General features: G+C 70.1%; 53 protein-coding genes and 2 pseudogenes (2 of these 55 running past the window's edge). 10 read left to right on the top strand and 45 right to left on the bottom strand.

The window, feature by feature from the left end:
• The 14 genes from ABNF93_RS22370 to ABNF93_RS22305 form a co-directional block, all read right to left on the bottom strand.
• Nucleotides 1-1051 carry the 5' portion of an NADH-quinone oxidoreductase subunit M gene (locus tag ABNF93_RS22370; RefSeq protein ID WP_349330123.1) on the bottom strand. 488 nt of this gene lie to the left of the window's left edge, so only the first 1051 of its 1539 coding nucleotides appear in the window; the start codon lies at nt 1049-1051; the stop codon falls past the left edge of the window.
• Between the two features lie 17 nt (nt 1052-1068).
• Nucleotides 1069-2937: an NADH-quinone oxidoreductase subunit L gene (gene nuoL, locus ABNF93_RS22365; RefSeq protein WP_349330122.1), complete on the bottom strand. Its 1869-nt coding sequence runs from the start codon at nt 2935-2937 to the stop codon at nt 1069-1071.
• Between the two features lie 108 nt (nt 2938-3045).
• Nucleotides 3046-3345: an NADH-quinone oxidoreductase subunit NuoK gene (gene nuoK, locus ABNF93_RS22360; protein ID WP_349330088.1), complete on the bottom strand. Its 300-nt coding sequence runs from the start codon at nt 3343-3345 to the stop codon at nt 3046-3048.
• A gap of 64 nt (nt 3346-3409) precedes the next feature.
• Nucleotides 3410-4327 (bottom strand): NADH-quinone oxidoreductase subunit J, encoded by a 918-nt coding sequence (locus tag ABNF93_RS22355; protein ID WP_349330087.1) that lies wholly within the window; start codon nt 4325-4327, stop codon nt 3410-3412.
• A complete protein-coding gene (gene nuoI / locus ABNF93_RS22350) occupies nt 4324-4974 on the bottom strand; it encodes an NADH-quinone oxidoreductase subunit NuoI (protein WP_502877604.1) in 651 nt (216 codons plus the stop codon). Before nuoI ends, ABNF93_RS22355 begins: the two co-directional genes overlap by 4 nt.
• Complete coding sequence (gene nuoH / locus ABNF93_RS22345) at nt 4967-6370, bottom strand: NADH-quinone oxidoreductase subunit NuoH (protein ID WP_349330085.1); 1404 nt, start codon at nt 6368-6370, stop codon at nt 4967-4969. Before nuoH ends, nuoI begins: the two co-directional genes overlap by 8 nt.
• Nucleotides 6367-8874 carry an NADH-quinone oxidoreductase subunit G gene (locus tag ABNF93_RS22340; protein ID WP_349330084.1) on the bottom strand — a complete coding sequence of 836 codons (2508 nt, stop codon included), beginning with the start codon at nt 8872-8874 and terminating at the stop codon, nt 6367-6369. Before ABNF93_RS22340 ends, nuoH begins: the two co-directional genes overlap by 4 nt.
• Nucleotides 8871-10187 (bottom strand): NADH-quinone oxidoreductase subunit NuoF, encoded by a 1317-nt coding sequence (gene nuoF / locus ABNF93_RS22335; RefSeq protein ID WP_349330083.1) that lies wholly within the window; start codon nt 10185-10187, stop codon nt 8871-8873. Before nuoF ends, ABNF93_RS22340 begins: the two co-directional genes overlap by 4 nt.
• Nucleotides 10184-10981 (bottom strand): NADH-quinone oxidoreductase subunit NuoE, encoded by a 798-nt coding sequence (gene nuoE / locus ABNF93_RS22330; RefSeq protein WP_349330121.1) that lies wholly within the window; start codon nt 10979-10981, stop codon nt 10184-10186. The genes nuoF and nuoE overlap by 4 nt, the downstream gene beginning before the upstream one ends.
• A gap of 68 nt (nt 10982-11049) precedes the next feature.
• Nucleotides 11050-12414 carry an NADH-quinone oxidoreductase subunit D gene (locus tag ABNF93_RS22325; protein WP_349330082.1) on the bottom strand — a complete coding sequence of 455 codons (1365 nt, stop codon included), beginning with the start codon at nt 12412-12414 and terminating at the stop codon, nt 11050-11052.
• Nucleotides 12414-13157, bottom strand: a complete 744-nt coding sequence (locus ABNF93_RS22320; RefSeq protein WP_349330081.1) for an NADH-quinone oxidoreductase subunit C — start codon at nt 13155-13157, stop codon at nt 12414-12416. The genes ABNF93_RS22325 and ABNF93_RS22320 overlap by 1 nt, the downstream gene beginning before the upstream one ends.
• Nucleotides 13154-13708, bottom strand: coding sequence for a NuoB/complex I 20 kDa subunit family protein (locus ABNF93_RS22315; RefSeq protein WP_349330080.1), 555 nt, complete (start codon nt 13706-13708; stop codon nt 13154-13156). The genes ABNF93_RS22320 and ABNF93_RS22315 overlap by 4 nt, the downstream gene beginning before the upstream one ends.
• A gap of 59 nt (nt 13709-13767) precedes the next feature.
• A complete protein-coding gene (locus tag ABNF93_RS22310; protein ID WP_349330079.1) occupies nt 13768-14130 on the bottom strand; it encodes an NADH-quinone oxidoreductase subunit A in 363 nt (120 codons plus the stop codon).
• A gap of 168 nt (nt 14131-14298) precedes the next feature.
• A complete protein-coding gene (locus ABNF93_RS22305; RefSeq protein ID WP_349330078.1) occupies nt 14299-15582 on the bottom strand; it encodes a geranylgeranyl reductase family protein in 1284 nt (427 codons plus the stop codon).
• Between the two features lie 352 nt (nt 15583-15934).
• Between ABNF93_RS22305 and ABNF93_RS22300 the strand changes: the two genes are divergently transcribed.
• Together ABNF93_RS22300 and ABNF93_RS22295 are read left to right on the top strand one after the other, a co-directional pair.
• On the top strand, nt 15935-16186 hold the full coding sequence (locus ABNF93_RS22300) for a hypothetical protein (protein WP_349330077.1): 252 nt from the start codon (nt 15935-15937) through the stop codon (nt 16184-16186).
• On the top strand, nt 16183-16461 hold the full coding sequence (locus tag ABNF93_RS22295; protein ID WP_349330076.1) for a type II toxin-antitoxin system RelE family toxin: 279 nt from the start codon (nt 16183-16185) through the stop codon (nt 16459-16461). Before ABNF93_RS22300 ends, ABNF93_RS22295 begins: the two co-directional genes overlap by 4 nt.
• 176 nt (nt 16462-16637) lie before the next feature.
• On the opposite strand, the gene ABNF93_RS22290 is transcribed toward ABNF93_RS22295, so the two are convergent.
• Nucleotides 16638-17333, bottom strand: a complete 696-nt coding sequence (locus tag ABNF93_RS22290) for a demethylmenaquinone methyltransferase (RefSeq protein ID WP_349330075.1) — start codon at nt 17331-17333, stop codon at nt 16638-16640.
• Between the two features lie 73 nt (nt 17334-17406).
• Here ABNF93_RS22290 and ABNF93_RS22285 point away from each other — a divergent pair, with 73 nt between their 5' ends.
• From ABNF93_RS22285 to ABNF93_RS22275, 3 genes and pseudogenes are all read left to right on the top strand, one after another.
• Complete coding sequence (locus tag ABNF93_RS22285; RefSeq protein ID WP_349330074.1) at nt 17407-18699, top strand: isochorismate synthase; 1293 nt, start codon at nt 17407-17409, stop codon at nt 18697-18699.
• Nucleotides 18700-18873: 174 nt separating this feature from the next.
• Nucleotides 18874-19116: pseudogene (locus ABNF93_RS34985) on the top strand (PIG-L family deacetylase); the annotation flags it as partial.
• A gap of 89 nt (nt 19117-19205) precedes the next feature.
• Nucleotides 19206-19853, top strand: a complete 648-nt coding sequence (locus ABNF93_RS22275; RefSeq protein WP_349330072.1) for a PIG-L family deacetylase — start codon at nt 19206-19208, stop codon at nt 19851-19853.
• Here ABNF93_RS22275 and ABNF93_RS22270 read toward each other — a convergent pair.
• The 8 genes from ABNF93_RS22270 to ABNF93_RS22235 all read right to left on the bottom strand — a co-directional run bounded on the left by ABNF93_RS22270 (nt 19850) and on the right by ABNF93_RS22235 (nt 29787).
• Nucleotides 19850-20866 carry a phosphotransferase gene (locus tag ABNF93_RS22270; protein ID WP_349330071.1) on the bottom strand — a complete coding sequence of 339 codons (1017 nt, stop codon included), beginning with the start codon at nt 20864-20866 and terminating at the stop codon, nt 19850-19852. The two genes, ABNF93_RS22275 and ABNF93_RS22270, sit on opposite strands and share 4 nt — an antisense overlap.
• A gap of 77 nt (nt 20867-20943) precedes the next feature.
• On the bottom strand, nt 20944-21273 hold the full coding sequence (locus ABNF93_RS22265) for a nucleoside triphosphate pyrophosphohydrolase family protein (protein ID WP_349330070.1): 330 nt from the start codon (nt 21271-21273) through the stop codon (nt 20944-20946).
• Nucleotides 21274-21307: 34 nt separating this feature from the next.
• The gene (locus ABNF93_RS22260) at nt 21308-23017 is read right to left on the bottom strand and encodes a hypothetical protein (protein WP_349330069.1); all 1710 of its coding nucleotides are present in this window, start codon (nt 23015-23017) and stop codon (nt 21308-21310) included.
• Nucleotides 23018-23171: 154 nt separating this feature from the next.
• On the bottom strand, nt 23172-23855 hold the full coding sequence (trhA, locus tag ABNF93_RS22255; RefSeq protein ID WP_349330068.1) for a PAQR family membrane homeostasis protein TrhA: 684 nt from the start codon (nt 23853-23855) through the stop codon (nt 23172-23174).
• A 160-nt stretch (nt 23856-24015) separates the two neighbouring features.
• On the bottom strand, nt 24016-25713 hold the full coding sequence (locus ABNF93_RS22250; RefSeq protein WP_349330067.1) for an ABC-F family ATP-binding cassette domain-containing protein: 1698 nt from the start codon (nt 25711-25713) through the stop codon (nt 24016-24018).
• Nucleotides 25714-26023: 310 nt separating this feature from the next.
• Nucleotides 26024-26938 (bottom strand): GNAT family N-acetyltransferase, encoded by a 915-nt coding sequence (locus ABNF93_RS22245; protein WP_349330066.1) that lies wholly within the window; start codon nt 26936-26938, stop codon nt 26024-26026.
• A gap of 117 nt (nt 26939-27055) precedes the next feature.
• Nucleotides 27056-28828 carry a 2-succinyl-5-enolpyruvyl-6-hydroxy-3-cyclohexene-1-carboxylic-acid synthase gene (gene menD, locus ABNF93_RS22240; protein ID WP_349330065.1) on the bottom strand — a complete coding sequence of 591 codons (1773 nt, stop codon included), beginning with the start codon at nt 28826-28828 and terminating at the stop codon, nt 27056-27058.
• The gene (locus ABNF93_RS22235) at nt 28825-29787 is read right to left on the bottom strand and encodes an o-succinylbenzoate synthase (protein ID WP_349330064.1); all 963 of its coding nucleotides are present in this window, start codon (nt 29785-29787) and stop codon (nt 28825-28827) included. The genes menD and ABNF93_RS22235 overlap by 4 nt, the downstream gene beginning before the upstream one ends.
• Before the next feature lie 97 nt (nt 29788-29884).
• On the opposite strand from ABNF93_RS22235, the gene ABNF93_RS22230 reads away from it, so the two are divergent.
• Entirely contained in the window at nt 29885-31084 is a 1200-nt protein-coding gene (locus ABNF93_RS22230) for an AMP-binding protein (RefSeq protein ID WP_349330063.1), read from the top strand.
• Nucleotides 31085-31190: 106 nt separating this feature from the next.
• On the opposite strand, the gene ABNF93_RS22225 is transcribed toward ABNF93_RS22230, so the two are convergent.
• Genes ABNF93_RS22225 through ABNF93_RS22210 form a run of 4 tightly spaced genes read right to left on the bottom strand, consistent with a single transcriptional unit; the run spans nt 31191 to nt 33673 of the window.
• A complete protein-coding gene (locus tag ABNF93_RS22225; RefSeq protein ID WP_349330062.1) occupies nt 31191-31625 on the bottom strand; it encodes a type II toxin-antitoxin system VapC family toxin in 435 nt (144 codons plus the stop codon).
• Nucleotides 31622-31882 (bottom strand): hypothetical protein, encoded by a 261-nt coding sequence (locus ABNF93_RS22220; protein WP_349330061.1) that lies wholly within the window; start codon nt 31880-31882, stop codon nt 31622-31624. Before ABNF93_RS22220 ends, ABNF93_RS22225 begins: the two co-directional genes overlap by 4 nt.
• Before the next feature lie 52 nt (nt 31883-31934).
• Nucleotides 31935-32798, bottom strand: coding sequence for an arylamine N-acetyltransferase family protein (locus ABNF93_RS22215; RefSeq protein ID WP_349330060.1), 864 nt, complete (start codon nt 32796-32798; stop codon nt 31935-31937).
• The gene (locus tag ABNF93_RS22210) at nt 32795-33673 is read right to left on the bottom strand and encodes a GNAT family N-acetyltransferase (RefSeq protein ID WP_349330059.1); all 879 of its coding nucleotides are present in this window, start codon (nt 33671-33673) and stop codon (nt 32795-32797) included. The genes ABNF93_RS22215 and ABNF93_RS22210 overlap by 4 nt, the downstream gene beginning before the upstream one ends.
• 102 nt (nt 33674-33775) lie before the next feature.
• On the opposite strand from ABNF93_RS22210, the gene ABNF93_RS22205 reads away from it, so the two are divergent.
• Complete coding sequence (locus ABNF93_RS22205) at nt 33776-34660, top strand: 1,4-dihydroxy-2-naphthoate polyprenyltransferase (RefSeq protein WP_349330058.1); 885 nt, start codon at nt 33776-33778, stop codon at nt 34658-34660.
• Nucleotides 34661-34834: 174 nt separating this feature from the next.
• On the opposite strand, the gene ABNF93_RS22200 is transcribed toward ABNF93_RS22205, so the two are convergent.
• From ABNF93_RS22200 to ABNF93_RS22185, 4 genes are all read right to left on the bottom strand, one after another.
• Nucleotides 34835-35059 (bottom strand): hypothetical protein, encoded by a 225-nt coding sequence (locus ABNF93_RS22200; RefSeq protein WP_349330057.1) that lies wholly within the window; start codon nt 35057-35059, stop codon nt 34835-34837.
• A 185-nt stretch (nt 35060-35244) separates the two neighbouring features.
• Nucleotides 35245-36348, bottom strand: a complete 1104-nt coding sequence (gene cds1 / locus ABNF93_RS22195) for an L-cysteine desulfhydrase Cds1 (protein WP_349330056.1) — start codon at nt 36346-36348, stop codon at nt 35245-35247.
• 681 nt (nt 36349-37029) lie between these two features.
• Complete coding sequence (locus tag ABNF93_RS22190; protein WP_349330055.1) at nt 37030-37281, bottom strand: DUF4229 domain-containing protein; 252 nt, start codon at nt 37279-37281, stop codon at nt 37030-37032.
• 109 nt (nt 37282-37390) lie between these two features.
• Complete coding sequence (locus tag ABNF93_RS22185; RefSeq protein WP_349330054.1) at nt 37391-38374, bottom strand: threonine ammonia-lyase; 984 nt, start codon at nt 38372-38374, stop codon at nt 37391-37393.
• Nucleotides 38375-38493: 119 nt separating this feature from the next.
• On the opposite strand from ABNF93_RS22185, the gene ABNF93_RS22180 reads away from it, so the two are divergent.
• Together ABNF93_RS22180 and ABNF93_RS22175 are read left to right on the top strand one after the other, a co-directional pair.
• Nucleotides 38494-38868 (top strand): PLD nuclease N-terminal domain-containing protein, encoded by a 375-nt coding sequence (locus tag ABNF93_RS22180; RefSeq protein WP_349330053.1) that lies wholly within the window; start codon nt 38494-38496, stop codon nt 38866-38868.
• 48 nt (nt 38869-38916) lie between these two features.
• Nucleotides 38917-40155 carry a phosphotransferase family protein gene (locus tag ABNF93_RS22175; protein WP_349330052.1) on the top strand — a complete coding sequence of 413 codons (1239 nt, stop codon included), beginning with the start codon at nt 38917-38919 and terminating at the stop codon, nt 40153-40155.
• Nucleotides 40156-40227: 72 nt separating this feature from the next.
• Here ABNF93_RS22175 and ccsB read toward each other — a convergent pair whose 3' ends face one another.
• From ccsB to ABNF93_RS22105, 14 genes and pseudogenes are all read right to left on the bottom strand, one after another.
• A complete protein-coding gene (ccsB, locus tag ABNF93_RS22170; protein ID WP_349330051.1) occupies nt 40228-41322 on the bottom strand; it encodes a c-type cytochrome biogenesis protein CcsB in 1095 nt (364 codons plus the stop codon).
• The gene (resB, locus tag ABNF93_RS22165; protein WP_349330050.1) at nt 41319-43004 is read right to left on the bottom strand and encodes a cytochrome c biogenesis protein ResB; all 1686 of its coding nucleotides are present in this window, start codon (nt 43002-43004) and stop codon (nt 41319-41321) included. The genes ccsB and resB overlap by 4 nt, the downstream gene beginning before the upstream one ends.
• A gap of 55 nt (nt 43005-43059) precedes the next feature.
• Entirely contained in the window at nt 43060-43779 is a 720-nt protein-coding gene (locus ABNF93_RS22160) for a cytochrome c biogenesis CcdA family protein (RefSeq protein WP_502877607.1), read from the bottom strand.
• An 89-nt stretch (nt 43780-43868) separates the two neighbouring features.
• Complete coding sequence (locus tag ABNF93_RS22155) at nt 43869-44453, bottom strand: TlpA disulfide reductase family protein (protein ID WP_502877606.1); 585 nt, start codon at nt 44451-44453, stop codon at nt 43869-43871.
• Between the two features lie 86 nt (nt 44454-44539).
• A complete protein-coding gene (locus tag ABNF93_RS22150; RefSeq protein WP_349330048.1) occupies nt 44540-45196 on the bottom strand; it encodes a histidine phosphatase family protein in 657 nt (218 codons plus the stop codon).
• A gap of 91 nt (nt 45197-45287) precedes the next feature.
• A complete protein-coding gene (hemL, locus tag ABNF93_RS22145) occupies nt 45288-46577 on the bottom strand; it encodes a glutamate-1-semialdehyde 2,1-aminomutase (RefSeq protein ID WP_349330119.1) in 1290 nt (429 codons plus the stop codon).
• 850 nt (nt 46578-47427) lie between these two features.
• Nucleotides 47428-47805, bottom strand: a complete 378-nt coding sequence (locus tag ABNF93_RS22140) for a nuclear transport factor 2 family protein (protein WP_349330047.1) — start codon at nt 47803-47805, stop codon at nt 47428-47430.
• Between the two features lie 7 nt (nt 47806-47812).
• Nucleotides 47813-48793, bottom strand: coding sequence for a porphobilinogen synthase (hemB, locus tag ABNF93_RS22135; protein ID WP_349330046.1), 981 nt, complete (start codon nt 48791-48793; stop codon nt 47813-47815).
• A 256-nt stretch (nt 48794-49049) separates the two neighbouring features.
• Entirely contained in the window at nt 49050-50690 is a 1641-nt protein-coding gene (locus tag ABNF93_RS22130; protein ID WP_502877603.1) for a bifunctional uroporphyrinogen-III C-methyltransferase/uroporphyrinogen-III synthase, read from the bottom strand.
• Nucleotides 50687-51616, bottom strand: coding sequence for a hydroxymethylbilane synthase (hemC, locus tag ABNF93_RS22125; RefSeq protein ID WP_349330045.1), 930 nt, complete (start codon nt 51614-51616; stop codon nt 50687-50689). The genes ABNF93_RS22130 and hemC overlap by 4 nt, the downstream gene beginning before the upstream one ends.
• Complete coding sequence (locus tag ABNF93_RS22120) at nt 51613-53025, bottom strand: glutamyl-tRNA reductase (protein WP_349330044.1); 1413 nt, start codon at nt 53023-53025, stop codon at nt 51613-51615. The genes hemC and ABNF93_RS22120 overlap by 4 nt, the downstream gene beginning before the upstream one ends.
• A 194-nt stretch (nt 53026-53219) precedes the next feature.
• Nucleotides 53220-53897 (bottom strand): annotated as a pseudogene (locus ABNF93_RS22115) (redox-sensing transcriptional repressor Rex); the annotation flags it as partial.
• Between the two features lie 363 nt (nt 53898-54260).
• Nucleotides 54261-54494: a glutaredoxin family protein gene (locus tag ABNF93_RS22110; protein ID WP_349330043.1), complete on the bottom strand. Its 234-nt coding sequence runs from the start codon at nt 54492-54494 to the stop codon at nt 54261-54263.
• A 284-nt stretch (nt 54495-54778) separates the two neighbouring features.
• On the bottom strand, nt 54779-56488 hold the full coding sequence (locus ABNF93_RS22105) for an AMP-binding protein (RefSeq protein ID WP_349330042.1): 1710 nt from the start codon (nt 56486-56488) through the stop codon (nt 54779-54781).
• Nucleotides 56489-56753: 265 nt separating this feature from the next.
• On the opposite strand from ABNF93_RS22105, the gene ABNF93_RS22100 reads away from it, so the two are divergent.
• Nucleotides 56754-56847, top strand: partial view of an HAD-IB family hydrolase gene (locus ABNF93_RS22100; RefSeq protein ID WP_349330041.1) — the 5' portion only. It continues 1043 nt past the right edge of the window; the window shows 94 of its 1137 coding nt (coding positions 1-94); the start codon lies at nt 56754-56756; the stop codon falls past the right edge of the window.

Raw genomic sequence — 56847 nt, 5'->3', positions numbered from 1 at the left:
ACAGCGCGGCGGTCGACAGGCCGTGGTTGAGCATGTAGAGCGTGGCGCCGGTCTGGGCGAGGCTCGTCATCGCGAAGATGCCGAGCACGATGACGCCGAAGTGGGACACCGAGGTGTAGGCGATCAGCCGCTTGATGTCGCGCTGCCCGATCGCGAGGACCGCGCCGTAGAGCACGCTGATCACGGCGAGCACGATCACCGCCGGCGTCGCCCACCGCGAGGCCTCCGGGAAGAGCTGGAGGCAGAACCGGATCATGCCGAAGGTCCCGATCTTGTCCAGGATCGCGACCAGCAGGACGGCGGTGCCAGGTGTCGCCTCGCGCGCGGCGTCGGGCAGCCAGGTGTGCACCGGCCACATCGGCGCCTTGATCGCGAACGCGACGAAGAAGCCGGCGAACAGCCACTTCTGCGTACCTGCGTCGATGTCGAGTTGGGTCAGGGCGCTCAGCAGGAAGGACGGCTCGCCGTTGGTCTGCGCGGCCGAGACGGCGTAGAGGCCCACGACGGCGGCGAGCATCAGGAGCCCGCCGACAAGGGAGTAGATGAGGAACTTCACCGCGGCGTAGGACCGGCGCGGCCCACCGTAGCTGCCGATCAGGAAGTAGATCGGGATGAGCGTCGCCTCGAACAACAGGTAGAAGAGGAAGACGTCCGTGGCGGCGAACACCCCGAGCGCCAGCGCCTCCAGCGTGAGCACCAGCGCGAAGAACGTCTTGACACTCCGGCTGCCGGACTCGGCGTCGTTCCATGAGGCGAGGATGACGATCGGCGTCAGCAGCGCGGTGAGCAGGAAGAGGACGAGGCCGATGCCGTCGACGCCGAGTGCGTAGTAGACACCGAACGCCGGGATCCAGCGGTGCTGCTCGACGAACTGCATGCCGCCGGCCGGGTCGTACTGCACGGCGATGATGAGCGCCAGCACCAGCGTCAGCCCGGCGACCGCCGTCGCGACCTGCTTGGCCAGCAGGTCCCGGTCACGCGGGAGCAGCGCGATGAACACCGCACCCAGCGCCGGGAGCGCACAGGCGACGGTCAACCACGGCAACGTGATATCGGGAGCGACCAGGTTCACGACAACCTCACCATCACCATCGCCACCACAACCAGGGCGGCACCCCCGAACATCACGAGGGCGTACGAACGGACGAACCCGGTCTGGAACCTGCGTGCCCAACCGGAGAGCCCACCGACGAACGCGGCGACGCCGTTGACCACACCGTCGATCCCACGGCTGTCGAAGGCGACGAGACCCCGGGTGGCCTCCTGCCCGGGACGCATCAGCACGACCTCGTTGAAGGCGTCACCGTAGAGGTCCCGCCGGGCGGCGGTCGTGACCGGCGAGACCCGCGTGGGCGCGGTGACCGGGATGTCGCGGCGGGCCACGAACAGCACCGCGACGAGGACGCCGAGCAGGACGACGACGAGCGTGATCCCGATCAGCAGGGCCTCGGACAGCGGCGCCGGCAGCTCGACGTGCTGCTCACCGACGACCGGCTCGAGCCAGTGCACGATGCCGCCGCCGAGGTAGGCGAGCACCATGCCGCCGACCGCGCTCAGGATCGCCAGCAGCACCAGTGGGACGGTCATGACGCCGGGCGACTCGTGCGGGTGGGCGTCCTCACGCCAGCGCTTGCGGCCGAGGAACGTCATGGCCATCACCCGCGACATGTAGAACGCCGTGATGCCGGCGCCGAGCAGCGCGCAGAGCCCCACCCAGACGTTGAAGCCGAACGCCACCTCGATGATCTTGTCCTTGCTGAAGAACCCGGCGAACGGCGGGATCCCGATGATCGCGAGGTACCCGACGGCGAAGGTGACGTAGGTGACCGGGAGGTATCTCCCCAGCCCGCCGTACCGACGCATGTCCACCTCGTCGTTCATGCCGTGCATCACCGAGCCGGCGCCGAGGAAGAGGTCGGCCTTGAAGAACCCGTGCGTGAGCAGGTGGAAGATCGCGAACGCATAGCCGACCGGCCCGAGCCCCGCGGCCAGCATCATGTAGCCGATCTGGCTCATCGTCGACCCGGCGAGGGCCTTCTTGATGTCGTCCTTCGCGCACCCGATGATCGCGCCCATGAGCAGCGTGATCGTGCCGACGGCGACGACCGCGGTCTGGGCGATCGGTGCCTCGTTGAAGATCGCGTTGGACCTCGTGACGAGGTAGACCCCGGCGGTCACCATGGTCGCCGCGTGGATGAGCGCGGACACCGGTGTCGGGCCCTCCATCGCGTCGAGCAGCCAGGACTGCAGCGGGAACTGTGCGGACTTGCCGCACGCGCCGAGCAGCAGCAGCAGGCCGAGCGCGGTGGCGATCCCGGTGCCCGCCTCGGCGACGCCGCCGAAGACGCCGGTGAACGACGAGGTGCCGAACGTCGCGATCATCAGCATCACGGCGACCGACAGCCCGAGGTCACCGACCCGGTTGACGACGAATGCCTTCTTGGCGGCGGTGGCGGCGGAGTGTTTGTGCTGCCAGAACCCGATCAGGAGGTACGACGCGAGGCCGACACCCTCCCAGCCGATGAACAGCACGAGGAAGTCGTCGGCGAGGACCAGGACCAGCATCGCCGCGACGAACAGGTTGAGGTATCCGAAGAACCTCGACCGCCGCTCGTCATGGGCCATGTAGCCGATCGAGTAGACGTGGATGATGCTGCCGACCCCGGTGATGAGCAGGACGAAGCACATCGACAGCTGGTCGAGCAGCAGGCTCGCCTCGACGTGGTAGCTCGCCAGCGGGATGAACGTGTAGAGCTGCTGGCTGACCGCGCGTTCCTCGGGCCCGAGCCCGAGCATCGCCGCGAACATCACCGCACCGAGCGCGAACGACGCGATCGGTGCCGCGCAGCCGAGCAGGTGCCCCCACGGGCGGGCGGCCCGCCCGGCCAGCAGGATCACCGCGGCCGAGACCGCGGGGATCGCGACGACCAGCCACAGCAGGGAGAACGCACCGGTGGCGGCCGTCGGCTCCTGCGCCAGGAGCTGGTCCTGGGCCAGGAGCACAGTGCTCACGGAGGTGGTCACGTGGGTTCGCCTCTCACCGAATCAGAACTTCAACAGGCTCGCGTCGTCGACCGAGGCCGAGCGACGGGTGCGGAAGATGGTCATGATGATCGCCAGCCCCACGACGACCTCGGCGGCCGCGACGACCATCACGAAGAACGCCACGACCTGGCCTTCGAGGTTGCCGGCCTGCCGGGCGAAGGAGACGAACGCGAGGTTCGCGGCGTTGAGCATCAGCTCGATGCACATGAAGACCACGATCGCGTTCCGTCGAGTCAGCACACCGACCGCACCGATCGTGAACAGCAGTGCCGACAGCACGATGTAGGAAGTCGCGGTCATGGGACCTCCTTCGTCGGTCCCATGACCAAGGTGCCGTGCTGAGTGATGACCTCACTGCGTTCGCTCATGGCTTCGCTCCCGTCCCGCCGGCCGAGCCGTTGTCGTCGTGGCGATCGCCTGAGTCGGCGGTGGAACCGTCGTCGGCCGCGGACTCGTTCACCCTGCCGTTCGACGCCGACGCTCCTTCGTCGCCACCGCCACTCCCACTGGCGCGGGTGCTCCGTGGCGTGGGCGTACCGGTGTAGCGCTCGAGCCCCGGCACCTGGTGGGTGTAGCGCGACGGCTCCCGCACCGTGCCACGGGCGATGAGCACCCGCGACACCGACGACTCCGCGGCGCGCCCGTCGGGCAGCAGGGCCGGCGTGTCGACGGCGTTGTGCCGGGCGAAGGTGCCGGGTGCCGGTGCCTGGCCGGGGTGCCGGCCCTTCTCGGCATAGTCGCGGAAGCGACGCTCGGCGAGGTCCTTCTGCGACGGCTTCACTCCGATGCGTTCGCGGTGGGCGAGGATCATCGCGCCCAGCGCGGCGGTGATGAGCAGCGCGCTCGTCACCTCGAACGCGAAGACGTACTTCGAGAACAACAGCGCCGCGATGGCCGGCACGTTCCCGTCCGGCGTCGCGTCGGCGAGCCCGACCGGCTGGCCGAACGTGACACCACCGACCGCGGTGACGAGCAGGGCTCCGAAGATGATCGCGCCGATGATCGCCAGCCAGCGCTGCCCGCGCAACGTCTCGACCAGCGAGTCGGACGCGTCGACGCCGACCAGCATGAGAACGAAGAGGAACAGCATGAGGATCGCGCCGGTGTAGACGATCACCTGGACGGCGAACAGGAACGGCGCATCCTGGATCGCGTAGAGCAACGCCAGGCACATCATCACCGTCGCCAGCAGCAACGCGCTGTGCACCGCCTTGCGCACGAGCACCATGCCCAGGGCCGCCAGCACCGCGATCGGCGCGAGCACCCAGAACGTCACGGTCATCGGGCCGCCGCCTCGCTCTCGTCCCTGGCCGGCTCGTCCGCGGCTGGTTCGGCGTCGTTCGCAGACTCCGTACGCTCCGACCAGCCCGGCAGGCCGGCCCCGCGGTAGTAGTCCTGCTCGTCGTCGCCGATCCGCATCGGGTGCGGCGGCTCCTCCATGCCGGGGAGCAGCGGGGCCAGCAGGTCCTTCTTCTCATAGATCAGGCTCGCCCGGCTGTCGTCGGCGAGTTCGTACTCGTTGGTCATCGTGAGCGCCCTGGTCGGGCACGCCTCGATGCACAGGCCGCAGAAGATGCAGCGCAGGTAGTTGATCTGGTAGACGCGGCCGTAGCGCTCGCCGGGCGAGAACCGACCGCTGCCCGGGCCGCCGGTGCCCTCACCGTCGTCGGTGTTGTCGGCACCCTCGACGTAGATCGCGTCGGCCGGGCACGCCCATGCGCAGAGTTCGCAGCCGATGCACTTCTCCAGCCCGTCCGGATGCCGGTTGAGCTGGTGGCGGCCGTGGAACCGGGGGGCAGTGGGCCGCTTCTCGAACGGGTACTGCTCGGTGACGGGCTTGCGGAACATCGTCCGGAAGGTCACCCCGAACCCGGCGATCGGTTCCCACAGCTGCGCCATGACGCCGCGCTGCGGCTTGTCGCTAGCCATCGCCATGCTCCTCTCGTGACGTGGCTGACTGTCCCCTACCGTCGCCCGTGGGCGCGCTCTCGTCGCCCGGCGCCCCCGCGCCCGCGGTCACCGACACGGTGGCGGGTTCGAAGCCCGGCACCTTCTGTCCAGGCATCGGCGGGACAGGGTATCCACCCGCGAACGGGTCGAACTCCGGCTGGTCGGCTTCCTCGTCCTCGCCGGCCTGTTCCTCCTCGCGCTTGGCCGCGATCCAGTCGTAGACGAACGAACCCAGCAGGACGAGCACCACGAGGCCGGCGATGGCGTAGAAGAACTGCCGCTGGTAGCCGGCGCTCAGGGTCGCGCGCGCGGTCGCGACGAAGACCGTCCAGACCAGGGCGAGCGGGATGAGGAGCTTCCAGCCGAGCTTCATGAACTGGTCGTAACGCATCCGGGGCAGCGTGCCGCGCAACCAGATGAACAGGAACATGAACGCCATGACCTTGCCGAGGAACCACAGCAGCGGCCACCAGCCCTGGTTGGCGCCCTCCCACAGCGACAGCGGCCACGGCGCCCGCCAGCCGCCGAAGAACATCGTCGTCGCGAGTGCGGAGACGGTGACCATGTTGACGTACTCGGCGAGGAAGAACAGCAGGTACTTCATCGAGGAGTACTCGGTCAGGAACCCCGCGACCAGCTCACCCTCGGCCTCCGGCAGGTCGAACGGCGCGCGGTTGGTCTCGCCGACCATCGCGATCATGTAGATGAGGAACGACGGCAGCAGAACGACGACGTACCAGCTCGGCAGGTCGACCGTCACGCCGAGGATGGTCGCCTGGCTGCCACCCGCCTGCGCCTCGACGATCTGCGAGGTCGACATCGACCCGGCGTAGAGGAAGACGGCGACCAGCGCGAGACCCATCGCCACTTCGTACGAGATCATCTGCGCGGAAGACCGCAGGCCGCCGAGCAGCGGGTAGGTCGAGCCGGAGGCCCAGCCGCCCAGCACGATGCCGTAGATGCCGAGCGACGCGGCCGCCAGGATCAGGAGTACGCCGACCGGCAGGTCCGTGAGCTGCAGCGGAGTGCGGTGGCCGAAGATCGACACCTCCGGACCGAGCGGGATCACCGAGAACGCCGTGAACGCCATGGCCGCGGCGATGACCGGCGCCAGGACGTAGACGACCGTGTCGATGTTCTTCGGCCGGATCGTCTCCTTCAGCGAGAGCTTGATCCCGTCGGCGAGGCTCTGCAGCAGGCCGAACTTCCCGTGCACGTTGGGACCGACCCGGTGCTGCATGCGCGCCACGACCCGGCGTTCGAACCAGATGTTGAAGATCGTGATGAGCAGCAGGAAGACCGTGATGGCACCTGCTTTGATGAGAATGATCCACCACGGGTCGTTCCCGAACGCCGACAGACCTTCGTCGCTCATGAGGTGCCCCCTTCTCCTGCGGTGACCGCCCCAGGTGCGGTGGCGTCGGTGCCGAGGGCGCCGGGCGCGAGGTTGACGACGGCACCGGCGTCGACACCGAGCTGGTCGGGTACGCCCGAGCCGGCGGAGTTGGTCGGGATCCAAACGACCTGGTCGGGCAGGTCGGCGATCTCCAGTGGGAGGGTGATCGTGCCTCGCCCGTCCGAGACCGCGAGCCCCTCGCCCACCGCGACGCCGAGGTCCTCGGCCGTGCGGGCCGACACCCGGGCGCGGGCGGGACGCGCGGTGCCGGCGAGGTAGGGCTCGCCCTCCTGCAACCGGCCCTGGTCGAGCAGCTGGTGCCAGGTCCCGAGGACGGCTTGGCCGTCACGTGGCTGGGCCGACTCGGCCGGGCCGCGCCGAGGCGGCGCCGCCCGGGTGTCGTCCCAGGCACCCAGCTCGATGAGTTCCTGGCGGGCGCCCTCGACCGTCGTGAAGCCGAGCGGGCGCCGCATCTCGTCGGCGATCCCGGCGAGGACCCAGAGATCGGACTGGGTGTCGGCGTTCTCCAGCGCCTTCTCGAAGGGCCGCTCCCGACCCTCCCAGTCGACGAAAGTGCCGGCCTTCTCCGCGACGGCCGCGACCGGGAAGACGACGGAGGCGTGCTCGGTGACCTCGCTCGGTCGCTGCTCGAGGCTGACCACGAACGACGCCTTCGCGAGCGCCACCCGTGCGGCTGCCGGGTCGGGCAGGTCCGCGACCTCGACGCCGCCGACGACCAGCGCGCCGAGCTCACCCAGACCGGCGGCGGTGAGGATGGTGGAGGTGTCGCGGCCCGGCTCGATCGGCAGGTCACCGGCACCCCAGGCGGCGCTGAGGTCGACCCGCGCGGCGGCGTCGCCCACCGGCCGACCGCCAGGCAGGAGGTTCGGCAGGCAACCAGCGTCGACCGCGCCGCGTTCGCCCGCTCGCCGGGGCACCCAGGCCAGCCGGGCGCCGGTCGCCTCGACCAACCTGAGGGCCGCAGACAGTCCGCCGGGTACCGCGCCGAGGCGGGCGCCCACCAGGACGATCGCGCGTTCCTTCGGCAGCGCCTGCGCGCAGTTGAACCCCGCCAGGTCCAGACCGGCGCCGCCGCCGGCCAGGGCGGCCAGCACCCGCGCCTCGGTGCCCGGTGCGGACCGCAGCAGGGTGCCGTCCATCTTCCGCAGGCCGTCGGTGGTGTACGGCGCGACCGACCAGATCGCGGTGCCGTTCTTCTTCGCGGCCTTGCGGAGTCGGAGGAAGACGATCGCCGCCTCCTCCTCGGGCTCCAGACCGACGAGCAGGACCGAGGCCGCGTTCTCCAGGTCGCGGTAGGTGACCCCGAGTCCGGTACCCGCGACGGCGGAGGCGAGGAAGTCGCTCTCCTCCGTCGAGTGCGGCCTCGCCCGGAAGTCGATGTCGTTGGTGCCGAGTGCGGTCCGCGCGAACTTCGCGTACGCGTAGGCGTCCTCCATCGTGACCCGGCCACCGGGAAGGACACCGACCCGCCCGCCGGCCGCCTCGAGGCCGTCGGCCGCGACGCGGAACGCCTCGGACCACGAGGCCGGCTCCAGCTCGCCGCTCTCGGCGTCGCGGACCAGTGGGTAGGTCAGCCGGTCGGGCAGTGCGGCGTAGCGGAACGCGAAGCGTCCCTTGTCGCACACCCACTCCTCGTTGACCTCGGGCTCGTCGCCGGCCAGCCGGCGCATGACCTTGCCGCGCCGGTGGTCGGTACGAATCGAGCAGCCGCCCGCACAGTGCTCACAGACACTCGGGCTCGACACCAGGTCGAACGGACGGGACCGGAAGCGGTACTGCGCACTCGTCAGCGCACCCACCGGGCAGATCTGGATGGTGTTGCCGGAGAAGTAGCTGGAGAACGGCTCCTTCTCGTAGATGCCGACCTGCTGCAGGGCACCCCGGTCGAGCATCTCGATGAACGGGTCGCCGGCGATCTGCTGGGAGAAGCGCGTGCACCGGGCGCACAGGACGCAGCGTTCCCGGTCGAGGAGCACCTGGCTGGAGATGTTGATCGGCTTCGGATAGGTCCGCTTGACCTCGGTGAAACGCGACTCGCCGCGCCCGTTGGACATCGCCTGGTTCTGCAGCGGGCACTCGCCGCCCTTGTCGCAGACCGGGCAGTCCAGCGGGTGGTTGATCAGCAGGAACTCCATCTGCCCCTGCTGCGCCTTGTCGGCGACGGCCGATGTCAACTGGGTCTTGACGACCATGCCCTCGGCGACCGGAATCGTGCAGGACGCCTGCGGCTTCGGCATGCCGCGGCCGTTGCCCGCGTCGGGGATCTCCACCAGGCACTGCCGGCACGCACCCACCGGGTCCAGCAGCGGGTGGTCGCAGAAGCGGGGAATCGCGATGCCGATCAACTCGGCCGCCCGGATCAGCAGGGTGCCCTTCGGCACGCTCACCGGGATGTCGTCGATGGTGAGCGTGACGAGGTTCTCCAGCTCCGCCGACGGCGTGCCTTGGCTCTGGAGGGTCATACGGTCGCTCCTGCCGGTCTTGACTCGAACAAGGTCGCCGCGGCCGGGTCGAACGGGCACCCACCCCCGGTCACGTGCGCGATGTACTCGTCTCGGAAGTACTTCACCGAGGACGTGATGGGCGAGGTCGCGCCGTCGCCGAGCCCGCAGAACGACTTGCCCAGGATGTTGTCGCACAGGTCGACGAGCGTGTCGATGTCGTCCTCGCTACCCTTGCCGTCCTCGATGCGCTGCAGGATCTGCACGAGCCACCACGTGCCCTCGCGGCACGGCGTGCACTTGCCGCACGACTCGTGCTTGTAGAACTCCGTCCAGCGCAGGACCGCCCGCACGATGCACACGGTGTCGTCGTACATCGACAGGGCGCGGGTGCCGAGCAGGCTGCCGGCCGACACCATGCCCTCGAAGTCGAGCGGGACGTCGAGGTGCTCCTTCGTGAGCATCGGCACCGACGAGCCACCGGGCGTCCAGAACTTCAGCTCGTGCCCGGCACGGATTCCACCGGCCAACGAGAGCAGTTCGCGGAGTGTGATCCCGAGCGGACCTTCGTACTGGCCTGGGCGGCGCACGTGACCGGACAGTGAGTAGATCACGTGGCCCTTGCTCTTCTCCGTACCCATCCCGGAGAACCACTCCGGGCCGTTGGCCACGATGCCCGGGACGCTGGCGATCGACTCGACGTTGTTGATGACGGTCGGGGAGGCGTACAGCCCAGCCACCGCCGGGAACGGCGGGCGCAACCGCGGCTGGCCGCGTCGCCCCTCGAGCGAGTCGAGCAGCGCGGTCTCCTCACCGCAGATGTACGCACCCGCACCGGCGTGCACCACGACGTCGAGGTCGTAGCCGGTGCCGAGGATGTCGTGGCCGATGAAGCCGGCGTCGTAGGCCTGCTGCACCGCCTGCTGCAGCCGGCGGACGACGTGCAGCACCTCACCGCGGACGTAGATGAACGCCTGCCGCGCGCGGATCGCGTACGCCGAGATGATGACGCCCTCGACCAGCGTGTGCGGGCTGGCCAGCATCAACGGGATGTCCTTGCAGGTGCCCGGCTCGGACTCGTCGGCGTTGACCACCAGGTAGCGCGGCTTCTCACCGAGCGGCGGCAGGAAGCCCCACTTCATGCCGGTCGGGAAGCCCGCACCGCCCCGGCCACGCAGGCCGGAGTCCTTGACCATGGTGACGACCTCGTCCGGGTCCAGCCCGAACGCCTTGCGAAGCGCGCGGTAGCCGCCCTGGTCGGAGTAGGCCTGGAGGGTCCACGCGCGATCCTGCGCCCAGTTGGCGGTCAGCACTGGTGCCAGCGGATCGGTCATCGCCGCTTCCCCTTCCTGGCATCGCCGTTGGCGGTCCCGTCACGCTTGGCGGAGTCGTGGCCAGCGTCGACCTCGGCGATCTTGGACTCCGACTCGGCCCGTTGGGTGTCGGCCTGCTCCGCTGCCCGGGTGGCGGCGGCCGGAGTCGCCGGCTGGGTCGTCATCGCGGGTGGCTCTCCGGCGCCGCCACTCGGTGCCGCCCAGCCTCGCGACTCGGCGAGCCGCAGCCCGGCGAGCGAGGCGTCGCCGGCCGTCACACCTTCGTCGGCGCGTCCGTCGGGAAAACCGGCGAGCACCCGTTCGGCCTGCCGCCAGGTGCACACCCGGGCACCGCGGCTCGCCTGGACCTCGGTGCCGGCGCGGAGGTCGTCGACCAGCTGCCGCGCCTTCTCCGGCGTCATGTTGTCGAAGAACTCCCAGTTGACCATCACGACGGGCGCGTAGTCGCAGGCGGCGTTGCACTCGACGTGTTCGAGGGTGACCTTGCCGTCGGGCGTGGTCTCGTCGTTGCCGATGTCGAGGTGTTCCTTGAGTCCTGCGAAGATCTCGTCACCGCCCATCACCGCGCACAGCGTGTTGGTGCAGACACCGACGTGGTAGTCGCCGACCGGGCGGCGCTTGTACATCGTGTAGAACGTCGCGACCGCCGCCACCTCGGCCGCGGTCAGGTCGAGCAGCTCCGCACACACCTCGATGCCCTCGGGGCTGACGTGGCCGACCTCGCTCTGCACGAGGTGCAACATCGGCAGCAGGGCGGAGCGCGCCTGCGGATAGCGCGCCATGATCGCGCGCATCTCGTTCTTCGTACGCTCGGAGATCGCGGGATCACCCGGGTTCTCCGTACGCGCAGTGGTCTCGGCGCTCACCGGTCCACACCACCCATCACCGGGTCGATGCTCGCCACCGCGACGATGACGTCGGCGACCATGCCGCCCTCGCACATCGCCGCCGTGGCCTGCAGGTTGACGAACGACGGGTCACGGAAGTGGGCTCGGAACGGCCGCGTGCCGCCGTCGGAGACCACATGGCAGGCCAGCTCACCGCGCGGGCTCTCGACCGCGAAGTACGCCTGACCCGCCGGCACCCGGAACCCCTCCGTCACGAGCTTGAAGTGGTGGATGAGCGCCTCCATCGACTCGCCCATGATGTGCTTGATGTGGTCGAGGGAGTTGCCGAGGCCGTCCGGCCCGAGCGCGAGCTGGCTCGGCCAGGCGATCTTCTTGTCGGCCACCATCACCGGGCCTGGCGTCTTCTCCAGCCGGTCGGTCGCCTGCTCGATGATCTTCAGACTCTCTTCCATCTCCTGCAGGCGGATCCGGAACCGGCCGTAGGAGTCGGCGGTGTCCCACGTCGCGACCTCGAAGTCGTAGGTCTCGTAACCCCAGTACGGCTGGGTCTTGCGCAGGTCCCACGGGTAGCCCGTCGCCCGAAGCGGCGGACCGCTGATACCTAGGGCCAGGCAGCCGGTGAGGTCGAGGTGCCCGACATCGCAGAGCCGGCCCTTGAAGATCGGGTTCTCGTTGCAGAGTTCGGCGTACTCCTTGAGGTGTTTCTTGAACCACGCGATCAGCTCGCGGAGCTTCTCGATCGCATTGTCCGGCAGGTCCTGGGAGACGCCGCCGACCCGGATGTAGCCGTGGTTCATCCGCAGGCCGGTGATCAGCTCGAAGATGTCGAGCACCTTCTCGCGCTCGCGGAAGCCGATCGTCATCACCGTCAGCGCGCCGATCTCCATGCCGCCGGTGGCGATCGCGACCAGGTGCGAGGAGATCCGGTTGAGCTCCATCATCAGCACCCGGATGGTCTGCGCCCGCTCCGGCACGTCGTCGGTGATGCCGAGGAGCTTCTCGACCGCGCCGACGTACGCCGCCTCGTTGTAGAACGGCGAGAGGTAGTCCATCCGGGTGCAGAACGTGACCCCCTGGGTCCAGTTCCGGTACTCCATGTTCTTCTCGATGCCGGTGTGGAGGTAGCCGATGCCGCACCGGGCATCGGTCACCGTCTCGCCGTCGAGCTCGAGGATCAGTCGGAGCACCCCGTGGGTCGAGGGGTGCTGCGGACCCATGTTGACGACGACCCGCTCGTCGGCGGCCTCGGCGGCACCTGCGACGACCGAGTCCCAGTCCTGACCGGTGACTGTGAAGACCTGGCCCTCGGTGGTGTCGCGGACGCTGGCGTAGGGGTCCTGCCGCGCCTCGTCGTGCGTACGGTCCTGTTGCGTGGTCATCAGGTGTATGCCCTCCGTTCGTCCGGAGGCGGAATGGTCGCGCCCTTGTACTCGACCGGGATGCCGCCGAGCGGGTAGTCCTTGCGCTGCGGGTGGCCCGGCCAGTCGTCCGGCATCTGAATCCTTGTCAGGCCGGGATGGCCGTCGAAGACGATGCCGAAGAAGTCGTACGCCTCGCGCTCGTGCCAGTCGGCCGTCGGGTAGACCTCGACCACCGACGGGATGTGGGGGTCGGCGTCGGGGCAGGCCACCTCGAGCCGGATCCGCCGGTTGTGGGTCATCGACAGCAGGTGGTAGACCGCGTGCAGCTCCCGGTCCTTGTCGCCCGGGTAGTGCACGCCCGAGACCCCGCTGCAGAACTCGTAGCGCAGGGCGGGGTCGTCGCGAAGATTGCGTACGACCTCGACGATGTGCTGGCGGCGGACGTAGAACGTGATCTCGCCACGGTCGACCACGACCTTCTCGATCGCCTCGTCGAAGCTCGGAGCGCCCTCGTCACCCAGCACCTCGGCCAGGCGGCCGGCCACCTCGTCGAACCAGCCACCGTAGGGCGGGACAGTGCCGCCGGGAAGGGCGACGGTGCGGACCAGCCGGCCGTAACCGGAGGTGTCGCCGCTGCCCCGCACACCGAAGGCGCCGCGCCGGACGCCGAGGATCTCCGGCGGCGCCGGCTCGTGCTTCTCCGGCAGCCGGTCGTCGGCTGTCTCGTCCGGAACCTGGTCCGGTGTCTCAGCGCCACTCATCGGAGCAGCCCCTTCATCTCCGAGGTGGGCGCGCTCTCCAGCGAGAGGCGCTCCTGCTCGGCGAGCAGTGCCTGCTTGTTGACGCCGAGCTTCTCGTTCTGGATCTTCTTGTGCAGCTTGAGGATCGCGTCGAGGAGCATCTCCGGCCGCGGTGGGCAGCCCGGCAGGTAGATGTCGACCGGGACCACGTGGTCGACGCCCTGCACGATCGCGTAGTTGTTGAACATGCCGCCGCTGGAGGCGCAGACGCCCATCGACAGCACCCATTTGGGGTCACCCATCTGGTCATAGATCTGGCGCAGCACCGGGGCCATCTTCTGGCTCACCCGGCCGGCGACGATCATCAGGTCGGCCTGCCGCGGCGAGGCGCGGAACACCTCCATGCCGAACCGTGCCGTGTCATAGACCGGGCCACCGGTGGTCATCATCTCCATCGCACAGCACGCCAGCCCGAATGTCGCGGGCCACAGCGACGCCTTGCGGAAGTACCCGACAAGACCCTCCACCGTGGTGAGGAGTAGCCCTGAGGGCAGCTTTTCTTCGATGCCCATGTGCGATCAACAGCTCTCTTCCGAACGACTGGATCTGGCTGGCAGACGACGGCTCACGGTCAGTCCCATTCGAGACCTCCGCGCCGCCAGACATAGGCGTACGCCACGAACACGGTCACGATGAACAGCACCATCTCGACGAGACCGAAGATCGCCATCTGGTCGAAGGCGACCGCCCACGGAAACAGGAAGATGATCTCGATGTCGAAGATGATGAACAGCATCGCGGTGATGTAGTACTTCACCGGGAAACGGCCACCGCCGGCCGGCTGCGGTGTGGGCTCGATCCCACACTCGTAGGAGTCGACCTTCGCGCGGTTGTAGCGCTTCGGACCCATGACGGATCCGGCCACCGCGGAGACGACCGCGAAGCCGCCGCCGAGTAGCAGCAGCACGAGAATCGGCACGTAGAGGTTGTTCACGCCGGCCCGCTCCCCTTTCTCGCCGTGCTGTGATGTGCCCGCACACAGGTGTGTGGCGCCCACCGACGCGGCGGCGTTGGCGCGACGCCCGCGCGCACGCCGCGCCGGCTGCCGAGCTCAGACCGGCTCGCCATCCTAGGGCCCCCATCTCTCATGCGTACCCACCCCCTAGGCCGCGGGTGTGAGTTTGCACATCGCGTTGATGATCCGGTCGTGTGCGTCGCCGCCCCGTGGATCGGTCAGGTTCGCCAGCAGCTTGATCGTGAAGCGCATCAGGAGCGGGCGTGGCAGACCGTGCCGGGTGGCGATCTTCATCACCTGCGGATTCCCGATCGCCTTCACGAACAGCCGGCCGAGTGTGTAGTACCCGCCGTACCGTGCTTTCAGCGCCTTCGGATAGGCCGCGAGGACCCGCTCCCGGTGCGGACCCGCCGGCCGTGCGAGCGCCTGGGCGATGACGTCGGCGGCCAGCTCGCCGGACTCCATCGCGTAGGCGATCCCCTCACCGTTGAAGGGATTCACCATCCCGCCGGCGTCGCCGACGAGCAGCAGGCCGGCGGAGTAGTGCGGCTGGCGGTTGAAGCCCATCGGAAGCGCCGCGCCGCGTACCGGGCCGACCTGGTTGTCCTCGACGAAGCCCCACTCCTCGGGCATCCCGGAGAGCCATGCCCTGAGCAGGGCGCGGTAGTCGGCGCTCTTGAATCCGGTGCTGGTGTTGAGCAGGCCAAGCCCGACGTTGCTGGTGCCGTCGCCCATGCCGAACACCCAGCCGTAGCCGGGCAACAGGTTGCTCTGGTTGGGCGTACCGTCCCAGAGCTCCAGCCACGACTCGAGCCAGTCGTCGTCGTGGCGGGGACTGGTGAAGTACGTACGCACCGCGACGCCCATCGGGCGGTCCTCGCGGCGCTGCCGGCCCACCGCGACCGAGAGGCGCGAGGAGTTGCCGTCGGCCGCGATGACGAGCGGCGCGCGGTAGGTCGTCTCCGTCTCGGCGCCGTGCGGCTTGGCGGTGACGCCGGCGATCCGGCCGGTGTGCTCGTCGACCACGGGCCCCGTCACCGCGGTGCGTTCGTGGAGGCGGGCACCGGCCTTCTGCGCCTGCCGGGCGAGAAGCTCGTCGAAGTCGGTGCGCTTGCGGACGAGCCCGTTGGTGGGGTGCTCGGCCAGGTCCGGCCAGGGCAGCTCGAGTCGCATGCCGCCGCCGTAGATACGCAGGCCGTGGTTGTGCAGCCAGCCGGCTTCAGGCGAGGTGTCGATACCCATCTTGACCAGCTGGGTGACGGCACGAGGGGTGAGCCCGTCGCCGCAGACCTTCTCGCGCGGGAAGGCGGTCTTCTCGAGGAGCAGTACGTCGAGCCCGGTGCGCGCCAGGTGATAGGCGGTCGTGGCACCGGCTGGTCCTGCTCCGACGACGATGACATCCGCGTCGTCGTCGATGCTCTGGCGGCTCATCATTCCTCGTACCTGGTGAGGAGTTTGTCCGGAACCCCGTGGGTGACGCCCCTTTGCGAACTTGTGAATGCCTTCACGAGTCCACGCAACGCACAGTCTACGGCGTGGCCGGGGGCGGCAACCGGCGCCCCCGCAGGCGGGGACATGCGTGCTGACCTGGCGATTTACGTGACGTCGACCTTGCTAAAACGATCGGCGGCGCTGGGCCGCGAAATGATCACGCATGCGTGATCATTCCCAACGATGCGCGGTAAAGATGTCGCGCATCGTTGGGAATTGCCGGGTGAGGTCAGGACCGAGCCTCAAGGCGTGCCATCAGAACGGTGCAGATTGATACCATCACGCTATGGCCATGACGCTACGACTCCCGCCCGAGTTGGAAGACGAGCTTCGCGTCGCCGCAGAAGAGGATCGACGCAGCCTGCACCAGACAGTGCTGCTCGCGATCGAGACCTGGCTGGCCCTTCGCGAGACCGAGGAGATCAAGGCCGACCCTGACACGTTGCGCGCTCTTGCCGAAGCACGCGAGGAGGTCAGGAAGGGTGAGGTTGTCCACGGTGTCGATGCCGTTCGCGCCCTGCTCAAACAGCGCCGGGCGTCGTGAGCCAGGCCTACGACCTGGCTGTCACCTCACGCGCCCGCCGCGCCCTGACCGACGGACTTCCCCACGCTGTGGCGACGGCTGCCGTGGAATTCATCACCGGGCCGTTGGTGGAGAACCCGCAACGCGTCGGCAAGCCCCTTCGCGAACAACTCGCGGGCATCTGCAGCGCCCGACTGGGCCGGGAATGGCGCGTCCTGTACGAGATCGACGAGGCGAAGCACACCGTGACCGTGCTCGACATCCGCCACCGGGCAAGCGCCTATCGCCCTCGCTGACGTGACCACCCAGGTTGTTGGAGCTTCACCGGCATCTGTGCCGACATCTGCGCCGACGAACCTCCAACAACCCGGGTGGGTGGGTCGTCGTACCTGCTCACCGTCCAAGATCATCAGCGGGAAGTGGGCGATCGATCCACGTCGCGCTGACCCACCTCCCACCGATGATCTTCGTGTCAGGGGCGGCGGGCGCGGTGGAGGGCGACGATGCCGCCACTGAGGTTGCGCCACTCCACACCCGCCCAGCCGGCCGCGGCGAAGGTCTGCGCCAGATCCGCCTGCGCCGGCCAGGCCCGGATCGACTCGGCGAGGTAGACGTAGGACTCCGGATCCGACGACACCCTGCGGGCGAGCGCCGGCACGGCCCGCATGAGGTACTCGAGATAGACCGTACGAAAGGGCCTCCACACCGGCTGGCTGAACTCGCACACCACCAGCCGGCCACCCGGACGGGTCACGCGGAGCATCTCCCGCAGCCCGCCCTTCACGTCGACGACATTGCGCAGCCCGAACGACATCGTGACCGCGTCGAAGCTGGCATCCGCGAACGGCAGCCGGACCGCGTCACCGACCACGAACGGCAGGTCCGGCCGGGCGCGTTTGCCCGTCGCCGACATCCCCCACGAGAAGTCGCAGGGGACGACGAGCGCGGCACCGGCCCGGCCCAGCGGTTCACTCGACGTACCCGTCCCCGCGGCGAGGTCGAGCACCCTCTCGCCCGGCCGCGGATCAACGGCGCGCGTGACCGCCCGTCGCCAGAGCCGGTCCTGACCGAGGGAAAGGATGTCGTTCGTCACGTCGTACCGCTCGGCCACGTCGTCGAACATCGCCGCCACGTCACGGGGGGATTTAGCCAGAGATGCGCGAGCCACGTGTCCAACCTCTCACGACCTCCTGGGGGCGAGCGCGACGCCTGTGCCGATCGACCTTCTACGCTGTGGAGCCGTGACGCAATCGCCGGTTCTCCGCGAAGACAACGCCGCCGACGCCGTTCCACGGCTCGTCGTGCGTACGACCGAGATCCACGATCGGGTCGATCTGCTGCAGACCCTGGCCACGACCGAGGCGACCGCGTGGGTGCGGCGGGGCGCCGGGTTCGTGGGGCACGGCGAGGCGGTCCGGCTCGACGTCTCCGGCCCCGACCGGTTCGAGGTGGCGGTGCGCTGGTGGTCGGCGGTGGTGGGGACTGCCGCCGTGCGCGACGAGGTGGGCGTGCCGGGCACGGGCCTGGTGGCGTTCGGGTCCTTTGCGTTCGCGGACGAGCCTGGCCAGTCCTCGCTGGTCGTTCCGCGGGTCCTCCTCGGCCGCCGCAACGGCCGGACCTGGCTCACGACGGTGACCGTCGAGCCGGCCCTTCCTGGCGTACCGTCGCTGGACACCCTGGGCACTGCGGTTCCGCCACCACGCCCGCCGCGCGATGTGGCCTTCGCCGACGGTGCGCTCACCGGCACCGAGTGGGTGGGCGCGGTCGCCGACGCCGTCCGCCGGATCGGTGCGCACGAACTCGACAAAGTAGTTCTCGCCCGCGATCTTCTGGCCGTCGCCGGGGAGCCACTCGACCTGCGGTGGCCTTTGCGCCGGCTGGCCGAGCGCTATCCCGCGTGTTGGACCTACGCCGTACGCGGGCTGATCGGCGCGACACCCGAGCTGCTCGTGCGCCTGGACAACGGCCTGGTCACCTCGCGGGTGCTGGCCGGCACGATCCGGCGAAGCGACGACGACGCGCACGACCTGGCGTTGGCGGCGTCCCTGGCCCGGTCGAGCAAGGATCTGGAGGAGCACGAGTACGCCGTTCGGTCGGTGGCTGACGCGCTCGCGCCACACTGTTCGAGTGTCAACGTGCCCGAGTCGCCGTTCGTCCTGCACCTGCCGAACGTCATGCACCTCGCGACCGATCTCGCCGGCGTCCTCACCGACTCCTCGACGTCGCTGCAGCTCGCCGCCGCGCTCCATCCGTCGGCGGCGGTGTGCGGTACGCCGACGCCGGTGGCGCTGCGGCTGATCGCCGAGCTCGAACGCATGGACCGCGGACGCTACGCGGGTCCCGTCGGGTGGATGGACGCGACCGGGAACGGCGAGTGGGGCATCGCCTTGCGGTGCGCCCAGCTGGATCCGGACGACCCGACCCGGCTGCGCCTCTACGCCGGCTGCGGCATCGTGGCCGACTCCGTACCCGAAGCCGAACTCGCCGAGGCCCAAGCCAAGCTGGTCCCCATCCGCGACGCCCTCGACTCGTGATCATGATCGTGACGATGAAGCTTTTCGGGTTCTATGGCCCCTCTTGCTTTCACGACCCGGTCTCGCTTCATGATCACGGCAGTGCCGTGGTCAGCTGCACGATCATGGAAGTGCCGGGCTCAGCTTCATGACCACCAGGCCTGAGGTCGCGGCCATCCCGGACGCGGCCGACGCATGACGGCGAGACCAAAGGCGACCGGGGCTCGAGGAGTTCCGCTGCCGCGCGGGCGGGAGACCCGAGTGCTCGGTGTGTTCGCGCATCCCGATGACGAGACGTTCTTCGCCGGCGCGACGCTGGCGGCGTACGCAGCGGCCGGCTGCACAGTGCGCCTTGTGTCGCTCACCGCGGGCGAAGCGGGCATCGTCGGCGTCGCGGCCGCACGCGCCGCCGCCGGCGAGCCGGATCAGGTCGCGATCGACGCCGCCGCGGACCGAGGTGCCGCGCGATACGCACACGCCTGCCAAGCCCTGGGAGTCAAGGACTCTGGCGTCATCGGCGGTCGGCGATGGCGGGACCTCGGGCCCGTGCCGGTGCCGGGTTCCCGGGCGGGCCCGTTGGCGGCTTCGTCGGCAGAGCCCTTGACGGGTACGCCGGCGGAGCCGTCGACGGTGCGTTGGCGGAGGCCGGCGCGATCGCCGCGATCGTCGCCTGCGTCAAGCAGACCTTGGCAGAGGTCTCACCCGACGTCGTTCTCACCGTTTCCGACGACGGCGTGACGGGCCACCCCGACCACATCACCTGTCACCGAGCAGTCCGCCAGGCGCTCGGCCTGTTCGCGGCGGAGGGCCGCAAGATTCCGTTGACACTGGGTGGATGCGTACGCACGAAGGATGTTCGGGCCGCGTGGGAACGCCTGGCGCTGCTGACGCCGACCCGCCCACTCGGCGAGGGCGGGATCCGTGGCTGCGCGAGGGAGGAGGACCTCGTGGCACTCCAGTTCACCGAGCCCTCCGTCCAGGCGAAGCGAACCGCGCTTGACACGTACGCACCCGGACTCGGAACGCAGCCCCTCGACGCGCTCGTCGCGGGCCAGACATCGGTCGGCGACGGCGTACTCCTCCGCGCGATCGCCGAGGTGGCCGGGATGGACCGCGAGTTCTTCCAGCCTCTTGTTCATGGGCGAGGCTCCGCCCAGACGACGGTCAGGAGCTAGCTCGCGAACGCGTCACGCACGTCGTCGGCGTGGTGCTCCCACCACGACAGGAGCGCCGATTCGGAGAAGAAGAAGCGATCGCACCGCAGGTCGCCGAGCTCGTAGTGCCGGCTGAGTTGCCACAGTGCGCAGAGCTGGTTCCACCACCAGCGGTGCACCGCGTCGGCGAACGCAACCGCGTCCACCGGTTCCACCGCGCGATACCCACGCACGAACGCCGCCACCCGATCCAGGTCGACGCAGTGCCCGTCAGCGTGGGAGAAGATGTAGACCGCGGCGCGGACCACCTCGCTGGGAAGGACGCCCACCCTCATCCGGTCCCAGTCCAGGACGGCCGAGACACGACCACCATCCCAGAGCACGTTGTACTGCTGGAAGTCGCCGTGGATCCACCCTGCCGGTCCGACGCGCGCAGCGTCATCCGGCCGGCGGCACACCTGTGCCTCGATCGAGGCGCGGCGGGTCAGGAGGAGACCGCGCGCACGTTCGTCGAAGTCGTCACCTTCGCCGCGCGACCGCCGGCCATCGATGAGGGCGACGTATCGGTCGATGGCCTCGCACACCACGCCCGGATCCTTCGTGTCCGCCAGCACGAGCGGCGGGGCGGCGGGCAGGACGGACGCAAGCAGGACGTGGACGTCACCGAGCACCCGCCCCAATGCCTCGCACCGCGCCAGGTCCAGCTCACTGCCTGCGCGGTGAACCCCAGCGGCCCAGGCCGAGACGGCGAACAGGCCGGCCGGGTGTTCCAGCAGTGTGTCGCCGTCGGCCAGGGCGGCCGGGCCCGGGACTGGAAAGCCCTTGGCGGCAAGGGCGGAGGTGGCCGCGTGGTGGCGCCTCGCCTGGTCGGCTCCGACGTCGAGCAGTTGCTTGACCGCGTACACACCCGCCGGCGTGCTTACCCGCCAGTTCCGGTTCATCGTGCCAGTCGTCACGGGTTCGACGGTCGACAGCTCACCCAACCCGAAGGCGGTCACCACGTCGGCGAGGATCCCGCGCTCGCGATCGCTCACAGCGTGGCCGTCGCCCGTCAGCGCTCCCACACGGTCGTCTTCACCCCTCAGTGCTCCCCCACCTTGGCCGCTGCCCGTCAGCGCTCGCACCCACTCGGGTCCTCTCCCACGACTCGGTTCAGGGTGCCGGTGCGTTCATCGCGTTCGTACCTACGACGGGCATTGATGGCGAGCTTGCGTTCCACCTCCGCGCCCAGGTCGACTCCGGTCATCCGGGCGAGCGACAGGAGATAGAGGGCGACGTCGGCGAGTTCCTCTCCGAGATGGGGCTCCTTGCGCCGCCAGGCGTCGAACGCCTCGGCGACCTCCCCCTGGAGCAGACAGAATTCCAGCGGTACGTCGGTGACGTTGAACCCCTTGGCCACCTTGTTGTCCCACACGCGCTGTTGTGCTGTCGCGAACTCCACGGTGGCTCCTCGCACGCTGACGGACAGGTCGCCGTCACGGTAACGGACCAGACGTCGAGGAGGTACGAACGGACGGGAGCGCGCTCGAGCTCCCCGGCCCGCAAGCACGGCCGCCCACCGCGTTCCGGCGAGCGCACAGAAACGGTCGGGCGAGGACAAGACTGCCCACCGTCATACCGATACCGAGATAGACCGGTGCCAGGTGCCAGAGGTCGGTGTAGCCGATCAGCCAGTGCACGATGACCGCGGGAGCGAACCCGGCCGTCCCGGCGCACGCCAGCGACCACCACACCCAGGACTCCCCGCGCCGCCAACCCCAGAGGGTCAACGCCGTGATCGCCAGAGCCGCCGCCATCAGCGCCCCGCCGAAGCCGGCCCGGTCGTGCGCGATGAACGGCATCAGGCGGGGATTCTCACCGTGGAGAGCGTGGGCATCGGTGAGGAGGAACTGCAGGTCGGTGGGGACGAACACCGTGGTGAGACCCACGACCGACACCGTGGCGCCGCCGACGAAGAGCCCGAATCCGGTGACGATCAGGAGGAGCTGTCCGACGAGCGCCCGGCGCCGAAGCCGCTCGGGACCGTCCGGATGCAGCCTCCATCTGGGTTCCGGCGGGCGCCGCCAGGTCGCGAGCAGGAACATCGGGAACAGCACCACGGTGACGGCCGTGTGCAGCGGCTCCACGAATCCGAACGCCAGGAAGTAGAACAACGTGGGGAACCCGACCAGACCTGAGGCGAGGTAGGCGTTGCGGGCCCACGGCCAGCCCTTGCGGATGCCGCCCGCGGCAAGGCCCACGTACAACGCTCCGATCGCCACCATCGTGCCGGCCATGGTGATCCGGTCGTGCTGGAGGAACGACACCAGGTGGTGGTTGATGGCATGCAGGTGCGTACGGTCCGCGCCGAGAAAGTCGCGGTCGTACCACAGCAGCACCGGGCCGAGCGTGATCGCCGCCGCGCCGAGCCCGGCGCCGATCATGCCCATCCCGACGAGCAGGCCCCACCACCAGGCCGGCCACCGCCGAGGATCGAGCGGGATGTCGCGCAGCCCAGGAGCCGGCCGGGTGGAGGTCGCCGCCTCGATCACCCGCTGGAACCAGCCAGGCCCGGCGGCGAGGAGGACAGCGGGCGTGGCGAGCACTGTCGTCGTCCGGTCCGCCAGCGCCTCGACGGCGGCCGGGATGGACGGATCGGCGAGATGGCGCACCTCGGGGTCATCACCGGTCCGGACGTCGCCGATGCCCGCGTCCACGGTCCCGACGTCCACGGCGCCCACGTCGCCGATGCCCACGTCCACGGTCCCGACGTCCACGATGCCGACATCGCCGGTGCAGACGTCTCCGGTGAGGATGCGGTCGACCTGCGGCGCCAGGGCCGACGCGACCTCCGCTTCGGACGTACGCACGAACACTCGACAGCGGTGGGGAGACGTCGCATCCGCCACGGCACGGCGTACCACCGGCAGGTCGTCTGGACCGACCGAGCCGATCTCGATCACGTCCGCGCCCAACACTGGCAGCGCTCTGAGGGCGTCCCGAGCCACTTCTGGTGGGACAACGGCGCCCAGCCGTCCGGCCATGTCCGGCGGTGGCGGCCTGCGGTCGACCATCCTCGCGACCAGCCAGGCGCCACCCGGCAGCGTCGTCAGCGTCGCCAGGCCCCGAAGGGCCGCACGCTGCGACCGCCGCAGTCCCAGTGAGGCGGCGATCGTACGCAGCGGATGGTAGGTCCAGTCCGGCATGGCGCACAGCGTGACACAGGTGGTCAGCCGATGATCAGCGCCCAGACACCAGCGAGCGCGATCCGATCCCGTGTCGGTCGCACCCGTGCGCTCGAGAGCACGCGGTCATGGACGCGTGGACGGGCGCTCGGGTGCCGCGGCAGACGCGTACTCCCTATGCCGCGAAGGTGTAGACCGTCAGCGAGATCCCGACGTAGTGCACGATGAACGCCGCGATCGTGCAGGCGTGGAACACCTCATGGAACCCGAACCAACGCGGCGACGGGTTCGGTTTCTTGGTGGCATAGATGATGGCGCCCGCCGAGTAGAGCAGACCACCCACGACGATCATCGTGACAATCGCGGCGTTGCCGCGGGAGAAGAAGGCCGGCAGCCAGAACGCCGCCGCCCAGCCGAGCGCGACGTAGACGGGTACGTAGAGCCAGCGCGGCGCGCCAAGCCACAGCACCCGGAACGCCACGCCGACCAGCGCGCCGGCCCACACCAGCGTCAGCAGCAGCTGGGCACTCGGGCGGTCCAGCAGCAGCAACGTGAACGGCGTGTAGGTGCCCGCGATGATCAGGAAGATGTTGGCGTGGTCGAGCCGCCGCAGGATCGCGAGAGCGCGCGGCGACCAGTGGCCGCGGTGGTAGAGGGCACTCACCCCGAACAACAGCGCCGCCGTCACCGCGAAGATGGCCGACGCGATCTTCGCCTTGGCCGTCGGCGCGAGCAGCACGATGACGATTCCGGACGCCACCGCCAGCGGGAACGTGCCGGCGTGCAACCACCCGCGAAGCTTGGGTTTGACCGTATGCGCGACGTCGTGGACTGCGCCACTGATGTCGGGCAGGTGCATGCGGGCCTCCTTGCGTTGCGCGCTGATCCTGTCGCTCCTGATCCGGACGCGGCACGCCCAGACAGACCCGTGTCCTACTCCACCCGCGAGCCTGCCTGAACGCCGAGCGTCCGGAGCCACCGGGTCCGTACCGACACTACGGGCCCCAACGAATGTTTACTCACCTGCGTTCCACTGAAACCTGCCCATCCTGGACTCGGACCATATGGGTGGGCGCGATCGTCTCCGCGAGATGCCGGTCGTGGGTGGCGACGAGGAGGGTTCCGTCGTACGCCGTCAACGCCTGTTCCAACTGCTCGACGGCCGGCAGGTCGAGGTGGTTGGTCGGCTCGTCGAGCACGAGCAGGTTGGCCTGCCGGGCCGCGAGAAGCGCGAGGTCGGCGCGGGTCCGCTCGCCGGGCGAGAGTGATCCGGTCTCACGCAGAACGTCGTCGGCCCCCAGACCGAACTTCGCCAGCAGGCTCCGCGCCTCGGTCTCGTCAAGCCCGCCGGCCGCCTGGCGGAATGCGTCGAGCAGGCCGGCATCGGCCGCCACTCCCCGCCGCACCTGGTCGATCTCGCCGACGACCACGCCTCGGCCCAGGCTGCGTTCGCCGATGGTCGGCGCGAGGGTGCCCAGCAGGACGGCGATGAGGGTCGACTTGCCGCCGCCGTTCGGCCCGACGACTAGGAGCCGGTCACCGTAGCGGACGTCGAGGTCGACCGGACCCAGCCGGAACGCGCCCCGCTCGACGACCACGCCCGCGAGTTCAGCCACCCGATCGCCGCTGCGGGTCTGCTGGTCGAGGGTGAGCCGCAGCTCCCACGGCGTCCGCGGTTCCTCGACGACCTCCAGCCGCTCGGCGGCCTTGAGCGCGCGGGCCGCGCCGGCGCCGGTCGCTTGGCTCTTCTGGACGTGAAAGTGCTTGAGGTACTTGTCGTTGTCACGTGGTCGGCGTTGTGCGCTGGCGGCCCCGGCCCGGGCCCACTCCTGTTTCCGGCGCGCCTCGTCGAGCAGGTTGGCACGCTGAGCGGTGTACTTCTCGTATGCCTCCTGGGCCTGGGCGCGGGCGCGTTCGCGTTCTTCGACGTACGCCGCGAACCCACCGCCGTAGAGGTGGCCCTGGCGGGTGAACTCGTCGATCTCCAGGACGTCGGTCGCGATCCGCTCGAGGAACGTCCGGTCATGGGACACGACGACGAGGCCACCCTGCCGGCGGCTCAGGAAGTCCTCGAGCTGGGAAAGGCCGGCCAGGTCGAGGTCGTTGGTGGGCTCGTCGAGGAGGAGTACGTCGAAGCGGGCGAGCAGCACCGACGCCAGCGCCAGCCTCGCCAGCTGCCCGCCGGAGAGGGCGGTGACGGGATCGTCGAACCGGTCGGGGTCGAGCCCGAGTTCGGTGAGGACCGCCGGCGCTCTTGTGTCGAGGTCCGCGGCACCCAGGGCGAGGTAGCGGTCGAGGGCGAGGGCGTACCTGTCGTCGGATCCTCGTTCGCCCGCGGCGAGTGCGGTGGTGGCCGCGGTGAGCTCGGCTTCGGCGTCGGCGACGCCCGTCCGTCGGGCGAGGTAGCGGTGGACGGTTTCGCCCTGGCGCGCGTCCCGCTCCTGGGGAAGGAGGCCGACGGTGGCAGCGGCCGGCTGGCGTACGACCGAACCGGTGTCGGGCGCGAGCTCGCCCGCCATGATCCGCAGCAGGGTCGTCTTGCCGACGCCGTTGGGTCCGACAACAGCGACCCGGGCGCCGGGTGCGATCGTGGCGGAGATGGCGTCAAGGACGAGTTGCGGTCCAAGGTGCAGCTGAATATCGCGTACGGCGAGAGAGGACATGCGGAGCGACTCCGGAAGGCGACGCGGCCGGATCGACGCGATGGTCTGGTACACGCGGATCCGAGCCAGGGCTGAGGCGGCCAGGCGTCGGCGGACTTCCTGTCAAGCCACCTGCGTGCGGCCGCAGGGGTTCTCCCGGAGTGCGGGAGACGGACAGGTGCCCGCGTCGCTCAGTCATCCATCGGTCGGAGGGCCTCCGTTGTCGGTGAGTCAGCCTCGCCAAGCCTAGCCTGCCCCACTCACGAACCGCCGCCTGTCCCGTGATCATGATCGTGATCATGAGGGGTTTTTCGTACGTATGCGCCGATTTTCCTTCATGATCATGGCCGCCGCGTGGATGAACGGATGGCAGACCAGGGCCTGTCTATCGATCGCCGAAGCGGTAGTTGGTCACGTCACAGACCGGGCGATAGCCGACCGCGGCGTAGATCTTGTTCGACGTGGGGTTGGCGAGGTCGGTGTAGAGCGAGCACGCAGTCGCGCCGGCGTCGAGCGCGGCCTGGCTGACACCGGCGACGAGTGCACTCGCATAGCCACGACCGCGCTTGTCCGGCGGCGTGTAGACCGGCGCGACCCGGACGACGCCGCCTGCGGGGTTGGTGGCACCGACGTACGACACCGGTTCGCCGCCGTTCTCCCACAGGTATGCACGTCGCTCGCCCACCCGCAGCTCGGCCCGGCGTCGCTCCAGCGCTCGTTCTTCCTCCGAAAGCGGCCCGACCGCGTGTCGCTCCGCCGGACCGGCCTCCGCCGGACCAGCCCCCACCGACCCGGCCTCCACCTCGAGGTGGAACGCCTCTCCCCACGCGGCGATCAGGTCGATGTCCGCCTTGGTCGCGCGGCGCATCGACCCGGTCGGCTGCACCGGCGGGCGTACGACGTCCAGCCGGTAGATGCGCTGCTGCATCCGTACCGTCACGATCTCGTCGGTCCGGCGTTCCCACTCCGTCGCGCAGGCCGTGGCGGTGGCCGACGGCCCGATCACTCCCGACGCGTCGGGGCAGGCCGCCAACAGCGCGTCGACGGCCAACTCCGCAGCGCCAGGCGGCAGCGAGGAGACAGTCACCGCGAACGGAGGCGTACGCATGGCTGCCCCGACGACCGCGCCGGTGTCGTCGAGGACGGTGAGGTAGGTCGCGGGCGCGGGATCGGTCACCGCACCTGACCGCCGGCCGAGGACATTGGTGATGATCACGCTGTTGAGGACCGGATCGGCACTGAGGAACTCGGATGCGGCCGCCCAGAACTCTCCAGGGTCCGATGTCGTCTCGCAGCGCATACGCCGAAGCATGACCTGGGATCGCGGTGTCGATCAACCAGGTTCTTCGTCGGCGGAGCCACCGAAGCCAGCGGAGCCAGCGGAGCCAGCGAGGCGGGCGGAGAGGCGGGGCGGGATTCAGCGGAGGCTGGCGACGGACGTCCGGACGGCCTGGGCGAGGCGGGTGTGCAGGTCGCGGGTCCGGGACCGGTCCGTGCGTACCTCCACGATCCGCAGGCCCCGCGACCGCGACATCGCGGCCTGGAGCTCGCGCCGGGTCCGCACCAGCGTGTACGGCGTGCGCGTCGCGTCGGCGAGCGCCTCCAGGTCCACGCCGTGCGGGGTGCCGAAGACCCGCTCGAACGCATCCGCGTAGGCCGGCTGCCCCTGCTCGAGGGTGGTGAAGATGCCGCCGCCGTCATCGTTCACCACCACGATGGTGAGGTCGGGGCGTGCTTCGTACGACCCTCGCACGAGCGCGTTCGCGTCATGCAGGAACGTCAGGTCCCCCACGATCGCGTACGCGGGTCCGGTCCGGTGCACGAGCGCCGCACCGATCGCCGTCGACAGCGTTCCGTCGATGCCGGCGAGCCCCCGGTTGCCGATCACCTTCCGGTGGTCCCGATGCGCGATCCGGCCTCCCTCGTCCACCAGCCGGTTCGTCCACGGCGCGCCCGCCAGGTCGAGGTCGCGGACCGGGCTGGACGACCCGGCCACCAACAGTCCGCCTCCGGGCACCGCGGCGGCGACGTCGCGGGCCACGTGCAGGCCACTGAAGGCCGGCTCCCGGGCGAGTACCTCCTCCACCGCGACCCGTGCGCACTGGTCGGCGGAGAGCCACGCCGTCAGCCAGTCGTCCGGCTCGCGACGTCCGGCCCCGTCGACGGTGCCTTCGAGGGCGACCGCCGCGCTGACGCGGTACGCCTGGTGGCCAGGATCCGGCCACGCCGGACGCCGGCCGGCCACGACGAGCATCACGTCATCACGGGTGATGAGCTTCGTCACCGCCCGGGAGAGGGTCGGCCAACCGTAGACGACAACGCGCTCGATCGCCTGGTTCAGTGGGGTGCCCGCGTCGAGCAGCAGGCGGTACGGGCCGAGGGCGTTCGGTCCGGAGCGGGCGCCGCTGGTGGGTTCGGCGAGCAGGGGCCACCCGGCGGTCTCGGCGAGCCAGCGGGCCTGGGCGTCGGCGCCGTCACCGGCGACGACGACGGTGCGCGGGCCGCGCTCGAGCCAGGCGATCTGTTCGGTGGCGAGGCGTTCGATCCGGGTCCAACGACCACCGTTCGCCCGCCCTTCCAAAGACTCCGGCCAGTCGGCGACGGCGCCCGGATCGGCCGCAGTCGCATCATCGCCCGGATCCGGGACGAGCGGCTCCCGGAACGCCAGGTTGAGGTGGACCGGCCCCGGGTCGCGGTCGCGAAAGCCGCGGGCGACGGCGAGGGCACGCGCCACGAGCCCGCGCCAGTACGCATTCTGGCCGGGCCGGAGTTCCGGTGCCCCGACCTCGTGGAACATCCGGACCGCCGAGCCGTAGAGCTTCACCTGGTCGGTCGTCTGGTTCGCCCCGACGCCACGCAGCTCCACCGGCCGGTCGGCGGTGAGGACGACCAGCGGAACACCGGAGTGGTGCGCCTCCAGCACCGCCGGATGCAGGTTGGCGGCGGCGGTTCCCGACGTACACACGACGGGCACGGGCCGGCGGCTCACCTTCGCGAGGCCGAGCGCGAGGTAACCGGCCGCCCGCTCGTCGATGCGGACGTGCAGGCGGATCTGCTCCCTGGCGTCGGAGGCGTGGAACGCGAACGCGAGCGGCGCGTTGCGCGAACCCGGTGCCAGCACCGCCTCGCGGACCCCACTGCGCCAGAGCTCGTCGACGAATACCCGAGCGAGCGCGGTGGAGGGGTTCATGCCAGGGCCTCCACGGCGGCCAGCCGGTCGATCCATCGGGCGTGGGTCGTGGCGTCGGCAGCTACGGCTCCGAGTAGGTCAGGATCGGGATCGGTGCGCACGACCGAAAGCGCACCGTCGACCGGTACGAACGAGTCCGCCACCACGTCGGCGCTCAACAGCTGCGTCGTGGCCAGTCCGCAGGCGTACGGGAGATCCGGCAGCGCCGCCGCCAGCGCCACGCCGGTGGCGAGTCCGATCGACGTCTCCAGCGCGCTCGACACCACGACCGGGAGCCCGATCTGCTCGACGATCCGAAGGGCGGCCCGGATCCCTCCTAGCGGCTGCACCTTGAGGACGGCGACGTCGGCGGCGTCCAGTCGGGCTACCCGGTAGGGGTCCTCGGCGCGGCGGATCGACTCGTCGGCGGCGATGGGTACGCCGACCTTCCGGCGTACTTTCGCGAGGTCCTCGACGCTGGCGCACGGCTGCTCGACGTACTCCAGCCCGCGCGCCTCCTTGTCCAGGCGTCCGATCATGGTGACGGCCGTGTCGACATCCCAGGCACCGTTGGCGTCCACGCGGATGTGGCCGTCCGGACCCAGCGCCTCGCGGACAGCCTCGACCCGGGCGAGGTCGTCGTGTTCGGTCTGGCCGGGCTCGGCGACCTTGACCTTCGCGGTCCGGCAGCCGTTGCTGGCGGCCACCACCGCCCGCGCACGGGCGGGATCGACCGCGGGAACCGTGCAGTTGACCGGGATCCGGTCGCGGAGCGGCTTCGGCCAGATGTCGTAGGCCGCCTCACGCGCCGCGCGCAGCCACGGAACGCAGGTCGCGTGGTCGTAGTCCCAGAACGGGCTGAACTCGGCCCAACCTCCCGGGCCCTGGACCAGGAGCCCCTCGCGTACGTCGATTCCGCGGAACGTCGCGCGCATCGCCACCGCGAAGACGTGGATGGCGCCGTCTCCACGGATGATCATGAAACGTACCCTCCGTATCTGTCGCGCATCTGTCGCGCCGGACGGCTCCGCGAAACCTGTGACGGAGTGTCACGGGAGTGGCTCGTAGCCTAGCCCTGTGGCTTCCAAGATCGGATTCCGGCTGGTCGTCGTCGACGAGGCGGGCGATGTGGGCGACGCGGCCCGGAGCGGCGCGTCCGTAACCCACCTGCAGGACGCCCTCGCGGCGGCGCTGGCGGGCGGCGGCCCGGCCGTCGCCCCGGTGTCGGCCGGGGGCGGCGTGGAGCAGATCCGTTCGATGCTTCGTACGGACGAACCCCTCGAACGCGACGACATCGCGGTCGTCCTACCGACGTCGGGTTCCACCGGGGAGCCGAAGGGCGTGCTGCTGCCCGCGTCGGCGTTGTTGCACTCGGCGCGGGCAACGCTGGAGCGGTTGGGTGGTCCAGGTGTGTGGACGCTCGCGTTGCCGGTCAGCCGGATCGCGGGTCTCCAGGTACTGGTGCGGTCGCTGGCCGCGGGGACAATGCCTGTCCCGCTGGTGGGGCGGTTCACGCCGGAGGCCTTCCGTGCTGCGACGGCCGCGCTGCCGGCAGTGGGTTCGGTCCGGCGCTACACCGCGTTGGTGCCGACCCAGCTGGTACGCCTGCTCGACGCGGGGCCCGTGGCGGTCGACGCGCTCCGGACCTACGACGCGGTCCTCCTCGGCGGTGCGGCGAGTGCGCCTGCCCTGCTGCAGCGGGCGCGGGACGCTGGGGTGCGGGTGGTGACGACGTACGGGATGACCGAGACCTGCGGCGGCTGCGTCTATGACGGGCGCCCGCTCGACGGTGTGCGGGTCGACCTCTCGCTGGCGGCTGGGGGACATGGGCGGGTGCGGATCGGCGGACCGGTGGTGTTCGCGGGCTACCGGCTGCGTCCCGACCTCACGGCCGCGGCTCTGGCCGACGGCTGGCACGTGAGCGATGACCTGGGCCGGTGGGGCGGTGACGGCCGGCTCGAGATTCTCGGCCGGCTCGACGACGTGGTGGTCTCGGGCGGTGTCAACGTGCCCTTGCTCGCGGTCGAGCGGGCGGTCGCGTCCGTGCCCGGCATCGCCGAGGTCGCCGCGGTCGGGCTGCCGGATCCCGAGTGGGGTACGCGGGTGGTGGCGTACGTCGTCCTGCGTCCCGGCGCCACGCCTCCCTCGCTCGCCGACGTCCGGGCCGTGGTGGCGGCGAGGCATCCCCGGGCGTACGCCCCTCGCGAGGTCATCGTCGTCGACGCTCTCCCCCTGCTCCCGTCCGGGAAGCTCGACCGCGCCGCCCTGCTCCCGTGATCGTGATCGTGAAGGTCTTTCGGCACATGGGCCCCGTTTTCCTTCATGATCATGGAACGTTTCCTGGCGACGCGGCCTCACATGCGTCACGGGCGGCCGGCGCGGGTCACCTGTCCCGCAACGGGTCCCGCCACCGCAGCCCTGAGAATCTGCTGAAATCCGCATCGCGGGAGCACAGCTCGAAGCCGTGCTCGATGGCGAGCGCGGCAAGGTGTGCATCGGAAACGAGGTTTCCACCAGTTCCCAGGTCGTCGAGCAGACCACGCAGGATGGTGGCGTGCCGCGAGCCGGGCTGCGGAATGACCACGTTCTCCCGCTGGAGCCAACCATCGACCAGGTCCATCGCCGTCTCGACCGGGAGCGGGTGTGCGAACACCTGCGGCTTCGTGACAAGTCGTACGAATCCCAGCAGGACGAGCCACGGTAACCCCAGGACGTCGGCACCGTTGAGCTCTGCCCCCAGCCAGTGGCGAGCGCGCTCATGCTGCGGCGACGCCTTGTCGATCGCATAGATCAACACGTTGATGTCGACGAGCTTCATTTGCGTAGCTCGAGCTTGGCGAAAATCGCCTCGTCTTCGAGGTCGGAAGCGAGGGCTCCTGCCTTGTCGAGGTTGATCCCAGGTCGGACCTCGAGGGCGAAGGACGGCAGCTCGTAGGGCTCCTGCGAGCGCTGTCGCGGAGCAAGCCCACGACGCACGGCAGCATTGACCGCTTCCTTGAACGAAATGCCATGCTCCCGGGCGAATTGTCGCAGTCCGGCCGCGACGTCGTCGTCCAGAGTGACCGTCGTACGCATGCCAGCATCATAGCTGTCGGCGTTGTGCTGTCATGATGACCGCGATGCGGCATCACTGGCGGCCGGCGCGGTCCCATGCCTCGTGGGCCGTTCGCACCCGCGTCCACAACGCACGCCGCACGTCCTCGTCGACGTCGGACAGCCGAAGCCCGAACTCCTCGTGCAGCAGCGCCGTCCACTCCCGCTCCTTCACGACATCCCGGCTCGACCGCCCGCCGGCATCGGCCCGGGTCAGTACGCAACCCCGCAGCGTCAGCGCATGTTCAGCCCACCGACGTTGGACGACGAGCTTCTGGACGAACGACGACTCCGGCGACGTCGACAGGTACCGGTGCATCGCCGCGAAGGCCCCGAGCGGAACCGGCGTCACGTCGAAGTCGAACCCCGCGATCGACGCGTGCGGATCATGGTGGAACCGCCAGAACGGCCCACCCACCTGCTCGAGCCGGTACGCGAACGGCCCCTGCACCAGCGGGCCTCCCGCCACCAGCGGGATGGGGTCGCGGTATCCGTCCCCGAGGCCGACGTCGGGGATCCACGTCTCGGAGCCGATCCTGACCAGGAGCACCATGTGCGCGCCCCACGCCGGTGGGTCCACGCTCGGGTCGATGGGCGCGCCTCGCGCCAACGCGACGTCGAACCCCAGGCTCAGCAGGAGGGCCGCGAAGGAACCGTTCAGGTGGTAGCAGTAGCCGCCTCGTCCGGTGACGATCCGATTCGCCGACTCCCGCGGGTCGATCGTCGTCGGCCGGCCGAGCTGGATCTCGAGGTTCTCGTACGGCACCCGGTCGAGCTGCGCGTGGTGCAGCCGCCGGAGCAGCGCGGACGAGGGTGGTCCGGGCAGCTCACCGGCTGCGAAGCCGAGGTGGCGCAGGTAGCGGTCGCGGAGATCGACGTCGAACGCCTGGAGTTTCACGTGCCCGAGCCTGTCATACACGCCTGGTCGCTGATCCTCTCGGCGACGGGGGCGCGGTCGCCTCGGATGACGCTGTGACCGGACACCACACCGGCCGCGGCGAGGGATCGCCAGCTCAGACCGCATTGGCGATACAGCCGCACCGCTGGCGCGTTCTCGGCGGCGACCATCAGGGCGGCCCTGCCGTGCTCGGCGACGAGGGTGTCGAGCACCAGTCGGAACGCAGCGGCCGCGTATCCCTGCCCCTGCAGCTGCGTACGCACGACGACTCCGGCGATGTAGCCCACGTCCGGCGCCGACCACGCATCGGCCGCGACAGCGGCGAGGATGCCGTCGGACGGGACCGCACCCGCCCATCGGCGTACCCCCGCGAGCCCCGGTCGGGCGTACGAGCCCGGATAGGTCTCGGCCAGGAGTTCGGCGACCGGTGCGGACCACGACCAGTCGAGCCACCGCGCGACCTCGGCCGGTTGCCGGCTGCCGCCCGCCGTCCGGATCGCCGGGCGGTCGGTCTCCATCCAGCCGAACGTACGAAGGAGAGCGAGCTCGTCGATCCGGTCGGCGACCGCGGCCACGAGATCCTTCGAACCGATCAGCCGGAACGTCGTGCCGACCTCAGCCAGTACGTCACGGACGAGCGGGGCCACCTGGTCGGCCGGGCCGTGGATCGCGAGCCGGTCCCGGCAGGAAAGGAAGGGGGCCGCGACCGCGACGGCGTCACCGCGCCGCCAGGCACGCACCCGCCGCACGCCGTGACCTGGCCGTCGACCTGGCCGTCCCGGTGGCAGGCCCTGGCTCGCCCACAGCAGCAGTCCGTCGCCTGAACAACTGCGCCGGAGTTCGGCCATCGAGGTGATCTCGTGCGACATCTGCATGAACATACCTTATTCGACAATTTCATGCAGGCAGCGGATCTCGACCAGCGCTCTCTGACCCGGGAGGGGCGAGGCACAGATCGGCTGAGAGACTCGCTCCTCGTGGCGACCCCCGCTCAGTGGTTCGAAGGCGCACGACTGCGTACCCTCCCGGCATCCGTCGCGCCAGTCCTCGTCGGCTCCGGAGCGGCCGCGGCTGCGGGTTCGTTCGTTGCCTGGAAGGCGGTTCTCGCCCTGGCGGTGGCGCTCGCCCTGCAGGTCGGCTCGAATTACGCGAACGACTACTCCGACGGGATCCGCGGCACCGACGACCACCGGGTCGGCCCACAACGCCTCGTCGGCTCCGGAGCGGCGGCACCGGCTGCGGTCAAGGCAGCGGCGTACGCCTGCTTCGCGGTGGCGGCAGTCTGCGGACTCGTACTCGCCCTCACGACCGCGTGGTGGCTCCTCGCCCTCGGCGCGGTGGCGATCGGGGCGGCGTGGTTCTACACCGGCGGCCGACGCCCGTACGGCTACCACGCGCTCGGCGAGGTCAGCGTCTTCGTGTTCTTCGGGCTGATGGCGGTGGTCGGCACGGCGTACGTCCAAACGCTCCGCGTCACCTGGCCGGCGGTCGGCGGAGCGATCGCGATCGGGTCACTCACGTGCGCGATCCTGGTCGCGAACAACCTGCGCGACATCCCGACCGACGCCGCGAGCGGGAAACGCACGCTCGCGGTGGTGCTCGGTGACCGCCGGACCCGACTGCTGTACGCCGGCCTGCACGTCGTGGCGTACGCCGTCGTCGTCGTTCTCGCGCTCACCACGACACCGTGGGCACTTCTCGCCCTGCTGGCGCTGGGACTGGCGCGGCGGCCCCTCCGTCAGGTCCTCCGCGGGACCAGCGGGCGGGACCTGGTGGCAGTCCTGCGTGACACCGGTCTCGCCGAACTCGTCTTCGCCCTCCTGCTCACCCTGGCTCTCGCCCTGTCCGCCAACACCCCGTGATCATGATCGTGATCATGAAGGATTTGCGTACGTAGAGCCCAAGACATAGATGTCACCGATCTCAAGACACAAGAGATGCGCGCATGGGCCCGATTTCTTCATGATCATGGGCGTCGGAACAGGGAGGCAGCCCCGCGCGGAAGGCGCAGCTCCCGCCGTTGAGACGATGCAGGCTCAGTCGCGCTCCGTCGGGTCGTGAGTGGTCGCGCTGGTCCCCATCTCGTCCGCAGCGTCGGTCTCCTCGTCGGCGTGGGTGACGGCCCGATGCTCCTGGAGGCGGCGAACGTACTCCGGATTGATCTGTTCGCGGTCGATCTCGCGCGGATCCTCGCCGGGGGTCGCGTCCTCCTTCGTCCACCTGTCGGTGCCTTCGGGGTCGTGACGGGGATTGTCGTTCATAAACGATCGGTACCCCGAGGAGCGCCGGGATAACCGGCGGTGGGGACACCGGAGCGGAGCGTCTGGGAGACCTCGGCGCCGCAACCCGCCCCCGGCGACGCACAGCTGCCCCTGCCCGCCCACCGGAGAGCCCACCCGCACAGCTACCCGACCCGCACAGCTACCCAACCCGCACGGCACATCGCCTACGGCGTCATCCACTCGCCCGTGGCGCCGAACCTCTCCAAGACCTTGGCGTACGGCTCGAGGTCGAGGCCCTGCCGCGCCACCCACGAGTCGTCGTAGTACGTGTGCGCGTAGCGGTCCCCGCCGTCGCAGATCAGCGTCACCACACTGCCGCGGTCCCCGTCCCGGAGCATCCGCGCGACCAGCGCCAGCGCGCCCCACAGGTTCGTGCCCGTCGACCCGCCCGCCCGCCGCCCCGTCACCGCCGCGAGATACCGCATCGCCGCAAGCGACGCCGCGTCGGGTACCCGCATCATCGTGTCCACCACATCGGCCACGAACGAGGATTCCACTCGCGGCCGCCCGATCCCCTCGATCCGCGACCCCTCCGCCGTGCACGACGGGTCGTCCTCACACCAGCCGCGGAAGAACGCCGAGCCGTCCGGGTCGACGACGCAGACCTGGGTGGCGTAGCGGCGATACCGCACGTACCGCCCGATCGTCGCGCTCGTGCCACCCGTGCCCGCCCCGACGACGATCCACCGAGGGATGGGGTGCGGTTCCGCGCTCAGCTGCTCGAAGATGCTCTCGGCGATGTTGTTGTTGCCCCGCCAGTCGGTGGCGCGTTCGGCGTAGGTGAACTGGTCCATGAAGTGGCCACCGCACTCGTCGGCGAGCCGGCGCGACTCGGCGTCGATCCCGCGCGGGTCGTCGATCAGGTGGCAGCGCCCACCCTGGAACTCGATCAGGGCGATCTTCTCCGGGCTCGTCCACGCCGGCATCACCGCCACGAACGGCAGCCCCAGAAGGCGGGCGAAGTACGCCTCGCTCACGGCGGTCGAGCCGCTCGACGCCTCGATGACGGTCGTCCCCTCCCCGATCCAGCCGCTCGCGAGCGCGTAGAGGAACAGTGACCGCGCCAGCCGGTGCTTGAGGCTGCCGGTGGGATGGACCGACTCGTCCTTGAGATAGAGCTCGATGCCCCACTCCGGCGGCAGCGGGAACACGTGGAGGTGCGTGTCGGCGCTGCGGTTGGCGTCGGCCTCTACCCGGCGGATCGCCTCGGCGACCCAGGCGCGGTCGGGCGTCGGGCGTTTCGCCGTCCGTACGCCGAAACATGACATGTCAGCAGGCTAACCCCGGGGCCGGTGCCCGCCGGGACTCCAGCAAATGACCACGCTGAGCATGCCTGCGGCGCGTCAGCCACGCCGTCGCCACTCCGCCAACCCGCCAACCCGTCGCCACCCCGCCAATCCGTCGAGCCCAGGTGCTCCGGGCCGCTTCCGGAAAGCCCTCGCCCGATTCGTCCGCCCGCAGCCGAGGATGAAGGCGGCGGCTTTCGTACGCACGAGCGTAGGAATGCGACCCGACCCCCTCGAGCGATGGGAGCTCCGGTGGCACGCGGCGACACCTTCCCGGCCGAATGGCGGACGTTCACCGACAACGAGACCGGCGTCGAGGTGCGCCAGCTCACCCACCACAAGGGCCACAGCCATCACCCCTACTTCACCAACCCGGGGTGGTACGACGACGGGCGGAAGCTGCTCTTCGGCTCCGACCGTGGCAACCGGACGAACCTCTTAGGCGTCGACCTCACCTCCGGCGAGATCACCCAGCCGACCGACCTCGACCAGCCGCCGCATGGACGGGATCGAAGTGGCGCGGCACCTCCAAAAGGTGCGGACCTGCGTACCGCATGCGAACCGCCTGCGACGAACTTCTCTCCGACCGCGACGCCCTCACCCGCCGACTCCTCGGCGCCGTCGACCGCTCCCGCTGATCCCGCGCGGCGCTTCGAGACGGGCTCAGTCGATGTCTTCCTTGCGGGTGGCGGCATCGATGCGTCCCCGCACCGAACGGATCCCGCCGGAGAGCGCCCGCCCCGCCTCGACTCCCTGCCGTCGCAGCAGCAACCAGGACAATCCGGACGTGAACAGCAGGGCCGGAAGCGCGACCAACCACGGTGAGGTCTCGCTGCCGAAGAGCAGGTAGAGGATCCCGAAGCACGCCGCGAAGATGGCGAGCCGGAGAAGTGTGTAGACGAGGAAGGTACGCACGACAGTCGCAGCGTACGTCAGCCGCTCATCGCGCCCGCTGAGGGCCCCGTTCCACAGGCGCACCGCGGCCGGCGCCGATCCCCGGTCCACCGAGGTCCCGGGCCGGCGATCAGCCGGTACCCACGGCGCCGACCAGCTCCGCGAGCAGACTCGGTTCGATGTTGCCTCCCGACACGACCGCGACAACCGGGCCGGCCGGCAGATCCGCGGCATGCGCGAGGTAGGCCGCGGTGGCCACCGCACCACCTGGTTCCGCGACCAGCCGGGACCGCACCGCCAGGGCGCCGACCGCCGCCCTGATCGCGTCGTCGGACACCGTGAGCACACCGTCGACCCGCGCGCGGACGTGCTCCCAGGCGAGCTCACCGACGCAGACGCGGAGTGCGTCGGCGATCGTCCGGTACGTACGTTCGACCGGCCATGTCCGCCGCTCGCCCACCCGCATGCTCTCGGCCAGGTCGCCGGCCAGCTCAGGTTCGCACGCCACGACTCGCGCGTCCGGCCGGAGCGCCTTGACCGCGGTCGCTATGCCGGACACGAGACCACCGCCACCGACCGGCACGAGCACCGTGGCGACCTCGGGCAGGTCCGCCATGATCTCCAGCCCGATCGTGGCCTGCCCGGCGATGATCCGCGGATCGTCGAACGGGGGAACGTACGCATACCCGTGCGCGGCCACCAGCTCCGCCACCCGTGACTCCCGCTCGGCGGGGGGCACGAGGATCACCTCTCCGCCGAGCGCCCGGGTCGCTGCGACCTTGACCGGCGGACTGGTGTCGGGCATGACGACGTACGCCCTGGCCCCGAAGAGCCGCGCCGCCATCGCCACCGCCTGGGCGTGGTTGCCCGACGAGTGCGTGACGATCCCCCGCGCCCGCTCCGCCTCGGCAAGCGTGCCGACCGCGTTGAGCGCGCCGCGGATCTTGAACGCCCCGATGACCTGGAGGTTCTCCGGCTTCAGCCAGAGCGGCCGGGTGGGGTCGCGGTCGGCCCAGGGCGCCGGCACCAGGGGGGTCCGGACGACCCTGCCATCGATCCGCTCGGCGGCGGCACGAACCTCGGCAAGCCCCACCAAATCCTGTCTTTCGCCCATGTCGTGACGCTACCGGCCGCGCCGCAGGGCGGCGCGCTGGACAGGTTCACCCCACCGCGGGATGGCGGCTACGCTCGTGCGCAGGCTTTGTCGTACGCCGCATGTGAGGAGGGTTCCGGGTGCCCCGAGTGCTGCCGGTCCTGGTCGCCATCGTCCTGGTGGTCTTCTGCCTGGTCGACCTGGTGCAGAGCCGCCGCGAGGACGTGCGCACCATGCCGCGCCCGCTCTGGGCGCTTGTCATCGTCTGCGTACCCTTCCTCGGTCCGCTCGGCTGGCTCCTCGCCGGCCGACCACGGGCGGGCTCGCAGTCGCGGCCGACGTCGCCGACCATGGTCGCGCCCGATGACAATCCCGAGTTCCTCAGCCGCCTCAAGGAACGCCGCCTCGAGGCCGAGGACGAACGCCTGCGGCAGTGGCAGGCCGATCTCGAACGCCGCGAGCGCGACCTGGACCCTCGCGAGGACAGGAGCGACCCGAGCGACCCGGCGGGCTGACCACGGATCACAGGTGACACCTCGGGTCGGGCGCTCTACTCTCACCGGATGACTGGCGAGCATGTCGCGCGGCCGACCCTTCCGGAGAAGGTGTGCACCCGCGCCGCCGAGCTTCTCAGCCGACATGTCGGCAAAACCGCCGCGGTGGTCGGCCAGCAGATCCTCAACCATGACGGCCATGCGTTCGTCGCCCGGGTTCTGCTCGACGACGGATCGCCGCTCGCCAGCGCCGTCGTGAAGATGGCCCACCGCGGTGACAACGACGAGTTCGACAAGGACGACGCGGATCCCTACGGCCCGGCAGCAAGACTGTGGAACGAATGGGCCGGCCTGGAGTTCCTGTCGTCCCTGCCCACGCCGTGCACGGCCGTACCCGCGTTCTACGGCGGTGATGCCGCGCTGGGTTTCGTGGTGATGGAGGACCTCGGCGCCGGGCCGAGCCTCGCCAACCTCCTGCTGGGGACCTCGGCCGAGCAGGCGCGTGCCGGACTGGACGGATATGTCGACGCGCTGGCGGAGGTCCACCTGGCGACCTTCGGACGCACCGAGGCCTACGACGACCTCCGCGCCCGCCTCGGCACAACGGCCCCGGCGCATCACGGCTTCTCGGCGGCCAAGTGCCTCGGCGATTTGACGACACCACTCGGCACCCTCGATCCGACCATCGACCTCGACGGCGACGTCGCCGCGGCGGTCGCGTGGATCGACGCGATCCTGGACGATCCGGGACCGTGGCGGGCGTTCAGCCTCAACGACTGCTGCCCCGACAACAACCGGGTCGACGAGCACGGCAGGCTGCGGTTGTTCGACGTGGAGTTCGCCGACGCCCGGCACGCCCTGCTCGACGTGGCCTACCTGCGCACGACGATGCCGACCTGCTGGTGCGTACGACGGCTCCTGCCGGACCTCGCCGAGGACCTCGTGCAGCGCTACCGCGACCGGCTGGCGGCGGGTGGGCGGGCGACCTCCGACGCCGACTTCCACACCGCCCTCAACGCGTGCGCGGCGTTCTGGGCGCTGCTCAACGCCAGTTGGCATCTCGAGGCCGCCCTGGAACCCACCGGCGCCGACCGGTCCCACTGGGATGCGTACGACTTCACCTTCGGCTCGCGCCGGCAGATCTTCCTGCAGCGGTTGGCCGAACTCGCCGACGCGGCGGACCGTCAACCGGAGCTTGCGGCCCTGCGCAGCCGCCTCGCCGATCCAGCCCGTGCCGCCGCCCGGCGTGCCTGGCAGGTCGTCGATCCGCTCCCGCTCTACCCTGCGTTCGCGGGTGGAAAGACGTAGCGTCGGCCGCGTCCGCTCCCCCCGCGCCAGCAACGGCGACGGCGACGGCGACGGCGACGGCGATGCGAACCGCTACTTGCCTGTGTAGGAGTGGAAGCCGCTGATCAGGAAGTTGACGCCGATCAGGTTGAAGAGCAGGGCGGCGTACGCCACGAGCGCGATCCACGACGCGCGGCTCCGCCAGCCGGCCGTCGACCGGGCGTGCAGGTAGGCGGCGTAGCAGACCCAGGTGATGAACATCCAGGTTTCCTTGGGGTCCCAGCCCCAGTAGCGTCCCCACGCCGCGGCGGCCCAGATGGCGCCGGCGATGAGGGCGAACGTCCAGACCGGGAACGCGAAGGCGTTCAGACGGTACGCCGTCCGCTCGATCGTGGCCGCCGGGGGAAGCTGCGCGACATAGCCGCCCCCTCCCCTGCGTTCCTGCCTGGCCTTGACGATCTGCAGCACACTCGCCACCGCGCCGAGGGTGAGTACGCCGGTCGCGGTGATCGCCGCGGAGACGTGGATGACCAGCCAGTACGACTGGAGCGCGGGGATGAGGCCCGAGACCGGGAGGTAGAGAACGGTGATGGCGATGCCGAGCACGACCAGGAGGAACCCCACCAGCGGAAGGGCGAGGAACCCGATCCGGAGCCGCCGCAGCGTCACGAGGTAGGTGACGGCGATGACCAGGCTGCCGGTGATCGCGAACTCGTACAGGTTGCTCCACGGAACCCGCTCCGCCGCCACGCCGCGCGACACCACGCCCCCACCCAGCAGGATCGTGCCGAGGATGGTGAGCGCGAGGCCGATCCGGTGGAACATCGCCGTACGGAGCGACTGAGCGCCCGCCGCTCCGTCTCCACCGCCAGCATGAGCGTGAGCGGGACCGGTGTCGGCGGGACCGGCGTGAGCGGGACCAGGACCCTCGCCAGAGCGACCAGCGTCCGGGCGTTCGAGCACCGCAACAACGGTGTCGCCGCCCCTGGCGTCGGTCTCCGTCGCGAGGGCGGCGCCCGAGGACTCGGCCGCGCGGCGCTTTGCCCCGGAGCGGCTGGTCGCGGCGTCCGGTGCCGTACGGCGTTCGCGAAGGAACGCCCACTCCGCCGCGTGCGCCACCATCGCCAGCGCGAGGACGACTGTCGCCGAGTGGACGAGGTTGTCCGACAAAGCAGCGAGCGCGCTCACTCCTGCTCCTCCCTGACCGGTGCCGCGCGAGCCTGAAGTCCGGCGGCGAGCTTGTCGATCTCGATCGCGAGGTCGCTGGCGGTGCCCCCACTGTCGGCGCCGCCGTCGCTGACGGCCCTTCGACCGTCCGCGCCGTCGCCCCCCGCACCGGCAGCGCCGGCTCCGCGCGACCCCAGGCCTGGTTCGGCTCGATCCAGCCCGGCGACCGCGACCACCGTACGCCCGCCGTCCTCGGTCAACCGGACCCAGACCCGGCGGCGACGTACTACAAGGGATAGTAGCAAGCCGCCGAGGGCGAGCACCGCGCCCACCAGCGCGACCGGCTCGCCGGGGTTACGGCTGACCTGCAGGTTGACCCAGCGGGCGTACCCGTCGAACGTGATGCTGCCCGCCCCATCCGGCAGCTCCGCCCGCTCGCCGGGCGTCAGCGCCAGCCGGAAGGGCTCACCGGGCGCCGACCGGAACTGCGTCAACGTCCTGGTCTCGAGCCGATAGACCGACTGCGGCACGCCAGAGTCCAGTCCGAGGTCTCCCCTGTACGCCGTGAGGAACACCGACGGCCGCAGCGCATCCGGGAACGCCGACACCGGGCCGCGTTGCGGGTCCACCACCGCCGTCGGAAGGAAGAAGCCCTGGAAGCCGAGCTGCTCGGGCCGGGCGTCGGGCACCTTCACGACCCCGGTCGAGGTGAACCGCCCGTCCTGCGGCAGGAACGGCACCGGGCCGGAGAACGCCACCTCGCCGTTACCGTCGCGCACGGTGAACCGCGGTGCGTAGCCGTGCCCGATCAGGTGAATCTGTGCACCGTCGACCCGCAACGGATGGTTGACACTCAGGTCGTACGACTGCTTCGGCGCCCCCGGCCGCTCGGTGTAGGTGAGGGCGGCGTTGAACGCCCGGACCGAGCCGCGCTGTTCGCCCCGCGTCTCGAAGCGCACCCGGAAGTCGTCGACGGTCAGAGCGAACGGCGGCAGCTGGTTGTCCCGGAAGAGTCCGCCACTCTGGTAGCCGTCGTACTGCGTCACCGTGTTGGCAAAACCGTTTCCGACCACCACCAGTGCGGTCCCGCGGAAGCCGAAGAGACTGCCGACCGCGACACCGACCAGGACCACCACGATCGCGACGTGGAAGACCAGGTTGCCCACTTCGCGCAGGTACCCTCGCTCGGCCGCCACCGAGTCGGCGCCGCGGTCGACGCGATAGCGCAACCCACGAAGCTCCTTCGCGGCTGCGGCGAGCACGTCGTCGGGCGCCCCGCTGGTTGTCCAGCTGCGATGCTCCGGCAGCCGGTCGAGATGGCGCGGAGCCCCCGGCGGTCGCGACCGCACCACCCGCCAGTGCAGCGCTGCCCGCGGGATCACGCATCCCAGCAACGACACCAACAGCAGAAGATAGATCGCGGCGAACCACGCCGACCCGAAGACGTCGAACAGCTCGAAGCGTTCGTACCATCGGGACAGTCCGGGGTTGGCACGCACGAAGTCCGCGACCGCGACCGGGTTCACCTGCCGCTGCGGGATGATCGAGCCCGGTATCGACCCGAGCGCCAGCAGGAAGAGCAACAACAAGGCGGTACGCATGGACGTCAGCTGCCGCCATGCCCACCGGGACAGCTCGAAGGGACGCAGCGGCGGCGGAGCGTCATTGCGCGCCGTCTCGTCTCGCACCTGCGTCTGCGTCATCCGCGCCTCACCTCCGCTCCGTCCCACGCATGGCCGCATCCTCCACGGGCCAACCTCACAGCACCGTCGAGAAGTCGCTGATCCACTGCCGCATCGGCCCGATCACGCCGTTCCAGGCCCCGGTGACCATCAGCAGTCCGACGACGACGAGCAACGCACCGCCGGCGCGGGTCACCCAGACATGGTGCCGGCGGACGAACGACAGTCCACCGAGCAACCGGCGGAACCCCACGGCCACCAGGACGAACGGCACCCCGAGCCCGGCCGCGTACGCAGCCATGAGCAAGGCACCCCTGCCGGCGGTCGCCTCGTTGACCGCCAGCGTCGCGACGACACCGAGCGTCGGCCCGATACACGGCGTCCATCCCAGGCCGAACAGCACGCCCAGCAAGGGTGCCGCGCCGAGCCCGACGGCTGGCACACCATGGACTCGCCAGTCCCGCTGCAGCCAAGGGACGAGCCCCAGGAAGGCCAACCCGAGCACGATCGTGACCACACCGAGCACCGCCGTCAGCACACCGGCGTTGCCGGCCAGGAACGTCCCCAACGCTCCGAACAACGCACCCGCCGACACGAACACGATCGCGAACCCAGCAACGAAGAGCAGCGCCCCAGTTGCCATCCGTCCGCGCGCACCTGAGGCGAGGTCGGCGCCGGAGAGACCGGTGACATAGGACAGGTAGCCCGGCACCAACGGCAACACGCACGGGGAGAGGAACGACACCAACCCGGCAAGCAGCGCCACCGGGATCGCCAGCATGAGCGAGCCGTTCATCGCGACGTTGGCGAAGCCGTCACCTACCGACCCGGCCACTGGTCCCATACTGAACCCGGAAGCCCCGACGGAAACGACGGTGGCGGGATTCACCCGGACTCCTCGACATCGGTGGCGAGCTGTTCCAGGGTCCGCTGGCTGAGGGTGCCGAGGACGCGGGCCGCAACCCGGCCTTGACGGTCGATCACGAGCGTCGACGGGATCGCGCTGGGTGGCAACGTCTCACGGAACCCCAACAGCTGTTCGCCGTTCGGGTCGTAGACGCTCGGATACGTCACCTTGAACGTCCGCACGAACGCACGCGCCGGTCCCGGGTCGTTGTCGCGGGTGTTGACGCCCAGGAACTCCACGCCGGTGGGCTTCAGCGTCCTCGCCGCCGCCACGAGATCCGGCGCCTCCTTCCGGCACGGCGCGCACCACGAGCCCCAGACGTTGAGCACGACGACCTTGCCGTCGAAGTCGGCGAGGCTGATCCGCTTGCCGGACAGGGTCTTTCCGGCGAGGGCAGGCGCGGGTTGACGCTCTGCCGGCGGGATGGTGGTGACCGTCCCACTGCCGGAGACGAACCGGGCGTTGGCGTTTGCGGAACCGCCACCGGTGCCGTCGTCACTCCCGCCACCTGTGCAGCCCACCAGCAGAACCAGCCCGATGGCCGCGGCGACGATCCGGGCCAGGACAGGCACCGCCGGACCGATTGCCTTCCGTGAGGGGCACAGCCGGAGCAAGGCCGTGCGGACGCGGGCTGGGTAACGCAACACTCTCATGCCCCCGCGACGAACTTCCGCGGCGTGGCGGTCACTGGCAACAGGTCGGCCGCCGGCTCGGAATAGTCAACGGACACAAGCCGATCTGCGTCATAGGTGAAGGTCGTGAGACTGGCAAGGGTGCATTGACGCTTGCGAGGATCGTGCCAGAGCCGGCGTCCCTCGACATAAGACCGCAGTGTCCAGATCGGCAGCTGGTGGGAGACCAGCACCGCTTCATGCCCTTCCGCCGCCCGCCGGGCATCGCCCAACGCACCCAGCATGCGTACGACGATCGCGCGGTACGGTTCGCCCCACGACGGCTGGAACGGATTGCGCAAATGCCGCCAGGACGACGGTCGGCGCAACGAGCCGTCACCGACGCCGAACGTCCGGCCCTCGAAGACGTTGGCCGCCTCGATCAGCCGATCGTCAACCGTGACGGGCAGCCCGAACTCCGCGGCCAGCGGCTCGGTCGTCTCCTGCGCGCGTTCCAGCGGAGACGACCGGAGATGTACGACGTCTCTGCCGGCGAGCGTGTCGGCCACCCGCTTGGCCATCTTCCGGCCCAGTTCGGACAGCCGGTAGCCCGGCAACCGGCCGTAGAGAACCTTGCCTGGATTGTCCACCTCGCCATGCCGCAGCACATGGACGAGCGTACGTGGTGGCGTCACCGGCGCTCCCACCCGTTCTTCTTGGTCGGCTCGTGGTTCCTCGGACAGCTGGTTCTCGGTCGGCTCTTACTTCTCAAGCTGGCTGGTCCAGCTACTTCTCAGGGGCTTGGGCAGCCGCCGCCGCGCGGGCGGCCACCGGTGCCGCGGCCGCGATCCGGTCGAGAGCGGTGGCGTCGTGCGCGGCGCTCACGAACCACGCCTCGAAGACACTCGGCGGCAGATGGACGCCACCCTCGAGCATCGCGTGGAAGAACGCGGGGAACCGGTACGCCGCCTGGCTGCGGACCTCCGCGAAGTTGCGCACCCGGGGCAACTCGTCCGGGTCGACGAAGAAGACACTGAAGAGATTTCCGGCGTACTGCACGAGGTGCGGAACGCCTTCCTTGGCAAGGGCGGTGCCGACGATCTCGCCCACGGCGGCGGCGGTGTCGTCCAGCCGGGTGTAGACGTCAGGGGTCGCGAGCCGGAGCGTGGTGAGACCGGCCGTCGTCGCCACCGGGTTGCCGGACAGCGTGCCCGCCTGGTAGATCGGGCCGGCCGGCGCCAACTGCGCCATGTAGTCCGCCCTGCCGCCGAACGCCGCGGCCGGGAAGCCACCACCCATGACCTTTCCGAACGTCATCAGGTCGGGTGTCACACCGTCGATTCCGTACCAACCGGACCGGCTGACCCGGAAGCCCGTCATCACCTCGTCGGAGATGAACAGGGCCCCGTGTCCGCGGCAGGTCTCGGCGAGGAAGGCATTGAAGCCTTCCTCGGGTGGAACCGCTCCCATGTTGCCCGGCGCCGCCTCGGTGATGAGGGCCGCGATCTCGTCGCCGTGCTCGGCGAACACCGCACGCACGGCCGCACGGTCGTTGTACGGAACGACGACGGTGTCCGCGGCCTGCGCCTGCGTGACACCGGGTGTGTCAGGGAGGCCGAAGGTCGCGACACCCGAACCCGCCGAAGCGAGGAGTGCGTCGACATGGCCGTGGTAGCAGCCCGCGAACTTCACGATCTTGGTGCGGTTCGTCACGCCTCGCGCCAACCGGATCGCCGACATGGTGGCCTCGGTTCCTGAGGACACGAACCGCACCGACTCGACCGGCGTACGACTCACGATCTCCTCCGCGAGTTCCACCTCGGGCACGGTCGGCGTGCCGTACGACGTGCCGGCAGCCACAGCCGCGGTCACCGCCTCGACCACCTCCGGGTGTGCGTGGCCGAGAATCATCGGCCCCCACGAGCCCACGAGGTCGACGTACTCACGCCCGTCGGCATCCACCAGATAGGGGCCGTACGCCCGGGTGATGAACCTCGGGGTGCCGCCGACGGCCCGAAACGCGCGCACCGGGGAGTTGACACCCCCGGGCGTGACTGCCTGTGCGCGCTCGAACAACGACCGCGACGTGAGCGGCTCCTGTGCGGTCTGAGCTGGGGTTTCAGCTGGGGCGGTGGCGCCCGGGACAGGGGTACGAGGCTCGGTCACCGCGTCATTGTCTCTCCTCCGAAAATTTCGCCGACAAGGGCGTCGACCCGTATGTGATCTCGGCCGTAACCACTCGCCGTTCCCGTCGTTGAATCGGCGATGGGTTCGGGGTTCAAAGAGGCGTGGCCGCGACGTATGGTGAGTCGTGAGCTACGGGAGGTCAGGATGACACGGGGGACCGCTGAAGGGCACCGGCGGTGCAGCGTGCGGCCGTATTACGTTGTCGGCCCACCAGCCGCTATCGTCTCGATGACGGATCGACCTATGTCAACCTCGAATTCGTCGACGAGCTCGACCACACCCAAAAACGCCTTTCGTAGTCCGTAAGGCCACACGGCCGCGGTCCCGCGACTGGCTCGGCGCCCTCACCCCCCCGGGCGCGCCGGGCCTCCTCGGCCGCCGCGGCGCCTGGTTACCTCCCCCCCGACCGGGCGCCGTGGCGGCCCCTCCATGTCCGGGGTAGGACTCCTCCGCGTCAACCGCACCTAGCCCGTTCGCGTCAACCGCAACCGGCCCCGTCCGATCAGCCGCACCAAACTTGTCCATGCAGCCGCACCGGCTCCTCGCACGTCACCCGTGCGGATCCACTCCACGTCGGCGGAGCGGCGTCAGCTCGGCTTCACGGCTCTTCCCGGCTCTTCCCGGTGCAGCCGCGGAGAATGACCACGCTGAGTACGCCTGTAGGAGCCGGAACAGGTGTCGACACCTTTCGAAGGTCCACACGCATGGGCAGCGTGGTCATTCTCGGGGCGCCGACCGGCTACCCCTGCCAGTCATAGCGGGGCGCCGTGATGGCGTACTCCCTCAGATACGCGAGCTTGTCGCCGCTCCGGCGGGCGACGGTGGCGCCCTCGAAGCCGCCGAGCTCACCGTCGTAGCGGCACTGGAAGTCCCACTCGGCGAAACAGGCGTCGCTCGTGGCGTCGAGCGCAGTGATGTCCCACCGGGTGACCCGGTTGCCGGGGGCGAGCCACCCATCGATCCACCGGGCCACCTGGTCGATGCCACGGTAGACAGGCCCGTACGACTCGATCACCACGCACGCGGGGTGGAGGGTGGCGAGAATCGCGTCGCGGTCGGCGGCGAGCCAACCGTCAAAGTACGCCCGGACGAGCCGCTCGGGCATGCCCTGCGCCATCGGCCCACTACACCCGACGCAGCAGGCGGGCGGCCTCGACGGCCCAGTACGTCAGCACGACGTCGGCGCCGGCGCGCCGGATCGAGGTGAGGATCTCGAGGATCGCCCGCTCCCGCTCGATCCAGCCCTGGGCGGCCGCCGCCTCGACCATGGAGTATTCGCCGGAGACGTTGTATGCAGCGACCGGAACCTGCACCGCGTCCTTCACCCGGCGTACGACGTCGAGGTATCCCAACGCCGGCTTGACGATCAGCATGTCGGCGCCCTCGGCGACATCGAGCGCGGCCTCGCGCAACGCCTCGACGGCGTTGGCCGGATCCTGCTGGTAGGTCTTGCGGTCACCCTCCAGGCTCGACTCGACGGCATCGCGGAACGGGCCGAAGAACGCCGAGGCGTACTTCGCGGTGTAGGCCAGCACGCCGACGTCTGTGTGGCCGGCGTCGTCGAGAGCAGAACGGATCGCGCCGACCTGGCCGTCCATCATGCCGCTCGGACCCACCAGGTGGACCCCGGCGGCGGCCTGGGCAAGAGCCATCTCGGCGTAGCGTTCGAGGGTGGCGTCGTTGTCGACCTGACCGTCCGGCGTGAGCACCCCGCAGTGGCCGTGGTCGGTGAACTCATCGAGGCAGAGGTCGGCCATCACGACGGTGGCGCCACCCACCTCGGCTGCGAGCTCGCGGATCGCGACGTTGAGGATGCCGCTCGGGTCGGTCGCGCCGCTGCCGATGGCGTCCTTGCGTTCGGGAACGGCGAACAGCATCAGCCCACCGACGCCGGCTTCGACCGCCTCGACGGCGGTCTTGCGCAGAGTGTCGAGCGTGTGTTGAACGACGCCCGGCATCGACGGGATCGGCATCGGTTCGACCGCACCCTCACGGACGAAGAGCGGCAGGATCAGCGACCGCGGATCGACGTCGGTCTCGGCGACCAGCCGACGCATCGCGGGGGTCGTACGAAGCCGCCGCGGACGGATCTCGGGGAATCCCATACCTACGAGGCTAGCGCCCGTCTGTTTCGTCCAATGTGTCAGACGTCGGCCCGCAAATGACCACGCGGCCCATGCCTGTGGCAACCGGAGAGGCATCGACACCGCGCCCGGGTTCCACAGGCATGGGCAGCGTGGTCATTTGCGGCGATAGCGGGCGCGTTGTCCCGGCCCAGACAAGCTCTGCTCGTCTTCGTCCGAGCCGAGCCGGGCCGGGCCGGGACGCGCCGGGTCGCGCCGAGCCGCGCCGCTACGTGCGCTACTTGGGCCGCCGGCGGGCTCCGGACTTGCGCTCGGACGGCTTCGTCACCGGGTCACCGGCCTCGATCTGCGCCGCTCGGCGCGCGGCACCGAACTCCGCAAGCGCCTCGGCCAGAGCCTCGATCGACGGCTGTTCCGGCTTCACATCGACCCGGAGGCCGTGTTCGCCGGCCGTCGCCGCGGTCTGCGCGCCGATCGCCGCGATCACCGTGGTGGCGTGCGGCTTGCCGGCGATGCCGACCAGGTTGCGTACCGTCGAGCTCGACGTGAACGCCACCGCGTCGAACTTCCCGGTCTTGATCGCCTCCCGGATCGGTGCCGGCGGAGGCGCCGCACGCACAGTCCGGTACGCCGTCACGTCGTCGACTTCCCAGCCCAGCTCGACCAGGCCCGCGACCAACGTCTCGGTCGCGATGTCGGCCCGCGGCAGGAAGACCCGGTTGATCGGGTCGAGCACCCGGTCGTAGGGCGGCCACTCCTCGACCAGCCCACGGGCTGAGTGCTCGCCAGTCGGCACCAGGTCGGGCTTGATGCCCCACGCCTGGATCGACTCGGCGGTCTTGTCCCCCACCGCGGCGATCTTCAGGCCGGCGAACGCCCGGGCGTCCAGGCCGTACTCCTCGAACTTCTCCCGCACCGCGCGGACGGCGTTGACCGACGTGAACGCCACCCACTGGTAGCGACCCGTGACGAGTCCGGTGATGGCGCGGTCGAGCTGCTGCGGATTGCGCGGCGGCTCCACGGAGATGGTCGGCACTTCCTCGGGCACCGCGCCGTACTGGCGGAGCAGCTTCGACAACACGCCGGCCTGCTCGCGTGTGCGCGGCACCAGCACCCGCCACCCGAACAGCGGCTTCGTCTCGAACCACGACAGCTTGTCGCGAAGCGCCACCGCCGAGCCAACCACCATGACGAACGGACCGACCAACCGGGACGCCTTCACCTCTGACGCGAGGGTCTCCAGGGTCGCCTCGACGGTCCGCTGGTCCGTCGTCGTACCGCTCGTCGTCACCGACACCGGCGTCGACGCGTCGCGGCCGGCTTTCATCAGCAGCCCGGCGATGTCCTTGAGTCCCTCGGTGACTCCGGTGAGGACCAATGTCGCCGAGCCCTCCGCGAACAGCTCCCAGTCCGGCTCGCCGGCCGTGACGTCGACGACCCGTGCCTCCCGGACCTTCGCCGTCGTGAGCGGCGTGCCCGCATAGGTGGGTACGGCAGTCGCGATCGGCAGGCCCGGCGTCACCTCGAACGGCACATGATGGCGTACGAACGCCGCCACGTGCTCGGCCGCGTGCCCGTCGAGAAACGGGTCACCGGCGTACATGCGTACGACGTGCTTGCCGTCCTTGGCGTGTTTGGCCAGCACGCGGCCGGCCTCCGCCGGAGTCACGGCGTGCTCGGTCAGCTCGATGCGTTCGGCGTCGGAGCTGACATGAGCCGTGACAAGCGCGTCAAGCGCTTCCAGCTCACCAGCGACGACATCCGCCCGCCCGAGCAGCTCCTTGGCCCGGCCAGTGACGAGCGCCGGATCACCCGGCCCGACACCTACGAACGACACCGAGCCCTGGCCCTGCTTGCCCACCGGATCGACCCCCTGGGCCCTCTGAGTTTTCTTTGTGGTCTGCTTCTTCGCGGTCACGTGACGCGTTCCTCGATCAAACGGTTGGCACCCTCGGTGAGCAGAGCGGCCGCAAGGGCACGCCCGAGCTCCTCCGCTTCTTCCCGAGGCCCCGATGTGGACAGTCGGACGGTTGCGGAGCCGTCGACGGCCGCCACGACGGCGTGGAGGGAGAGGTTGTCTCCGTCCGCCCCGGCGATGGTGTCGGCGAATGCTCCCATGGGCGCGCTGCAGCCCGCACCCAGTGCTGCCAGCACTGCGCGCTCGGCCGTCACCGCGGCCCGGGTGCGCGGGTCGTCGAGACCGGCGAGGACGCGCACCACATCCTCGTCGGCGTTCCGGCACTCGACCGCGAGTGCGCCCTGCCCGGGGGCCGGGACGAACTCGGTCGGGTCGAACGTTTCGGTGATCTCGTGGGCGCGGCCGAGCCGGGTGAGACCGGCGCGAGCGAGAACGACGGCGTCGAGCTCGCCACTACGTACCTTGCCGATCCGGGTGTCGACGTTCCCCCGGATCTCCACCAGCTCGAGGTCATCCTTGCCGCTCGATCGGAGCAGCGCGAGCCGGCGCGGCGAGCCGGTGCCGACGCGGGCACCAGGCGGCAGGGTCGCGAGCGTCAGTCCGTCGCGCGCGACGAGTGCGTCCCGGGGGTCTTCCCGGGTGGGTACGGCGGCGATCGCGATCTCGTCGATCGGCTGCGTAGGCAGGTCCTTCAGCGAATGGACGGCGACGTCGATCTCGCCCCTCAGCAGGGCATCGCGCAGGGCGCCGACGAAGACACCCTGACCGCCGATCCGGCTGAGCAGACTCGTGCGATCGCGGTCGCCGTCAGTGGTGACCTCGACCAGCGTCGTGGCGACACCCGTCCGCTCCAACGCGTCGGCGATCGTGCGGGTCTGCGCCAGCGCCAGTGCACTGCGCCGGGTCCCGATCCGCAGAGCCGTCATGGCGTCCCCTCCTCGTCCTGGGACGCGGTGGTCCCGGCAGACGCGGTGGTCCCGGCAGACGCGGCGGGCGTGGCGGCCTCAGCAGACGTGGGGATCTCGGCGACCTCGGCCGGCTCGACCGGTTCCGCGCTGGTGAACGCCTCCACGGCTGCGGAGTCGAGGGCGAAGAGCTCCCGCAGCGCCTCGGTGTAGGACGTCTCGACCGTACGCTCGGCGAGTTCCTTCACCCGGATCGTCGGGACGTGCAGGAGCTTGTCGACCACTCGGCGTACGGCCCAGGCGACCTCGGAACGCGCGGTGTCGTCGAGGTCGGGCATCCGCAGCGCCAGCCGCCGCAGCTCGCTCTCGACCACGTCCGCGGCCATGCTCCGCAACGCCACGACAGTGGGTGTGACCGCCGTCGCGCGCCGGTTCGTGACGAACTCCGCGACCTCGGCCGCGACGATCGCGCGTACGGCATCGACGTCGACGGGGCTTCCGGCTCCCGCCTGCGTACCGGCGAGGCCGGCCAGGTCGACGAGTGTCACCCCGGGAAGGTCGGCGACGGCCGGCTCGACGTCACGCGGCATCGCGAGGTCGCACACGACGAGAGGCCGTCCCGGCCGCTCCGCGAGTGCGGCGCGGAGCGCGTCGGCGGGCAGCACCGTGCCCACCGCTCCGGTGCAGGAGACCACGATGTCGGCGGCCGCGAGCTCGGCGGCGATCTCACCCATGCCGACCGCCTGGCCCGCGACGTTGCCGGCGAGCCGATGGGCGCGTTCGGGGGTACGGTTGGCGACCACGACGCGAGCGTCGTAGTCGCGATAGAGCGTGGTCGCCGCCAACGCGGCCATCGAACCGGCACCGACCACCAGCGCCCGGCGCCGGCTGAGATCCGCGAGCACCTGGGCGGCCTGGTCGAGCGCCGCGGTCACCACGGACCGCCCCGCCCGGCCGAGGTCGGTCTCGGTCTGCGCACGCTTGCCCACGCGGAGGGCGTGCTGGAAGACGGTGTTCAGGGTCGAGCCGATCGTCTCGGCATCCTGCGCGGAGCGCAGCGCGGCCTTCACCTGGCCGAGGATCTGAGTCTCGCCGACCACCATCGAGTCCAGCCCGCACACGACGGAGAACAGGTGGCTGACCGCACCGTCCTCATAACGTACGTACATGTGGGGGGTGAGGTCAGCGGCCGACAGGTCCGCGTGCCGGGCGAGGAGCTCCGCCAGCTCCTCCACGCCACCGTGGAACCGCTCGACCTCGGCGTAGACCTCGATCCGGTTGCAGGTGGACAGCACCGCCGCCGCGGCGATGTGCTGACACGCGACCGCGTCGGCGAGGAGCTTGTCGAGCAGCTCCGGCGCCGGGACCACCCGTTCCAGGAGGGCTACGGGTGTGCTCCGGTGGGAGAGGCCGACGACAAGGATGCTCATGGGATGAGGGGTCCCCTCTCGGCAGAGAGTTCGTTCTCGGGCGGTTGTTCGTTGTCCCCCGTACGTTTACCGGTTGCCGCGAGGCCGGTCGTTGCGTCGGTCGGCAGAGTGGAGCGTTCGGCAGCGGACACACCCTGGCTGGGGGCCCGCCCGTTGTCCAGCGGTACGCCGTCGATCCGCGCGAGGCGTCCCGGCGTCGACAGGGCCTTGCGTTGCTCGTGGTAGGCGAGGATCTGCAGCTCGGTGGACAGGTCGACCTTGCGTACGTCCACACCGGGCGGGACGGTGAGCACCGTCGGTGCGAAGTTGAGCACGCTCGTGATCCCCGCCGCGACCATCCGGTCGCACACCTCCTGGGCCGCGGTGGCCGGCGTGGCGATCACGCCGATCGCGACGCCGTAGTCCTGGACGACCGACTCCAGCTCGTTGTACGCCTTGACGACGTGCTCGCCGATCCGCTCTCCCACCCGCGCGGGGTCCGCGTCGAGCAGTCCGACGATCCCGAATCCGCGGGAGGCGAAGCCTGAGTAGTTGGCGAGGGCGTGTCCGAGGTTCCCGATCCCGACGATCACGACCGGCCAGTCCTGGGTGAGCCCGATCTCGCGGGCGATCTGGTAGCGGAGGTACTCCACGTCGTACCCCACCCCGCGAGTGCCGTACGAACCCAGGTAGGAAAGGTCCTTGCGCAGCTTCGCGGAGTTGACGCCGGCGGCCCGGGCGAGCTCCTCGCTGGATGCGGTCGCGATGCCACGGTCGGCGAGTGCGGTGAGGGCGCGCAGGTAGACCGGAAGCCGGGCGACGGTTGCCTCGGGTATCCCACGGCTCGGGCGGGCCCCGGTGCCGTGTGGACGAGGGGGACGAGGCGAACTCACTTCACTCCTGTGGTCGGCGGGCGCCGCGACGACGGGGCGACGCCCCGGCGGATCGGGACTGCCCCGGCCGGCGCCAGCCCGATTGCACTGCCCAGCCTAGGACTTTGTGAACGTGCGAACAAAATCGAGCGCGCGGGCTACCTGATGCTCGAGGAGCATGGGTTCATGATCAGGAGGCAGAAATGGGGGTTTTCCGGGACGGAAGGCCCCCATTTCTGCCTGTTGATCATGAACCGGCCTCCGTAACGACGACTGCCGCGACCATGGTCAACAGAGGCCGGGCCAAGCCGAGGTCAGAGGCCGAGGCCAGCCGAAGGTCAGAGGCCGAGCCCAGCCGACGTCAGAGATCGAGCCCAGCCGAGGTCAGGCGAGTGCGGCGCGGAGTCGGGCCTCGTCGACGCGCCAGAAGTCGTGCTGGCGGCCGTCGACGAGGGTGACGGGAATTTGCTCCCACCAGCGCTGGTAGAGCTCGTCGTCGCTGGTGATGTCGATCTCCGCCCAGTCCACACCGAGATCGCCACACACAGCCTCGATCGTGGCCCGCGCATCGTCGCACAGGTGACAGCCCGCCTTGGTATAGAGCGTCACTCTCGCCACTAGGTCGTCCGTTCCATGCCGTCGCCTGTTCCTGCCTGGCGCCCGTCCCAGCCTGGCGCCCGCTCCGCCTGCAGACCGTTCCGCCTGCAGACCGTTCCGCCTGCAGACCGTTCCACCTGACGCCCGTTCCACCTGACGCCCGTTCCACCTGACGCCCGTTCCACCTGACGCCCGTTCCACCTGACGCCCGTTCCACCTGACGTCCGTTCCACCTGACGCCCGTTCCAGCCTGCCAGGTCATGCCTGGGGTCGCCCCGTTCCGCCGACCGGCGTCGAGACCGTGCTCAGGCCTCAGCCGACGCTGGTCCCCCGTGGGCGGCGTCGTCCGGACCCGCTGCCTCCGCCCCCATATCGGGGCGTTCCGGATCGGGGGGTTCCGAAGCCGGCTGGACGAACCGCAGCCGCGCCTTCGCCACGGTGCCGGACACCGATCTCGGCAGCGCGTCCACCACCGCGACAACGCTGGGCCGCTTGAACCGCGCCAGCCGACTGTTGCAATAGGTGAGTACCTCCTCCGGCGTGACCTGGCGGCCCACCCGAGGCACGACATACGCCTTCACCGCCTCACCGGTCAACGGGTCGGGCATCCCGACGACGGCCGCCTCGGCGACGCTGTCGAGTTCGACGATGACGTCCTCGACCTCGCGGGGATAGACGCTGAACCCGGAGACGGTGATGAGCTCCTTCAGCCGGTCGACCAGCACGAGGTCGCCATCGGGATCGAGATAGCCGACGTCACCGGTGGCGAACCAGCCCTTCTCACCCGGTGCACCGGCACCGTCGGGCCAGTAGCCGGAGAAGAGGTTGTCACCGCGTACCAGGATCTCGCCGGGTTCGCCGGGCTCGACGTCGTTGCCCGCGTCGTCGACGATCCGCAGCTCGATTCCCGGTAGTGGGGCGCCGACCGACCCGGGTTTCACACCGGCCGCAGCGCCGGCTCCGGCCGAACACAGCGTGCTCGTCACCGTCGGCGCCGCCTCCGTCAGGCCGTAGCCCTCCTGGACGACCAGCCGGGTTCTTTCCTCGATGTCATGGCGTACGGACGGAGCAAGGGGCGCCGCGCCCGACACCACCAGGCGTACGCCGGCGAGTCGTCCGGCCAGGTCCTCCTGGCGGGCCCAGCTGGCCAGCACCTGCGGCACCACCGGAAGCTGGGTGATCTTCTCCTGGGCAATGAGGTCGAGGGTGGCCGCGGGATCGAACCGGTCGACGAGTACGAGCGTCGCTCCGGCATGTGCCACCATTCCGAGCACGCCGTTGAGTCCGTAGACGTGACAGAGCGGCATCAGTCCGAGAACCACGTCCTCGTGGCGCATCGGCGGCGGTTCGATCGCGGCGATCTGGTCGAGGTTGGCGCGTAGGGCGCGATGGGTGAGCATGACAGCCCGGGGCGCCCCGGTCGTACCCGACGTGAACAGCACGACGGCGAGGGTCTCCGGGTCTGCAGGCGGCACGACCGGCGCGCTCGACGCGGAGGCGAGAAGCTCGTCGTAGTGGCGCTCGCCCGCCTCGGCGGGGGTACCGACTGGGACCACCAACGTCGGGTCCGCGTCGTGGGCGGGATCGCGGTCACGCACCGCTGTGCGGACGGCGGCGATGCTGGTCGCGTCGGTCAGCACCATGCGGGCTCGCACCGAGGTGAGCGCGGCGGACACCTCGTCGGCGCCGCTGGTCGGGTCGATCGGGACAGCGACCAGGCCCGCCCTCAACGCACCGAAGTAGGCGGAGACGAACTCCACGGAATTGACGAGGGCCAGCGCGACCCGGAACCCGGCGACCAGACCAGCGCCGGTGAGCGCGGCCGCGGCAGCGTCGACGGCGGCGTCGAGCTCGGCCCAGGTCATCCGCCGGGCCCCGCAGACGAGGGCGACCCGATCGGGGTGAGCTTCGGCAGACTGCCGGACCAGCGCGGCGAGGTTGGTCACCGGCGTGCCCCCGTCGTGAAGTGCCCGGCCGCCTCGCCGGGCAGGACTTCCCCACTCGCGGGCTCCCACATGGTTACCGCCGCTGTCAGGCAGCCTCGGTGGGCTCGTTCCGATACCACGTCGGCGAGTCTGGCATACATCGAACGGCCGTGCGGGACCATGCCGGGCGGACCGAGGCGGACCGAGGCGGACCGAGGCGGACCGGACCTGCGACGCCGCGACTGACCGAGGCCGAACGGCCGACGTCGCCGACGCCGGACCGCCGACGTCGCCGTGGCCGGCCGACGCGGAGCCGGCCGACATCGCGGAGCCGGACGCTCTAAGCTCAGTCCACATGACGCCCGCGGAGGATGCGCGCAACGCCTCGTCCACCGGCCCTACAGACCTGCCCGGTTCGCAGCCACCTGGGTCCAAGTCACCCAGTTCGA

Source organism: Actinopolymorpha sp. B9G3, assembly GCF_040120725.1.
Taxonomy (GTDB): Bacteria; Actinomycetota; Actinomycetes; order Propionibacteriales; family Actinopolymorphaceae; genus Thermasporomyces.
Note: the sequence above shows the minus strand (reverse complement) of the source record. Positions and strands in the feature narration are given on the sequence as shown.

What these genes read in the sequence shown, in the direction of transcription:
- nuoK (WP_349330088.1), bottom strand. Translation starts at nt 3,345, where the DNA reads ATGACCGCGACTTCCTACATCGTGCTGTCGGCACTGCTGTTCACGATC.
- ABNF93_RS22355 (WP_349330087.1), bottom strand. Translation starts at nt 4,327, where the DNA reads ATGACCGTGACGTTCTGGGTGCTCGCGCCGATCGCGGTGCTGGCGGCC.
- nuoI (WP_502877604.1), bottom strand. Translation starts at nt 4,974, where the DNA reads ATGGCTAGCGACAAGCCGCAGCGCGGCGTCATGGCGCAGCTGTGGGAA.
- nuoH (WP_349330085.1), bottom strand. Translation starts at nt 6,370, where the DNA reads ATGAGCGACGAAGGTCTGTCGGCGTTCGGGAACGACCCGTGGTGGATC.
- ABNF93_RS22340 (WP_349330084.1), bottom strand. Translation starts at nt 8,874, where the DNA reads ATGACCCTCCAGAGCCAAGGCACGCCGTCGGCGGAGCTGGAGAACCTC.
- nuoF (WP_349330083.1), bottom strand. Translation starts at nt 10,187, where the DNA reads ATGACCGATCCGCTGGCACCAGTGCTGACCGCCAACTGGGCGCAGGAT.
- nuoE (WP_349330121.1), bottom strand. Translation starts at nt 10,981, where the DNA reads ATGCGCGCGATCATGGCGCGCTATCCGCAGGCGCGCTCCGCCCTGCTG.
- ABNF93_RS22325 (WP_349330082.1), bottom strand. Translation starts at nt 12,414, where the DNA reads ATGACCACGCAACAGGACCGTACGCACGACGAGGCGCGGCAGGACCCC.
- ABNF93_RS22320 (WP_349330081.1), bottom strand. Translation starts at nt 13,157, where the DNA reads ATGAGTGGCGCTGAGACACCGGACCAGGTTCCGGACGAGACAGCCGAC.
- ABNF93_RS22315 (WP_349330080.1), bottom strand. Translation starts at nt 13,708, where the DNA reads ATGGGCATCGAAGAAAAGCTGCCCTCAGGGCTACTCCTCACCACGGTG.
- ABNF93_RS22305 (WP_349330078.1), bottom strand. Translation starts at nt 15,582, where the DNA reads ATGAGCCGCCAGAGCATCGACGACGACGCGGATGTCATCGTCGTCGGA.
- ABNF93_RS22300 (WP_349330077.1), top strand. Translation starts at nt 15,935, where the DNA reads ATGACGCTACGACTCCCGCCCGAGTTGGAAGACGAGCTTCGCGTCGCC.
- ABNF93_RS22275 (WP_349330072.1), top strand. Translation starts at nt 19,206, where the DNA reads ATGGCGGGACCTCGGGCCCGTGCCGGTGCCGGGTTCCCGGGCGGGCCC.
- ABNF93_RS22260 (WP_349330069.1), bottom strand. Translation starts at nt 23,017, where the DNA reads ATGCCGGACTGGACCTACCATCCGCTGCGTACGATCGCCGCCTCACTG.
- trhA (WP_349330068.1), bottom strand. Translation starts at nt 23,855, where the DNA reads ATGCACCTGCCCGACATCAGTGGCGCAGTCCACGACGTCGCGCATACG.
- ABNF93_RS22245 (WP_349330066.1), bottom strand. Translation starts at nt 26,938, where the DNA reads ATGCGCTGCGAGACGACATCGGACCCTGGAGAGTTCTGGGCGGCCGCA.
- menD (WP_349330065.1), bottom strand. Translation starts at nt 28,828, where the DNA reads ATGAACCCCTCCACCGCGCTCGCTCGGGTATTCGTCGACGAGCTCTGG.
- ABNF93_RS22235 (WP_349330064.1), bottom strand. Translation starts at nt 29,787, where the DNA reads ATGATCATCCGTGGAGACGGCGCCATCCACGTCTTCGCGGTGGCGATG.
- ABNF93_RS22225 (WP_349330062.1), bottom strand. Translation starts at nt 31,625, where the DNA reads ATGAAGCTCGTCGACATCAACGTGTTGATCTATGCGATCGACAAGGCG.
- ABNF93_RS22220 (WP_349330061.1), bottom strand. Translation starts at nt 31,882, where the DNA reads ATGCGTACGACGGTCACTCTGGACGACGACGTCGCGGCCGGACTGCGA.
- ABNF93_RS22210 (WP_349330059.1), bottom strand. Translation starts at nt 33,673, where the DNA reads ATGCAGATGTCGCACGAGATCACCTCGATGGCCGAACTCCGGCGCAGT.
- ABNF93_RS22200 (WP_349330057.1), bottom strand. Translation starts at nt 35,059, where the DNA reads ATGAACGACAATCCCCGTCACGACCCCGAAGGCACCGACAGGTGGACG.
- cds1 (WP_349330056.1), bottom strand. Translation starts at nt 36,348, where the DNA reads ATGTCATGTTTCGGCGTACGGACGGCGAAACGCCCGACGCCCGACCGC.
- ABNF93_RS22185 (WP_349330054.1), bottom strand. Translation starts at nt 38,374, where the DNA reads ATGGGCGAAAGACAGGATTTGGTGGGGCTTGCCGAGGTTCGTGCCGCC.
- ABNF93_RS22175 (WP_349330052.1), top strand. Translation starts at nt 38,917, where the DNA reads ATGACTGGCGAGCATGTCGCGCGGCCGACCCTTCCGGAGAAGGTGTGC.
- resB (WP_349330050.1), bottom strand. Translation starts at nt 43,004, where the DNA reads ATGACGCAGACGCAGGTGCGAGACGAGACGGCGCGCAATGACGCTCCG.
- ABNF93_RS22160 (WP_502877607.1), bottom strand. Translation starts at nt 43,779, where the DNA reads ATGAACGGCTCGCTCATGCTGGCGATCCCGGTGGCGCTGCTTGCCGGG.
- ABNF93_RS22140 (WP_349330047.1), bottom strand. Translation starts at nt 47,805, where the DNA reads ATGGCGCAGGGCATGCCCGAGCGGCTCGTCCGGGCGTACTTTGACGGT.
- hemB (WP_349330046.1), bottom strand. Translation starts at nt 48,793, where the DNA reads ATGGGATTCCCCGAGATCCGTCCGCGGCGGCTTCGTACGACCCCCGCG.
- hemC (WP_349330045.1), bottom strand. Translation starts at nt 51,616, where the DNA reads ATGACGGCTCTGCGGATCGGGACCCGGCGCAGTGCACTGGCGCTGGCG.
- ABNF93_RS22120 (WP_349330044.1), bottom strand. Translation starts at nt 53,025, where the DNA reads ATGAGCATCCTTGTCGTCGGCCTCTCCCACCGGAGCACACCCGTAGCC.